The sequence below is a fragment of the Paraburkholderia sprentiae WSM5005 genome, from assembly GCF_001865575.2.
Lineage (GTDB): Bacteria > Pseudomonadota > Gammaproteobacteria > Burkholderiales > Burkholderiaceae > Paraburkholderia > Paraburkholderia sprentiae.
The window spans coordinates 1,430,694-1,486,486 of record NZ_CP017562.2 but is presented as its reverse complement, the minus strand read 5'-3'; the positions used below and the strand labels follow the sequence as shown (position 1 = coordinate 1,486,486).

Annotated in this window: 57 protein-coding genes and 7 pseudogenes (2 of these 64 cut by a window edge); 50 read left to right on the top strand and 14 right to left on the bottom strand. The window is 60.5% G+C overall.

Annotated features, from left to right (window positions below; all coding sequences use genetic code 11):
* The 14 genes and pseudogenes from nifB to BJG93_RS23410 all read left to right on the top strand — a co-directional run.
* Nucleotides 1-1,264 carry the 3' portion of a nitrogenase cofactor biosynthesis protein NifB gene (gene nifB, locus BJG93_RS23475; RefSeq protein WP_231337506.1) on the top strand. The gene continues 332 nt to the left of window position 1, outside the view, so the window shows 1,264 of its 1,596 coding nt (coding positions 333-1,596); its start codon lies beyond the left edge, outside the window; its stop codon occupies nt 1,262-1,264.
* Nucleotides 1,265-1,305: 41 nt separating this feature from the next.
* The gene (locus BJG93_RS23470) at nt 1,306-1,500 is read left to right on the top strand and encodes a 4Fe-4S binding protein (protein ID WP_027193764.1); all 195 of its coding nucleotides are present in this window, start codon (nt 1,306-1,308) and stop codon (nt 1,498-1,500) included.
* Nucleotides 1,501-1,550: 50 nt separating this feature from the next.
* Nucleotides 1,551-1,958, top strand: coding sequence for a HesB/IscA family protein (locus BJG93_RS23465; protein WP_071336675.1), 408 nt, complete (start codon nt 1,551-1,553; stop codon nt 1,956-1,958).
* Nucleotides 1,959-1,973: 15 nt separating this feature from the next.
* Nucleotides 1,974-2,555: a hypothetical protein gene (locus BJG93_RS23460; protein ID WP_231337505.1), complete on the top strand. Its 582-nt coding sequence runs from the start codon at nt 1,974-1,976 to the stop codon at nt 2,553-2,555.
* Complete coding sequence (locus BJG93_RS23455) at nt 2,552-3,271, top strand: 4Fe4S-binding leucine-rich repeat protein (RefSeq protein ID WP_231337504.1); 720 nt, start codon at nt 2,552-2,554, stop codon at nt 3,269-3,271. Before BJG93_RS23460 ends, BJG93_RS23455 begins: the two co-directional genes overlap by 4 nt.
* Nucleotides 3,264-3,644, top strand: a complete 381-nt coding sequence (locus BJG93_RS23450) for a nitrogen fixation protein NifZ (RefSeq protein ID WP_027193760.1) — start codon at nt 3,264-3,266, stop codon at nt 3,642-3,644. Before BJG93_RS23455 ends, BJG93_RS23450 begins: the two co-directional genes overlap by 8 nt.
* The gene (locus BJG93_RS23445) at nt 3,641-3,916 is read left to right on the top strand and encodes a nitrogen fixation protein NifZ (RefSeq protein WP_071336673.1); all 276 of its coding nucleotides are present in this window, start codon (nt 3,641-3,643) and stop codon (nt 3,914-3,916) included. The genes BJG93_RS23450 and BJG93_RS23445 overlap by 4 nt, the downstream gene beginning before the upstream one ends.
* Complete coding sequence (locus BJG93_RS23440) at nt 3,913-4,284, top strand: DUF3024 domain-containing protein (RefSeq protein ID WP_231337503.1); 372 nt, start codon at nt 3,913-3,915, stop codon at nt 4,282-4,284. Before BJG93_RS23445 ends, BJG93_RS23440 begins: the two co-directional genes overlap by 4 nt.
* A gap of 77 nt (nt 4,285-4,361) precedes the next feature.
* On the top strand, nt 4,362-4,685 hold the full coding sequence (locus BJG93_RS23435) for an aminotransferase class V-fold PLP-dependent enzyme (protein ID WP_231337502.1): 324 nt from the start codon (nt 4,362-4,364) through the stop codon (nt 4,683-4,685).
* A gap of 108 nt (nt 4,686-4,793) precedes the next feature.
* Complete coding sequence (nifT, locus tag BJG93_RS23430; protein ID WP_027196579.1) at nt 4,794-5,012, top strand: putative nitrogen fixation protein NifT; 219 nt, start codon at nt 4,794-4,796, stop codon at nt 5,010-5,012.
* A 1-nt stretch (nt 5,013) separates the two neighbouring features.
* Entirely contained in the window at nt 5,014-5,292 is a 279-nt protein-coding gene (locus BJG93_RS23425) for a hypothetical protein (protein WP_231337501.1), read from the top strand.
* Nucleotides 5,279-6,442 carry a DegT/DnrJ/EryC1/StrS family aminotransferase gene (locus BJG93_RS23420; protein WP_231337500.1) on the top strand — a complete coding sequence of 388 codons (1,164 nt, stop codon included), beginning with the start codon at nt 5,279-5,281 and terminating at the stop codon, nt 6,440-6,442. Before BJG93_RS23425 ends, BJG93_RS23420 begins: the two co-directional genes overlap by 14 nt.
* A gap of 10 nt (nt 6,443-6,452) precedes the next feature.
* Nucleotides 6,453-7,295 (top strand): SIR2 family NAD-dependent protein deacylase, encoded by an 843-nt coding sequence (locus tag BJG93_RS23415; protein ID WP_231337499.1) that lies wholly within the window; start codon nt 6,453-6,455, stop codon nt 7,293-7,295.
* 55 nt (nt 7,296-7,350) lie between these two features.
* A pseudogene (locus BJG93_RS23410) lies at nt 7,351-7,638 on the top strand (2Fe-2S iron-sulfur cluster-binding protein); the annotation flags it as partial.
* Nucleotides 7,639-7,971: 333 nt separating this feature from the next.
* Here BJG93_RS23410 and BJG93_RS23400 read toward each other — a convergent pair.
* The 3 genes from BJG93_RS23400 to BJG93_RS23390 all read right to left on the bottom strand — a co-directional run bounded on the left by BJG93_RS23400 (nt 7,972) and on the right by BJG93_RS23390 (nt 9,500).
* Entirely contained in the window at nt 7,972-8,208 is a 237-nt protein-coding gene (locus BJG93_RS23400) for an FmdB family zinc ribbon protein (protein ID WP_018423182.1), read from the bottom strand.
* Nucleotides 8,209-8,226: 18 nt separating this feature from the next.
* A complete protein-coding gene (locus tag BJG93_RS23395) occupies nt 8,227-8,535 on the bottom strand; it encodes an ArsC/Spx/MgsR family protein (RefSeq protein WP_231337498.1) in 309 nt (102 codons plus the stop codon).
* A gap of 290 nt (nt 8,536-8,825) precedes the next feature.
* Nucleotides 8,826-9,500 (bottom strand): OmpW/AlkL family protein, encoded by a 675-nt coding sequence (locus BJG93_RS23390; RefSeq protein WP_231337497.1) that lies wholly within the window; start codon nt 9,498-9,500, stop codon nt 8,826-8,828.
* Between the two features lie 648 nt (nt 9,501-10,148).
* Here BJG93_RS23390 and hemN point away from each other — a divergent pair.
* The 5 genes from hemN to cyoD all read left to right on the top strand — a co-directional run bounded on the left by hemN (nt 10,149) and on the right by cyoD (nt 15,882).
* Nucleotides 10,149-11,552, top strand: coding sequence for an oxygen-independent coproporphyrinogen III oxidase (gene hemN / locus BJG93_RS23385; RefSeq protein WP_231337595.1), 1,404 nt, complete (start codon nt 10,149-10,151; stop codon nt 11,550-11,552).
* Nucleotides 11,553-12,030: 478 nt separating this feature from the next.
* Nucleotides 12,031-12,927: a ubiquinol oxidase subunit II gene (gene cyoA, locus BJG93_RS23380; protein WP_034476944.1), complete on the top strand. Its 897-nt coding sequence runs from the start codon at nt 12,031-12,033 to the stop codon at nt 12,925-12,927.
* 3 nt (nt 12,928-12,930) lie between these two features.
* The gene (gene cyoB, locus BJG93_RS23375; protein ID WP_231337496.1) at nt 12,931-14,937 is read left to right on the top strand and encodes a cytochrome o ubiquinol oxidase subunit I; all 2,007 of its coding nucleotides are present in this window, start codon (nt 12,931-12,933) and stop codon (nt 14,935-14,937) included.
* Between the two features lie 3 nt (nt 14,938-14,940).
* Nucleotides 14,941-15,549: a cytochrome o ubiquinol oxidase subunit III gene (gene cyoC, locus BJG93_RS23370; RefSeq protein WP_231337495.1), complete on the top strand. Its 609-nt coding sequence runs from the start codon at nt 14,941-14,943 to the stop codon at nt 15,547-15,549.
* Nucleotides 15,550-15,882 (top strand): cytochrome o ubiquinol oxidase subunit IV, encoded by a 333-nt coding sequence (gene cyoD, locus BJG93_RS23365; RefSeq protein WP_027193746.1) that lies wholly within the window; start codon nt 15,550-15,552, stop codon nt 15,880-15,882.
* Between the two features lie 276 nt (nt 15,883-16,158).
* Here the strand turns inward: cyoD and BJG93_RS23360 are convergent, their stop codons facing one another.
* The 4 genes from BJG93_RS23360 to BJG93_RS23345 all read right to left on the bottom strand — a co-directional run bounded on the left by BJG93_RS23360 (nt 16,159) and on the right by BJG93_RS23345 (nt 18,607).
* A complete protein-coding gene (locus BJG93_RS23360) occupies nt 16,159-16,551 on the bottom strand; it encodes an ankyrin repeat domain-containing protein (RefSeq protein WP_231337494.1) in 393 nt (130 codons plus the stop codon).
* Nucleotides 16,552-16,896: 345 nt separating this feature from the next.
* Nucleotides 16,897-17,472, bottom strand: a complete 576-nt coding sequence (locus BJG93_RS23355; protein WP_231337493.1) for an ankyrin repeat domain-containing protein — start codon at nt 17,470-17,472, stop codon at nt 16,897-16,899.
* A 70-nt stretch (nt 17,473-17,542) separates the two neighbouring features.
* Nucleotides 17,543-18,151 (bottom strand): hypothetical protein, encoded by a 609-nt coding sequence (locus BJG93_RS23350; RefSeq protein ID WP_231337492.1) that lies wholly within the window; start codon nt 18,149-18,151, stop codon nt 17,543-17,545.
* Between the two features lie 36 nt (nt 18,152-18,187).
* A complete protein-coding gene (locus BJG93_RS23345; RefSeq protein ID WP_231337491.1) occupies nt 18,188-18,607 on the bottom strand; it encodes a group II truncated hemoglobin in 420 nt (139 codons plus the stop codon).
* A 379-nt stretch (nt 18,608-18,986) separates the two neighbouring features.
* Here BJG93_RS23345 and nifH point away from each other — a divergent pair, with 379 nt between their 5' ends.
* The 14 genes from nifH to BJG93_RS23275 all read left to right on the top strand — a co-directional run bounded on the left by nifH (nt 18,987) and on the right by BJG93_RS23275 (nt 31,814).
* Complete coding sequence (nifH, locus tag BJG93_RS23340) at nt 18,987-19,868, top strand: nitrogenase iron protein (RefSeq protein WP_027196572.1); 882 nt, start codon at nt 18,987-18,989, stop codon at nt 19,866-19,868.
* A gap of 103 nt (nt 19,869-19,971) precedes the next feature.
* Nucleotides 19,972-21,435, top strand: a complete 1,464-nt coding sequence (nifD, locus tag BJG93_RS23335) for a nitrogenase molybdenum-iron protein alpha chain (RefSeq protein ID WP_231337490.1) — start codon at nt 19,972-19,974, stop codon at nt 21,433-21,435.
* A 62-nt stretch (nt 21,436-21,497) separates the two neighbouring features.
* Nucleotides 21,498-23,057, top strand: coding sequence for a nitrogenase molybdenum-iron protein subunit beta (gene nifK, locus BJG93_RS23330; protein ID WP_071336659.1), 1,560 nt, complete (start codon nt 21,498-21,500; stop codon nt 23,055-23,057).
* Between the two features lie 481 nt (nt 23,058-23,538).
* Entirely contained in the window at nt 23,539-24,957 is a 1,419-nt protein-coding gene (locus BJG93_RS23325; protein WP_231337489.1) for an AAA family ATPase, read from the top strand.
* A gap of 318 nt (nt 24,958-25,275) precedes the next feature.
* Nucleotides 25,276-25,437, top strand: a complete 162-nt coding sequence (locus BJG93_RS23320; protein ID WP_231337488.1) for a hypothetical protein — start codon at nt 25,276-25,278, stop codon at nt 25,435-25,437.
* 500 nt (nt 25,438-25,937) lie between these two features.
* Nucleotides 25,938-27,395 carry a nitrogenase iron-molybdenum cofactor biosynthesis protein NifE gene (gene nifE, locus BJG93_RS23315; protein ID WP_102631009.1) on the top strand — a complete coding sequence of 486 codons (1,458 nt, stop codon included), beginning with the start codon at nt 25,938-25,940 and terminating at the stop codon, nt 27,393-27,395.
* 52 nt (nt 27,396-27,447) lie between these two features.
* The gene (gene nifN, locus BJG93_RS23310) at nt 27,448-28,839 is read left to right on the top strand and encodes a nitrogenase iron-molybdenum cofactor biosynthesis protein NifN (RefSeq protein ID WP_102630888.1); all 1,392 of its coding nucleotides are present in this window, start codon (nt 27,448-27,450) and stop codon (nt 28,837-28,839) included.
* 22 nt (nt 28,840-28,861) lie between these two features.
* A complete protein-coding gene (nifX, locus tag BJG93_RS23305; RefSeq protein WP_027193739.1) occupies nt 28,862-29,275 on the top strand; it encodes a nitrogen fixation protein NifX in 414 nt (137 codons plus the stop codon).
* Entirely contained in the window at nt 29,268-29,753 is a 486-nt protein-coding gene (locus BJG93_RS23300) for a NifX-associated nitrogen fixation protein (protein WP_027193738.1), read from the top strand. The genes nifX and BJG93_RS23300 overlap by 8 nt, the downstream gene beginning before the upstream one ends.
* 24 nt (nt 29,754-29,777) lie before the next feature.
* Nucleotides 29,778-29,978, top strand: a complete 201-nt coding sequence (locus tag BJG93_RS23295; protein ID WP_018423155.1) for a CCE_0567 family metalloprotein — start codon at nt 29,778-29,780, stop codon at nt 29,976-29,978.
* 25 nt (nt 29,979-30,003) lie between these two features.
* A complete protein-coding gene (fdxB, locus tag BJG93_RS23290) occupies nt 30,004-30,315 on the top strand; it encodes a ferredoxin III, nif-specific (protein WP_102630889.1) in 312 nt (103 codons plus the stop codon).
* Nucleotides 30,316-30,326: 11 nt separating this feature from the next.
* The gene (locus BJG93_RS23285) at nt 30,327-30,887 is read left to right on the top strand and encodes a nitrogen fixation protein NifQ (protein ID WP_231337594.1); all 561 of its coding nucleotides are present in this window, start codon (nt 30,327-30,329) and stop codon (nt 30,885-30,887) included.
* 130 nt (nt 30,888-31,017) lie between these two features.
* The gene (locus BJG93_RS23280) at nt 31,018-31,269 is read left to right on the top strand and encodes a hypothetical protein (RefSeq protein ID WP_322786927.1); all 252 of its coding nucleotides are present in this window, start codon (nt 31,018-31,020) and stop codon (nt 31,267-31,269) included.
* A 53-nt stretch (nt 31,270-31,322) separates the two neighbouring features.
* The gene (locus BJG93_RS23275) at nt 31,323-31,814 is read left to right on the top strand and encodes a DUF2325 domain-containing protein (RefSeq protein ID WP_231337487.1); all 492 of its coding nucleotides are present in this window, start codon (nt 31,323-31,325) and stop codon (nt 31,812-31,814) included.
* A gap of 422 nt (nt 31,815-32,236) precedes the next feature.
* Here the strand turns inward: BJG93_RS23275 and BJG93_RS23270 are convergent, their stop codons facing one another.
* The 5 genes and pseudogenes from BJG93_RS23270 to BJG93_RS23250 form a co-directional block, all read right to left on the bottom strand.
* Nucleotides 32,237-33,025: an ABC transporter permease gene (locus BJG93_RS23270; protein WP_071336654.1), complete on the bottom strand. Its 789-nt coding sequence runs from the start codon at nt 33,023-33,025 to the stop codon at nt 32,237-32,239.
* Nucleotides 33,026-33,028: 3 nt separating this feature from the next.
* Entirely contained in the window at nt 33,029-33,943 is a 915-nt protein-coding gene (gene nodI, locus BJG93_RS23265) for a nodulation factor ABC transporter ATP-binding protein NodI (protein ID WP_071336653.1), read from the bottom strand.
* Nucleotides 33,944-34,216: 273 nt separating this feature from the next.
* Nucleotides 34,217-35,575 (bottom strand): chitooligosaccharide synthase NodC, encoded by a 1,359-nt coding sequence (nodC, locus tag BJG93_RS23260; RefSeq protein ID WP_071336652.1) that lies wholly within the window; start codon nt 35,573-35,575, stop codon nt 34,217-34,219.
* A gap of 244 nt (nt 35,576-35,819) precedes the next feature.
* A complete protein-coding gene (locus tag BJG93_RS23255; RefSeq protein WP_063828913.1) occupies nt 35,820-36,251 on the bottom strand; it encodes a polysaccharide deacetylase family protein in 432 nt (143 codons plus the stop codon).
* 693 nt (nt 36,252-36,944) lie between these two features.
* A pseudogene (locus BJG93_RS23250) lies at nt 36,945-37,139 on the bottom strand (transposase); the annotation flags it as partial.
* A 49-nt stretch (nt 37,140-37,188) separates the two neighbouring features.
* Between BJG93_RS23250 and BJG93_RS23245 the strand changes: the two are divergent.
* From BJG93_RS23245 to BJG93_RS23195, 11 genes and pseudogenes are all read left to right on the top strand, one after another.
* A pseudogene (locus tag BJG93_RS23245) lies at nt 37,189-37,600 on the top strand (tyrosine-type recombinase/integrase); the annotation flags it as partial.
* 608 nt (nt 37,601-38,208) lie between these two features.
* Nucleotides 38,209-38,373, top strand: a complete 165-nt coding sequence (locus tag BJG93_RS23240) for a hypothetical protein (RefSeq protein WP_407675302.1) — start codon at nt 38,209-38,211, stop codon at nt 38,371-38,373.
* 48 nt (nt 38,374-38,421) lie between these two features.
* Nucleotides 38,422-38,781, top strand: a complete 360-nt coding sequence (locus BJG93_RS23235) for a hypothetical protein (protein ID WP_034478434.1) — start codon at nt 38,422-38,424, stop codon at nt 38,779-38,781.
* Between the two features lie 532 nt (nt 38,782-39,313).
* Nucleotides 39,314-40,345 (top strand): annotated as a pseudogene (locus tag BJG93_RS23230) (nitrogenase component 1); the annotation flags it as partial.
* A gap of 75 nt (nt 40,346-40,420) precedes the next feature.
* Nucleotides 40,421-41,533, top strand: a complete 1,113-nt coding sequence (locus BJG93_RS23225; protein ID WP_082194574.1) for a saccharopine dehydrogenase — start codon at nt 40,421-40,423, stop codon at nt 41,531-41,533.
* Nucleotides 41,496-42,752, top strand: a complete 1,257-nt coding sequence (locus BJG93_RS23220) for an ATP-grasp domain-containing protein (RefSeq protein WP_082194573.1) — start codon at nt 41,496-41,498, stop codon at nt 42,750-42,752. Before BJG93_RS23225 ends, BJG93_RS23220 begins: the two co-directional genes overlap by 38 nt.
* A gap of 145 nt (nt 42,753-42,897) precedes the next feature.
* Nucleotides 42,898-44,070 (top strand): pyridoxal phosphate-dependent aminotransferase, encoded by a 1,173-nt coding sequence (locus BJG93_RS23215; RefSeq protein WP_027196563.1) that lies wholly within the window; start codon nt 42,898-42,900, stop codon nt 44,068-44,070.
* A gap of 54 nt (nt 44,071-44,124) precedes the next feature.
* On the top strand, nt 44,125-45,120 hold the full coding sequence (locus BJG93_RS23210; RefSeq protein WP_027196562.1) for an aldo/keto reductase: 996 nt from the start codon (nt 44,125-44,127) through the stop codon (nt 45,118-45,120).
* Between the two features lie 132 nt (nt 45,121-45,252).
* Nucleotides 45,253-46,278 carry an IS630 family transposase gene (locus tag BJG93_RS23205; RefSeq protein ID WP_027196561.1) on the top strand — a complete coding sequence of 342 codons (1,026 nt, stop codon included), beginning with the start codon at nt 45,253-45,255 and terminating at the stop codon, nt 46,276-46,278.
* Nucleotides 46,279-46,589: 311 nt separating this feature from the next.
* Complete coding sequence (locus tag BJG93_RS23200) at nt 46,590-46,769, top strand: DUF5372 family protein (RefSeq protein WP_027196560.1); 180 nt, start codon at nt 46,590-46,592, stop codon at nt 46,767-46,769.
* Between the two features lie 117 nt (nt 46,770-46,886).
* Entirely contained in the window at nt 46,887-48,008 is a 1,122-nt protein-coding gene (locus BJG93_RS23195) for an IS30 family transposase (protein ID WP_154671777.1), read from the top strand.
* A gap of 12 nt (nt 48,009-48,020) precedes the next feature.
* Here the strand turns inward: BJG93_RS23195 and BJG93_RS23190 are convergent.
* Together BJG93_RS23190 and BJG93_RS23185 are read right to left on the bottom strand one after the other, a co-directional pair.
* Nucleotides 48,021-48,278 (bottom strand): annotated as a pseudogene (locus BJG93_RS23190) (transposase); the annotation flags it as partial.
* Between the two features lie 54 nt (nt 48,279-48,332).
* Nucleotides 48,333-48,905 (bottom strand): annotated as a pseudogene (locus tag BJG93_RS23185) (IS5 family transposase); the annotation flags it as partial.
* Nucleotides 48,906-49,025: 120 nt separating this feature from the next.
* On the opposite strand from BJG93_RS23185, the gene BJG93_RS23180 reads away from it, so the two are divergent.
* The 6 genes and pseudogenes from BJG93_RS23180 to BJG93_RS23155 all read left to right on the top strand — a co-directional run.
* Entirely contained in the window at nt 49,026-49,463 is a 438-nt protein-coding gene (locus BJG93_RS23180; RefSeq protein ID WP_051374325.1) for an ISAs1 family transposase, read from the top strand.
* Nucleotides 49,464-49,492: 29 nt separating this feature from the next.
* A pseudogene (locus BJG93_RS23175) lies at nt 49,493-49,695 on the top strand (transposase); the annotation flags it as partial.
* A 730-nt stretch (nt 49,696-50,425) separates the two neighbouring features.
* A complete protein-coding gene (locus BJG93_RS23170; RefSeq protein WP_231337485.1) occupies nt 50,426-52,090 on the top strand; it encodes an MFS transporter in 1,665 nt (554 codons plus the stop codon).
* 60 nt (nt 52,091-52,150) lie between these two features.
* Nucleotides 52,151-53,572, top strand: coding sequence for an amidohydrolase (locus BJG93_RS23165; protein WP_027196556.1), 1,422 nt, complete (start codon nt 52,151-52,153; stop codon nt 53,570-53,572).
* 529 nt (nt 53,573-54,101) lie between these two features.
* Nucleotides 54,102-55,253, top strand: a complete 1,152-nt coding sequence (locus BJG93_RS23160; RefSeq protein ID WP_027196555.1) for a porin — start codon at nt 54,102-54,104, stop codon at nt 55,251-55,253.
* Between the two features lie 289 nt (nt 55,254-55,542).
* A protein-coding gene (locus tag BJG93_RS23155) for a DUF2968 domain-containing protein (RefSeq protein WP_179950646.1) crosses the window boundary here: on the top strand, nt 55,543-55,793 show its 5' portion. It continues 547 nt past the right edge of the window; only the first 251 of its 798 coding nucleotides appear in the window; it begins with the start codon at nt 55,543-55,545; its stop codon lies off the right edge, out of view.

The window sequence follows — 55,793 nt, the reverse complement described above, 5'->3', positions numbered from 1 at the left end:
GGTCTCTCAGAAGCTAACGCCGCAACAGGCAGTGAAGAAGGTCGTGGCGGTCGCAAGCGAGATTCCGCAGATGACGGTGCTTGGCATCGCCGGTCCCGGTGATTCGCTGGCGAGCCCGAAGAAGACCTTTGAGACGTTCCGGATGCTGCAGGAACAGGCGCCGGACATCAAGCTGTGCCTGTCGACCAATGGCTTGGCGTTGCCCGACCTCGTGGACGAAATCTGCAAGTACAACATCGACCACGTGACAATTACCATCAACATGGTCGACCCGGCGGTGGGCGAGAAAATCTATCCGTGGATTTTCTGGAAGCACAAGCGCGTGACCGGTTACGAAGCAGCCTGCATCCTTCATGACCGGCAGATGAAGGGTCTCGAGATGCTCACCGCACGCGGCGTGCTGACCAAGATCAACTCGGTGCTGATTCCCGGCATCAACGAGGAGCACCTGATCGAGGTCAATCGCGACGTCAAGAAACGCGGCGCGTTCCTGCATAACATCATGCCGCTGATCTCGGAGCCCGAGCACGGCACTCACTTTGGCCTGAGCGGCCAGCGCGGACCGACTGCGCAGGAACTCAAGGCCGTGCAGGACGCCTGCATGGGCGGCGCCAACCTGATGCGTCATTGCCGCCAGTGCCGCGCGGATGCGGTTGGCCTGCTGGGCGAGGACCGCAGCGAGGATTTCACGCTCGACAAGATCGAGCAGATGGAAGTGGTCTACGACCTTGTCCGCCGCCGTGAATACCAGCAGCGCGTCGAAGCCGAGCGTCAGGCGCAGCACGACGCGAAGCAAGAAGCGCTGGCTGTCTCTCGCGAGATCGACGTCGCCGACGACATTAAGGTGCTGGTCGCGGTCGCAACGAAGGGCGGCGGCCGGGTCAACGAGCACTTCGGCCACGTCACGGAGTTTCAGATCTTCGAGGTCTCGGCAGCCGAAGCGCTGTTCGTCGGCCATCGCCGGGTGGACCTGTATTGCCGGGGCGGATACGGCGACGACGAGCAACTACCGTCGGTCGTGCGCGCGCTCCACGACTGCCACGCGGTGCTGGTCGCGAAGATCGGCGCCTGCCCGAAGGACGAACTTGCACAAGCGGGCATCGAGCCGGTCGATCAGTACGTCGGCGAATTTATCGAAAAAGCGGTGCTTGCTTGGTTCAACGACTACCGCAGTCGCATCGCCAGCGGCGTCATCGTGCACGGGGACCGCGGCGATGCTTCGATCCGCCAGGGTGCTTACACCTCGTCAGCCTCAGCGGCGTGACAACCCCACACCCTTCCAGACAGGACAACAGGAGAGCCTCCATGCCTCTGAAGATTATTGCGTCCACCTGTACGGGATGCTCGGCCTGCGAACCGGAATGCCCCAATGTCGCGATCATCGAGAAAGGCGGCGTGTTCGCGATCGACCCCAAGAAATGCACCGAATGCGAAGGCCACTTCGACGACCCGCAGTGCGTCGCCGTGTGTCCCGTGGACGGCTGCATCGTTCAGGTTTGAGTCTGGCTCGTGGCCGGGCCGGCCATTGATCCATCAGGAGACTACGCATCATGCTGTCCAACGTAACTGTTACGAGCGCCGCCGAGAAGTTCATGCGTCGTATCGTGCGCTTTTCGGGCCTGCCGGCTGGCGCCGGCTTTCGTCTGGTGGTGAGCGCCGGCGGCTGTTCCGGCTATACCGCGGAATTCACCGCCGAGCCGGCGCTGCAACCAGGCGAACAGGAACTCGACATCAACGGCCTGCGCGTATTCCTGCCGGCTGAGAGCCGGCTGATGCTCGAAGGCATAACGATCGATTTCGCCGACACGCCAACCCAGTCCGGCTTGATCTTCTTCAATCCGAGCCAGGCCGGTTGTGGTTGCAGCAGCAGTGCGGAGTCGGCGCCGCCGGGCCTGGCGACCATCGATGTCAGCGCGATTGGCCGCGGGCGGCCGCCGCTGCCGCGTCAGATCTCCTGAAGAGGAGCGATGGCGATGGACTTCGGCGACCGTGCCCTCGACGACGCAATGACCGCGTTTGCGCAAAGGGCGATTGGCGGCGGGTTGCCGTCAGGCGTCAATGCATTGATCGCCGAGGCGGGTCGGTTGCGCGAGCGCCCCTACGAGGCGCTCGCGCTGTTGCAACGCGCCCGCGCCGCCGCGCCGCGCCATCCGGTGCCGTTGATCGCGCTGTACCGTTTTTACTTCTACGGCCATCAATTGGCGCAGGCGCGTGCGATCGGCGAAGACGCGCTGGCGGTCGCCCGCACCGCGCTGGGCGCAGATTTCGGCGACGAACCGCTTGCTGCCGCGATCGTGACCACGCGTTATGACGCGGCCGCGCGTTTTTATCTGTTCACTCTGAAAGGCCTCGCGTACCTCAACATGCGTCTCGGCGACTTTGAAGAAGCGCGCATGCTACTGCGCGAATTGCGCCGGCTCGATCCCGAAGACCGGGTGGGGGGCGCGCTGCTTTCGCAGGTCTTGGATCGTCATGAGACCGGCGTCGGGTCCGACGATGCAATGGATGCGCTGAGTGAGTATCCGACGCGCGGCTGGACGGGGACGCAACCATGAGCGTACAGAACGTGCGCGTACCAGGCGGCGACATTGCACCGCGCCACTGGCAGGGCGGCCCGCTCGACTGCGCCGGCTGCGGGTATGTGCGGTTCCGCGAGTTGCCGGCGGAGCACGGTTGCGGGCCAGCGAGTCACGCCGGTGTGTTTTGTCTGCCCGCATTGCTCGGTGACCCGGACGAGATGGTCCAGCTGCAGCTCGCGTTGCGATTGCCGCAGGCGCAATTGGCGCGCCTGATCCACGATCCACATCGCGAGGTGCGGATTCTCGTGGTGCAGCGCCTGTCGCCTGCTGCATTGGTCGGCATGCGGGGCGATTCCGACTACGGCGTGCGCGAATGGGTGGCGCAGCGTCTGCCGCTCGCGCTGCTGCCGCAGATGATCGGCGACCCTGATCGCGTAGTCCGGATGCGACTGGCAGAGCGTCTTGAGATGCCTGCGCTGCTGCGTATTACCGACGACAGCGAGGCCGAGGTACGCCGCATCGTCGCCGAGCGTCTGCCCGCGACGCTGCTATCGCGCCTCGCGTTCGATCCCGATTGGCGAGTGCGCTGGGAAGTCGCGCGGCGCGCCGCTGGCGAAATCGTGGCGTCGCTGGTGGATGACGCGGACGAAGAGGTGCGCGCGCTCGCGCGGCAGCGCCGGCAGTCGGGCGAGGTCGCTAACCTGATGACCACCGGACAGACGCAACGATCAGCAGGAGTGAAGCATGGCTGACATCAACCGCGACGACGACCTGATCGAGGTCGCGTTTCCCCCGCGCTTCAACTACGGCGAGCGCGTGATCGCACGCTCGGTGATCCGCAACGACGGTACGTACAACGGCAAAGACATCGGCGAAGTGCTGGTGAACAAGGGCGAGATCGGCTACGTCACCAGCATCGACACGTTCCTTCAGCAGTTCTATATCTACGCGGTGGATTTCGTCGAGAGCGGCCACCGTGTCGGCATGCGCGCGAAAGAGCTATGCACGCTCGACAACCTGCCGGACGACGTGCTGCAAGGCCTGGGCGAGCGGGCCGAAGCGCTGCACAAGATCGGCACGCGGGTCCAGCCGGAAACGTCGCAACCGCAGGAGCCGTCAGCATGAGTATCGAACCGGTTCAGCCTGCTTATCAGTGGGGCATGCGCGTGATCGCGCTGGATGACCTGTGCAACGACGGCAGCTTTCCGGAGCGCGGCCAGGACGATTGTCTGGCCGAGGCGGGTACGGTCGGCGAAATCGTCAACGTCGGCCAGGTGATTGAGAGCGGCGAGCCGGTCTATCTGGTGGAGTTCGGCAACTGTGTCGTCGGATGCACGGAGAATGAAATTGCGCCCGCACCCGCCGGCCTGCTACCCGAAGAAGGAGCCATGTCATGACGGCTCAGGCGAGCGCGCCAGAAGCGGCGCCGCCGCGCGACGGTTTGCGCGCGGGCCGCCCGCTCGACCTGACCCAGCGCCAGATCGAGCAAGCGTTGCGCGAGCGTACCCGCTACCGCTATGTGCAGCCGCGCGTGCTGCGCGATGGGCAGGGGTTCCGTGTCGAGAGCCCGTGCTGCTCCCGCAATGTCGACGCGAATGGCGGGATGATCGACATAGCCTGGCTCACCCGCGATGAAGACGGTATGTGGCACCTGAGCGCGCGCGATCATGCGTCGCACCGATGGATGCCCCAGCAGGAGAGCACCGATCTGGCCGAGCTGCTGGACACGCTGTGCATCGATCGCGAACGCGTGTTCTGGCCGTGAAGCAAACTAATGGAGCCGGGCGACGATCTATCCCGACCACAACGCGACCATGCCGCCAGCCTCCGCCGTGGCAGGCGATGCTGTCCATCCTGACGGATGTGTGGGGCAACGCGTCGTCGCAGCATGCCGTCGGTCAGCAGGCGAAGGGCACGTTCGCTGCGGCCCGCGCGACGATCGCGCGAGCGCTCGGTTGCAAGCCCGCAGAGTTGAGCTTCGCCAACGGCGCCACCGAAGCCAATCACCTGGCCGTGTGCGGGCTGCACGCGGCGGCGCCGGAGGGCCGGCACCGTGGCGTATTCAGCGCGATCGAACATGCTGCGCACCTGAAGCTGGTGCGTGCGCTGGCTGCACGCGGCGGTGCGGCTGTCGCTCGGCGAAATCACTACGGCGCAGGATATTGAGTACGTGCTCGCCCATCTGCCGCCGTTGCTTCGTCCCTTGCTGGAGGAAGCAGCGCATCCCGCTTGAACCTGGTTTGAACCTGTCATCAATCTCCGGAGTCCGCAACCATGAAAGTCATAATCCGCAAGGACAGCAAGGGCGCGCTGAGCGCCTACGTGCCAAAGAAGGACCTGGAAGAGCCCATTGTCGCGATGGCGCAGCCCGGGATGTGGGGCGGTCTCGTCACGCTCGCGAACGGCTGGCAACTCGGATTGCCCGCGATGGCCGACGATACGCCACTGCCCATCACGGTCGAAGCGCGGCGCATTACTGGCGTGGAGGAGTGAGATGAGCCTGAACGCCGAGCAATTGGACTTCGCGGCGGACCTGCTCCGCACGGCACCGACGCTACGCGACGCTGCCGCGCAATGGCACGAACGTTATCCCGAGGTGCGCACAATGCATGTCAGCGCAACGGTGATGCGCGACCAGACAGCAGCGCTCCGGTTCGGTGTGCGCAGTATCTATTTCACGATATTGGCCGGGTATTACAGGTCCATCACGCAGCGGCCTGAAGAGGCCGATGCGTTGATCCTGACTGAGGACAAGGCGCATGGAAATCGATGAGATCGCGTTGAGCGAACCGGCTTGCGCGGCGCGCGAGATCGATCTCGTCAACGCGGTGCTGCAATCCTCGCGTTGGAACGACGGGCCGATGCTTGATTCGTTCGAGCGCGCGTTTGCGGGCTGGGTTGGCCGGGAGTATGCGGTCGCGGTCGCGAGCGGCACGCTCGCCACCTGGATTGCGTTGCGCGCGACGGGGATCGGCCCGGGAGACGAGGTGGTCTGCGCGTCGCACACCTGGCATCAGGTGGCGCAGGCGATCACGCTGGCGGGAGCCGTGCCGGTGTTCGCCGACATCGACTACTGGAGCGGTTGTCTGAGCGCCGAAAAAGCCGCGCAGAAGATTGGCCCTCGCACGCGCGCGATCCTCGCCGGCAACACCAACGGCCACCCGGCCGCGTGGGCGCTGCTGCGCGAACTGGCCGACGCGCAGCGCTTGCGGCTGATCGAAGACAGTACTGAGGCGTTGGGCTCGCGCTACCGGGGCCGCAACGTGGGCTGTTTCGGCGACGTATCTGTGTTCGACTTCTCCAGCCCGTCCGCGCTGTGCACAGGAGCGGGCGGCATGCTTGTCACCGACGATGACGAACTCGTCCATGAACTGCGCTATCTGCGCGAGCGGCGCGTCACGGACCGCGCGTCCGTCTCGGTCGGCTCGCGGGTGCCGCTGCAGGCGGGCATCAGTGATCTGACCGCCGCGCTCGGTCTCGCGCAACTGGCCGAACTCGACACGCGCCTCGCGCAGCGAAAGCAGGTCGAGACCTGGTATCACGAAGAGATGCAAAGCTTCGAAGGGATCAAGCCGGCCTACGTGGCCGGGGACGTCGAAGAAGTGCACTGGATGCTCTATGTTGTGCATTTGGGCAAGCGTTTTACGCAGAGCGCGCGCGCCCAGATGATCGACGACATGAAATCTTGCGGCATTGAAACGGTGGCCTACAGCCATCCGCTGCATCAGCAGTTCCACTACATGAACGCGGGCGATGCGATCGGCCGCAAGAGCGGCCTGTTGCCCGACACCGAGCGCATCGGCGATCGCGCGCTGGCGCTGCCGCTGCACACGCTACTCGACACCGACCAGGTCAAGTACATCGTCAAGACGCTGAAAGACACCGCGACCAACGTGGGCGCCGGCGCCGCGATTTATCTGTGAGGCGCACTCCATGACCGTTTCAGTCCAGACCATCGCCGAACGCCTGTGTGCGGGCGGCGTCATTCCGTACCTGGGACCAGCGCTGCTCGCGCTGTGCCCCGATACGGCCGTCCCTGCCACGCCGCTCGCGCTCGCCGAAATCATCACGGCCAAGGTCAGCGTGCTGCACAAGATCCGCACCCGGCTGACCCAGGCGGCGCAGTTCATCGAAAACTTCAAGCATCGCAAGTCGCGGGTGAGCGTCATGAATGAGGCCTTCGCCATGACGCCGACGCCGTCGGCACTGCATTGCGCGCTGGCGGCGATCGGCGCCGGGCTGGTTATCGACAGCTGGGACGACGACACCTTCGCCTGCGCGCTGGCGCAGGCGCGGCTGCAGGGCGGCTGGGCGCAGTTGCAGGGGCTGTCGCAGGCCGAGCATTTCGGCCATTGGTTCGCGGCCTATAGCGCAGACGGCGCGTTGCTGGATGACGTGCCGGCCTCGGGCGCGCTGCTCTACAAGCCGATCGGCGGCCATGCGCCGGCCTCTAACTACCTGGTCTCTGAAAGCGACTTCGTCGAAGTCATGACCGAGATCGATATCCAGACGCCCATTCCGCCCGCCGTGCAGGCGTGGCGCAGCGGTCGCAGTTTTTTGTTTCTGGGCTGTCGTTTCGATGACCAGCTCACACGCAGTTTCGCGCGCCAGATCATGAAGCGCTCCTCCGACATGCACTGGGCCGTGCTGCCCGACGAACCGACGCGTATGGAGGCGCGCTTTCTCGAAGAGCAGGGCATCACGTGCATCGCGATGCCGCTGGGCGGGTTCGCCGAAGCGTTGGTGGATGCCTTGCAACCCGCACTGGCCGCGTGAAGCGTGACCGCTATTCATCGTTCTTTATCCGTAGCCTTTTATCAAGATCGCCGTCATGACCACAATGACCGTACTGCCTTCGGGCAAGACCTACGACGTTGCCGCCGGCGCGACCCTGCTGCAGGCACTGCTCGCCGTAGGCGAGAGCATCGAGCACAAGTGCAACGGCAAGGCCGACTGCGGATCTTGCCATCTGTTCGTACAGGAAGGGCGCAAAAGCCTGTCGAAGATCGAGCGGCTCGAAAACGACAAGCTCGATAGGCTCGTCGGCGTCGGCTCCAAGTTGCGCCTCGCCTGTCAAGCCGTGCTGGCCGAAGAGCCGGTGACCATCGAACTGCTGACTTCGTCTGAGCGGCGAGATGACCGCGGTCGAATCGCTGGTGGTCGACGTGGCCATCGTCGGCGCGGGTCTACGCGGCCTCGCGCTGGCGCGCGTACTGCATGCGCAGGACGTTTCCGTCGTGGTCATCGAAGCGCGCGAGCGCGAGGGCGGCCGTGCTGACGCAATGTTGCGAAGCCACGCGTCGAGATACGGGCAGATGCCCTTCGCGCGTTCCAGCAGGCTGTCGGCGGTGGCCTGATCCAGCGTGCCGGCCATGAAGACGGTGAGACTGAGTGCCATCCCGTAGGCGCCCTCGAGGCTCATCTACATCGACAGCGCGATTCCCCGTTGGGCTCAGCGCAGCAGCTTGCGGCGCTCGGCCGGCGAATAGTTGCTGAGGTGCCCTTCGCGCGCCGCCTGACGCCGCGCGCAGGAGATGATCGCGCGGCTCTTGCCGGGCGAGGCCGGCGCGCTGACCTGCTTGTCCAGCGCGGTGCCGCCGCATTGCGGGCAGACGGGCGTGTGGCCGGCGCGCACCAGCGTTTCGAATGCGTGGCCGCAGGCCGCGCAGCGGTAGTCGTACAGGGGCATAGTGATCAGATCTCCGTTTCAGGTGGATGGGGCGAAGCGGATCGCCCGTTGGTGCGAGCTGTGGTCCGTCATTGCGGCGCAGCCTTCGTACGGCATGTCCGGGGCCGGTGCTTGCGCGCCGAGCCCTATCAAGGTGTGCACCAAGGCCGCATTGAAGCCGACCATGCGGCGCTCGTCGCATTGCATCAGCGGCCGGCGGATCAGCAGCGGCTCGGCCAGCAACAGCGCCAGCGCGACATTGGCGTCGATCGTTTCCGGCACCACTTCGCTCGACTTGATGCGCGGTGCCGCGCGGTAGAACCTCTCGCTGACCGGCCGCGGCGCCATGAAGGCCCGCAGCGTGCGGCGGTCCAGAGCCAGCTCAGTAGGTTGCGCACGTCGAGTGTGTGGCCGGCTATGCGCAGCAGGGCTTTCTGGCGTGCATTGCCGGAGCAGCCGGGTTTTGGGTGAGGTGGGCCATTGCCGGGGTTTTCAGGTTTGAGGCAGCAGTTGCGGGCAGTCGAGGCTCGCCGCCATGTCGATGGCAGTGAAGTCGTCCTGGTAACGCACAGCCGGATCGGCGACCAGCCTGAGCAGCGTGCGCACTTGACAACGGAATGGGACACTCGCTGCGCTCGCTAGAACTTCATCCCGACGCCTATTCCCAGTACCAGTGGGTCGATGTCCAGTCGGCCCAATGAACTGCCGCCGACCGAGGCGTCCGTGTGCATCCAGATCTTCTTGATATCCGCGTTGAGAAAGACGGTCTTCGTGATCTGCACGTCGACGCCAGCCTGCACCGCCGGACCGAAGCTGCTGCGTGACACCTGGATGCCTTCCGGGCCCGCGCTCAGGCCGTCGTTGTAGAAGTACGTGTAGTTGACCCCCGCGCCGACATACGGTCGGATCATGCCAGCATGGTTGAAGTGATATTGCAGCAGCAGCGTCGGTGGCAGCACGTTCACGCCACCGAGATCGCCGAGGCCAGACGTCACGTGGTGCCGCGAGGTGGCGAGAATCAGCTCGATGCCGATCGCGTCGCGGATCATATAGGTCAGGTCCAACTCCGGCACGAGTGCGTTATTGACACCCACGCCGAGCGACGACAACGTGCCGCTGGTGTGTACTTCGGGCTCGATCGAGATGGCACGCAGACGCACAAGCACGTCACCGGCGTGGATCCCATCCGCCGGCACCTCGCCTGCCATCGTGCTTCCGTTCGCGCTTACGTCGTCCGCGTATGCCCGCACTTCGAACAAACCGGTAGCGCACAGGCTTGCCACGATCATGACGGCCTTAATCATGTGCTTCATCGCTTTCCCCTTTTTGATGTATGCGGGGAATTGTCGACGCGCAAATCAGGGCTGCCCTTGCGCAGGATCAACCGGTCCCGATCCCGAAGTCAAGATGCGACATCGGGTCACGCGTAGGAATGTCGAGATAGCGGGAGCCTTGAGGCCGGACTATTGGCCTTCATGCCTTCAACCGCATTGACTGGTACCCAGGATGTTTCTCGCACTAGGAGACACCGATTTCGCAGCCATTGCCGGACTGGCTGCAGCCGCCGAACGGCACAGCCATGCGCGATGCTTCGCAGTTGAGATCAATCCGGCGGGTGCGAACATCAACACGAGCTCGCAGGGGCGTGCCGTCCCGTTGCCCGGTCGCAGGCACGTAATTTCAGGCGGCCGCCTTCGCGAGATTGCGCGCCTGAGCGTACCGCTATTCCAGAACGAACGTCCGTGTATATCACGAACACGTCCCGCGCCTCGCCTCTCACCTACACAGGACTGTCGCGCTCACGACACCTCGTATTGATACAGATCAGCGCTTTCCAGGCTCCATGCAGGACAATCGGGGCAGCCGTGTTCGCCGCGCTGTCCGCGCAGAAGGTTCTGGAGATGTGGATGAAGAAACGAATACACCGCGAAGCAGACTATCAGCCGAAGCAGCGCGCGCGGATGCGGGAAGCGGCATCCCGAGCGCCTGACAGTCCGGAGATTCCCGCGGAGGTGGTTCGCCACTTCGACCGTTCGGGGCCTCGCTACACCTCATATCCCACCGCAGATCGATTTCACCCCGGGTTCGAGGAGCGGGCATACGAACGTCAGCTTGCCGCTCGTGCTACTGCCGAGAATAATCCGCCGCTCTCGCTATATGTTCATCTGCCGTTTTGCAGATCACTCTGCTACTTCTGCGCATGCAACAAGGTCATTACGCACGACCATGGCTGCAGCGCTCGATATCTGAGCTACCTCGTTCGTGAGATGGACCTGGTCGCGGCACATCTCGGACCTGACCGGCGAACCGTGCAGCTGCATCTGGGAGGTGGAACGCCAACCTTCTTCCCTGTTGCCGAGCTCGAAGAGCTTGTCCAGCAACTGCAGAACCGCTTCGCGTTCTCGATCGACGCAGAACTTGCCATCGAAATTGATCCGCGAACCGTCAGCACCAAAACCCTTTCACCACTCGCGCGCCTCGGCTTCAACCGAGCGAGCTTCGGCGTACAGGACTTTGCTACCGACGTTCAGCAGGCTGTCAATCGCATCCAGCCACTCGATGTGGTGGAACGCGCACTCAGCGGCGCACGCGATGCGGGATTTCCCTCAATTAACGTCGACCTGATCTACGGTTTGCCGCAGCAGACTGTCGCCAGCTTTGCCCACACACTGGACGAGGTGATCCGGCTGGCGCCCGATCGCGTCGCGCTCTACAACTACGCGCACCTGCCAGACCGCTTCAAGGCCCAGCGATTAATTGACGCAGCCCGATTGCCATCGACCGAGGAGCGCCTGCGCATATTTATGCTCTCGGCCCAGCGCTTCCTCGATGCCGGATACATCTATATCGGTCTCGACCATTTCGCCAGACCCGACGACGAGCTGAGCATTGCGTTGCGCAACGGTAGCCTCCACCGCAATTTCCAAGGCTACACGACGTACGCGGAGTGCGATCTGGTCGGCTTCGGTGTGTCGGCCATCGGCAAGATCGGCAGCGCTTACAGTCAGTCGACGAGCTCGTTGCAAAGCTACTACCGATCACTCGACGAAGGCCGGCTGCCGGTCGAACGCGGAATTGCCCTATCGCCTGAGGATGCGTTGCGTCGGGAGGTGATCATGACGCTCATGTGCAGCGTGCCGCTGAATTTCGCTGCGATCTCGCTAGCGCATCAGATCGACTTCGTCCGCTATTTCTCAAGTGAGCTTACCGCCCTGAAACCATACCGGGAGGCGGGACTGGTGAGCATCGATGGAAACGGCATCTCGATTCCCCCAAAAGGCCGGTTCTTCGTGCGCGCAGTGGCCATGGTGTTCGACGGTTATCTGGAGCGCCCCTCGAGCGCGTCCTGGTCAAAACTGATCTAGCGGCACGACCGTCGGTGGCTGACGCAAACAACGCGACGAGAAGTGTTCGTCGAACTCCGAAATAGCAACGCCAAGGTGCGTATTCGCTGATCCGGATCAGATTGTCCCGCGCATCGAGGATGCTGCGAGCGTTGCATTACCCGCAAACCGCACCGTCAGCAAGGTGTTCCCCTGTTCAAAGGGGCGCCGCAGAGTCTGTCCTTCGTTCCGCGCCACGTGCCCCGTTACGACCCTCGATTGCCAGATCGAGGCCATCCCTCGGAGCCTGGCTCTGCTTCAGTTCAGCCATGAAGACATGGGAGATCGCCTGATTTGGCCCGCGCACTGCGTCAGTGCACCGCAGCCCGCCGCTTTGTTCATCCTTGATCGACATCAATCACAAAGCTGGCCGGTTGTCGGACCATGACGCTGCGAGTGTGATGCCGCATGCGTCAAGCCAGCTTCAGGTCAAAAGTGTCACAACCCGGACTTAACCACTATGACAGACAGAAAAGCCTTAAGGAAACGGTCGATAGCCATCGTCACGACATTGAGCGCATGTCTATCGGGATGTGATCTGACTGTGCTCGATCCAAAAGGCAGCGTCGGCGCGGCCGAGAAGTCGCTGATCGCCACTGCCACGTGGGCGATGCTGATCGTCGTGATCCCGGTGATCCTGCTGACGCTGTTCTTCGCGTGGCGCTACCGTGCGTCGAACCGTCACGCGGTCTATGCACCCAAATGGGCGCACTCGACGGCGATCGAGATCGTCGTCTGGACGATCCCCGCCCTGATCATCCTGTACCTCGGTATCCTGACGTGGCGCACCACGCATGAGCTCGACCCGTACCAGCCGCTGCAGTCGAGCGTGAAGCCGATCGACGTCGAGGTGGTCGCGCTCGACTGGAAGTGGCTCTTCATCTACCCGGACCTCGGCATTGCGTCGGTGAACCAGCTCGCCGTGCCAGTCGATACGCCGGTGAATTTCCGGATCACGTCGGACTCGGTGATGAACTCATTCTTCATCCCGCAACTCGGCACCCAGGTGTATGCAATGGTCGGCATGCAGACCCGTCTGCACCTGATCGCGGATGCACCGGGAAATTTCGAAGGCATGTCCGCCAACTTCAGCGGCAAGGGATTCGCCGACATGAAGTTCCGCACGCTCGCGACGAGCGCCACCGACTTCGGCGCATGGGTGCGGAAGGTCAAGGCTTCCCCGGACCGTCTGAGCATGGACGAATACGCCGAAGTCGCGAAGCCGAGCGAGAAGCAGTCGGTACGCTACTTCTCATCGATCGACCAGCACCTGTTCCGCAACATCGTTGCCCGATACAACAACGGCAACGTCACGGCCTTCCGCGACGCCGCCTGTCGCACGCAGACCACGGAGTAAGCCATGTTTGGAAAACTCACGCCCGGCGCGATTCCGTTCGATCAGCCGATCATCATGGGCGCGGCCGCGCTCATGGCGCTCATCGTGCTAGCGGTCATCGTCACGCTCACGAAGCTCGGCCGCTGGAAGTGGCTCTGGACCGAGTGGCTGACAAGCGTCGATCACAAGAAGGTCGGCATCATGTACATCATCGTCGCGGTACTGATGCTCACGCGCGGTTTTGTCGACGCCGTAATGATGCGGCTTCAGCTCGCGATCGCGTTTCACGGCCCCGGTTACCTGCCGCCGCACCACTACGACCAGATATTCACCGCGCACGGTGTCATCATGATTTTCTTCATGGCTATGGCGCTGATGGTCGGCCTCTTCAATCTTGTCGTGCCGCTGCAGATCGGCGCGCGCGACGTCGCCTTCCCGTTCCTGAATTCGCTGAGCTTCTGGATGACGGCGATCAGCGCGATCCTGATCAATCTATCGCTCGTGATCGGCGAGTTCGCGCAGGTCGGCTGGCTGGCGTATCCACCGCTCTCGGAGCTGCAGTTCAGTCCCGGCGTCGGGGTCGACTACTACATCTGGAGTCTGCAGCTCTCCGGCGTCGGTACGCTGATTACCGCGATCAACTTCTTCGTGACGATCGTCAAGCTGCGCGCGCCCGGCATGACGCTGATGAAGATGCCGGTGTTCACGTGGACCGCGCTGTGCTCGAACGTGCTGATCATGGCAACGTTCCCGATCCTGACCGTGACGCTCGCACTGCTCGGCCTCGACCGCTACGCAGGCATGCACTTTTTCACAAATGAGCTCGGCGGTAACGCGATGCTGTACCTGAACCTGATCTGGGCGTGGGGCCACCCGGAGGTGTACATCCTCGTGCTGCCCGCGTTCGGCATCTATTCGGAAGTGATCGCGACCTTCGCGAAGAAACCGCTGTTTGGCTACAGAACGATGGTCTACGCGTCGTGCGCAATCACTGTGCTCGCATTCCTCGTGTGGGCGCACCACTTCTTCACGATGGGTTCCGGCGCGAACGTTAACGCGTTCTTCGGCATTATGACGATGGTCATCGCGATCCCCACCGGCGTGAAAATCTTCAACTGGCTGTTCACGATGTACCGCGGTCGCATCGAGTTCTCCGCACCCGTGCTGTGGACAATCGGCTTCATGGTCACGTTCACGATCGGCGGCATGACGGGCGTGATGATGGCGATTCCGGGCGTGGACTTCGTGCTGCACAACAGCCTGTTCCTGATCGCGCACTTTCACAACGCGATCATAGGCGGCGTCGTGTTCGGCTATCTCGCAGGCTTCCATTACTGGTTCCCGAAGGCGTTCGGCTTCAGGCTTAACGAGAAGCTCGGCAAGCGGGCGTTCTGGTGCTGGTTCGTCGGCTTCTACGTGTCGTTCGTGCCGCTCTACGTGCTCGGCTTCATGGGCATGACCCGGCGCCTGAATCACTACGACAACCCGACCTGGCATCCCTGGCTGTTCGTCGCCGCATGCGGCGTGGTGCTGATCGCACTCGGTGTCGTGCACCAGATCGCCCAGGTCGTCGTGAGCGTGATCCATCGCAACGAGCCGGAATACGGCGACCTGACGGGCGACCCGTGGAACGGCCGCACGCTCGAATGGGCCACCGCGTCGCCGCCCGCTGTCTACAACTTCGCGCGCATACCGGTCGTCCACCAGCTCGACGCGTTCGCGCACATGAAGGAAAGCGGCGCAGCAAATGCCGCACTGGCGCATTACGAGGACATCCACCTACCGTCGAACACCGCGGACGGGTTCCTGATCGGCGCATTCAGCCTCGTGCTCGGCTTCGCTGGCGTCTGGCACATCACGTGGATCGCCGTGCTGGCCTTCGTCGCGATCGTCGCCGCGCTGATCGCGCGTAGCTTCCGCGACGACCATGGCTACGTGATTCCGGCCTCGCACGTGCGCGAAATCGAAGCACGACGCGGCAGCGCACCCACCCCGGCCGACCTTGAATTACCCGAATCCGCGGAGACCTGATCCATGACGCAATCTGCATTACTCGTCCATCACGGCAGGTCGAGCGCTGACCACGGCCCAACGCCCACCGTGTTCGGCTTCTGGCTGTACCTGATGACCGACTGCATGCTGTTCGCGTCGCTGTTCGCCGTGTTCGCCGTAATGGCGCACCAGTTCGCGGGTGGCGCGTCCGGACGGGACCTGTTCGACATCCCGGGTGTCGCACTTGAAACCGGCGCGCTGCTGCTGAGCAGCACCACCTACGGCTTCGCGATGCTCGGCGCGCAGCGCCAGGGGCGTGGTGCCGTGATCGGCTGGCTCCTCGTGACGTTCGTGCTTGGCGCGCTGTTCCTCGCGTTAGAGCTGCGCGAGTTCTCGCACCTGGTCGCCAACGGTGCTGGGCCCAGTCGCAGCGCCTTCCTGTCGTCGTTTTTCACGCTGGTTGGCACCCACGGCCTGCACGTGACAGCCGGCCTCGTCTGGATGGCCGTGCTCGTCGTGCATGTCGTCCGCTCGCCTGAACTGTCCGGTCGCGACCTCACGAGTCTGACATGCCTGAGCCTCTTCTGGCACTTCCTCGACATCGTGTGGATCTGCGTGTTTTCGTTTGTCTATCTCGGGAGCATGCTCTAAATGGTCCATTCACACTCGACGTCCACGACCGCCTCGCGTAGTGACGTCGCCGGTTATATCACCGGTTTCGTGCTTGCCGTGGCGCTGACTGCTGGCTCATTCTCGATCGTCACGCAACGGTTGCTGCCGTCCGGCTCGGCGATTATGGCGCTCGCGTTGCTGGCGTTCGTGCAGATCGTCGTGCATCTGATGACGTTCCTGCATCTCGACCTGTCGCGCGGCCAGCGCTGGAACGCGCTGGCGTTATGCTACACCGCGCTCGCCGCGCTGTTCCTGATCTTCGGCACGATCTGGGTAATGCACAATGTCAGCATGAACATGATGTCGCGTTGACTCGCCACCAGCGCGAAACTGTCTGGTCACGTCATCGCGGACCCGGCATGCAGCCGTCGACCGCGTGCGTAGTGTTGTGCTGCACCGTTCTACCGGTCTTTCTTCATGAACAGTCCGAATCACCCTGTTCCCGCCAATGAGCCATTGCCCCATCGCAAGGTCATCCATACGATCAATCACGTGCTGATCTGGTCAAGCTGGCGGGGCACGCATCAGTGGCGCGCGCAACAGTCGTACTACCGAAGGCGCGGCTGCACACCGGCCGACACAAAATCACTACGGTTGCAGTACTAAGCCGGCCTTGCCTGCCGAGGCCGCGTATATTAGCCAGGTGGCGCCGGCCGAGTTTGCATGATCGATCGGCAAACCGGTCGCGGCGAAATGAGTGACGAGCGACAGATTGCCGTTCACACAGGCGAACCGCAGCGCGTTGTTGCCGTCGTCGTTGACGGCGTAGAGCGCAACGCCAGACGCGAGCAGTTGCTCGACGATCGCTGACGCGCCGCGCCGTGCAGCGGTCATCAGCGGTGTGTTGCCGTTTGCGCCGCGCGCCTGCGTACCGATGAAGCCTTCAGGCGTGAGCCACGCGGCGAGTTCGGGCGCCAGCTCCTTGCACGACGGGTTGGACACATCGACGCCGGCCACCGATGCGCGATGGCCGCCGACCAAGTCGCATACATCGGTAACTCCGAAGTCCGCAGAACATCTGCGCCTACACCTGGCTGGCGTTGCCCTTGTAGCAATGGATCAGCACGGGCCGCTGCTGGTCGGTGCGCAGCAGCGGTGCGTCCTGGTTCCCAGGCTAGAGGCGCACGGCACCGGGCCAGCTATCGTGTGCCTAACTGGCGGCGTCGCGCGCGTCGAGCAGCAGCGCGTTTGGGCGTCGCGCCAGCCACGTTCGGACCTGGTCGAACGTGAGGCGACGAAACACGCGTTGGCCATTCATCTTGCGATCTCCTGTCGACGATGCCGGCCGTACCGGGTTCGCTGCCGATGGGCTCGTCGACTGATGGCTCACATCTCAGAGGAGGACCGGTGCTGTGGTGATACGTTGCGTGCCCGCTCCTTCCATATGTCGGGCCGTGCGCGCAGTTGCAGCCAGAGGTCGGCTGCCATGTCGAGCGCGCTGCGGCCATCCGGTGCACACAGTTCTGCGTTCGCCCCATGCGCAAGCAGCATCTGCAGGATGTCGAGGCGGCCGCTCGCGGCTGCCTGCATCAGACATGTGATGTCGTCGTCGTTCACATGGTCGATCGGCGCGCCGGCGTCGATCAGCCGCAGGATGGTCGCGGGGCCACCGTGCAGGCACGCGAACCAGAGCGCATGGTTGCCGTCGTCATCGAGCGCGTCGGCGCGTGCGCCGAGTGCGAGCAACGCTTCGACTACCGCGTCCTCGCCATGCTGCGCGGCGCGCATCAACGGGGTTTCGCCGTTCACGCAGCGCGAATGCGGATCAGGGAAGCCGTGGTACGCCAGCCAAGTGGAAAGTGCGGCGGGCACGATCGTTTCGAGTTGTGCATCGGCGTTCCGGACAACGCGCGAGGCCAGGCGTTCGCGGACGACGAAAGCAGTGTCGGTGGGCATAGTCATGGTCGCCTTCGGGTGCAAGGGAACATCGGTTGGCGCAGCCGCGCGGGCGGCAGCCGTCGGGACCCGCGCCTCAGACGGGCCGGTTCTCGTTGGGGTTGCGCACCGGCCCCATCAATTCAAGTCCTTCGCTGTAGGTGATTGTGTCGAAGGTCTCGTCGAACTTGATGGCCGCGTCCGCTACCGCATCCAGCTTGCCGCCTGAGTCCTTTTTCTTCAGTTCGTTCTTTTCGAGGTACAGCAGTTCGAGCATCTCGTTGTAGACGGTGGACTCGAGAATCGGCAGCGCATAGAACATCGCGCCCTTGTACGGCACCTGATATCGCTCGCTCAGGTCGATGTTGTTGCAAAACAGAAAGTACTTGCCACCCGCCGAGAGAGTATCGCTGAGGACCTCGGCCACGTCCTTCAGATGCTCGAAGCTCAACAGATACCCGGCGAAGAACGCCAAGTACTTATGGCCGATCGTCGCGCATGCCATCACCTGATTGCAGGTCAGCTCCGGCGGCCGCGCTTCGTCGGCGAGCTTTGGGGCAAACCGCAGCGCAAGTTCGCCGCGGAAGCCGACCCGGCCGAACTTGTTCGTCAGCCCCTTGAGAACCGGGTTGAGCAGACGGCCTTCATGTTCGAGACGGGCGAACGCGGTGTCGTCGATCTCCTTGTGGGCGAGCGTTTCGGTCATCACAGATCCTTGGGTTAAACAGCGTTGAAGAGGGATTCACGTCTGCGTATTGCGCATCCGGTCGGCGATTTTGAAAAAGGCCTGCATCAGTTCGTCGCGCAGCGCCGGATCGACACCCGTCTCGTCGAACGCGGCGCGCATGCAAGCTAGCCACGCATCCCGTTCGGCGGTGCCGATCGCGAATGTGGCATGACGCCTGCGCAGCCGTGGTTGGCCGCGCTGTGCCGAGTACTGCTTGTCGGCGCCGAGCCATTCGCACAGATACAGCACCAGCACGGCCTTCGTCGAAGACAGATCCGGGTGATGCATCGCCCGAATGCGCTGCGCGTCGGCCCGCGTATCCATGTGCCGGTAGAACGCATCGACCAGGCGGATGACGGCGGTCTCGCCGCCTAGACGGTCGAAGTGCGTCTCGCGCGGCACGGGTCGCGAAGGTTGGGTGACTGGTGTGTCCATGGCGCGATCGACGCAATAACCGAACCAGGCCGCAACCCGGCGATTGTCCGGCTGCACGCAGGCCAATGCGACAGAAATCGCACGACAAACGCGCCCGAATGGTTTCATTGGCGACGAAGTTCGCGTGGTTTGTCGCGAAATCGACAAGACAGAAGAGGAGTCCGCAAAAGTCCCGAACCAACCGCCGCAGCGCGGCGGGTCGGACGCGTCGCAGTACCGCCGGTGACGTGGCACAGAAGCTGCGTTTGGAGTCCATCGCGGACACAGGTCCGGCCGATGCGTGACTCGATATAAGAAGACCCATACAGGCACGACAGGCTGACATGGTCGCGGTTACGCAGCCCTGGTTTCAACCCTTCTTCCTGAATGGAGAAATGCAATGTCTAAACTTCGGCAAATCGCTTTCTACGGTAAAGGCGGTATCGGCAAGTCGACCACCTCGCAGAACACCCTGGCAGCCCTGACTGAACTCGGGCAGAAGATCCTGATCGTCGGCTGCGATCCCAAGGCGGACTCTACCCGCCTGATCCTGCATGCTAAGGCACAGGACACCATCCTGTCGCTAGCGGCCGAAGCCGGCGCTGTGGAGGACCTCGAACTCGAGGACGTGATGAAGATCGGTTACCGCAACATCCGTTGCGTGGAGTCCGGCGGTCCGGAACCGGGCGTCGGCTGCGCGGGCCGTGGCGTCATCACGTCGATCAACTTCCTCGAAGAAAACGGCGCCTATGACGGCGTGGACTACGTGTCGTACGACGTGCTCGGCGACGTGGTGTGCGGCGGTTTCGCAATGCCGATTCGTGAGAACAAGGCGCAGGAAATCTACATTGTGATGTCCGGTGAAATGATGGCCATGTATGCGGCCAACAACATTTCAAAGGGCATTCTGAAGTACGCGAACAGCGGCGGTGTGCGGATCGGCGGGCTCGTGTGCAACGAGCGTCAGACCGACAAGGAACTCGAACTCGCCGAAGCGCTGGCGAAGATGCTCGGTTCGAAGCTGATCCACTTCGTGCCGCGCGATAACATCGTGCAGCACGCCGAGCTGCGCCGCATGACGGTGATCGAGTTCGCGCCCGAATCCAAACAGGCGGAAGAGTATCGCCAGCTCGCCACCAAGGTGCACAACAACGCGGGCAACGGCACGATCCCGACGCCGATCACGATGGATCAACTGGAAGACCTGTTAATGGAGCACGGAATCATGACGTCCATCGACGAATCGCAAGTCGGCAAGCCTGCAGCGGAGCTGACCGCCTAAGCGAGCGCCGCTGCGCGCGGCCCGGTGTTCTTCTTCACGCGATGAACCGGGCCATGCCGGCTACCCGCTGCCAGGCTTGATACTCACCCTATGGAGCATTCCCATGAGCGTCACTGTTGAAGAGCGCAAGGCCGCGAACAAGGCCCTGATCGAAGAAGTGCTGAAGGCCTATCCGGAGAAGATGGCCAAACGGCGTGCCAAGCATTTGGGCACCTTCGATGACGGCAAGCCCGACTGTGGCGTGAAATCAAACATCAAGTCATTGCCGGGCGTGATGACGATTCGCGGTTGCGCGTACGCCGGCTCGAAGGGCGTGGTCTGGGGGCCCATCAAGGACATGATCCACATCAGTCATGGTCCTGTCGGTTGCGGCCAGTACTCGTGGGGCGCGCGTCGCAACTACTACATCGGCACTACCGGTATCGACACCTTCGTGACGATGCAGTTCACGTCGGACTTTCAGGAAAAGGACATCGTCTTCGGCGGCGACAAGAAGCTCGACAAGATCATCGACGAGATTCAGGAACTGTTTCCGCTGAACAAGGGCATCTCGATCCAGAGTGAATGCCCGATCGGCCTGATCGGCGACGACATCGAGGCCGTCTCGAAGAAGAAGAGTGTCCAGTATGAAGGGCACACCATTTTGCCGGTGCGCTGCGAAGGTTTTCGCGGCGTCAGCCAGTCGCTGGGCCACCATCTCGCTAACGATGCGATTCGAGACTGGATATTCGACAAGGCCGATCCGGACAAGAGGCCTGAATTTGTTTCGACGCCTTACGATGTTGCGATCATCGGCGATTACAACATCGGCGGCGATGCCTGGTCGAGCCGGATTCTGCTCGAAGAGATCGGCCTGCGCGTGATCGCGCAATGGTCGGGCGACGGCTCGATCGCCGAGCTCGAGAACACGCCTAAGGCCAAGCTCAATTTGCTGCATTGCTACCGCTCGATGAACTATATCAGCCGGCACATGGAAGAGAAGTACCGCATTCCGTGGGTGGAATACAACTTCTTCGGCCCGTCGATGATCGAGAAGAGCCTGCGCGAGATCGCCAGCCACTTCGACGACACCATCAAAGCCAACGCGGAGAGGGTGATCGCCAAGTATCGTCCGCTGGTCGATGCGGTGAACACGAAGTTCAGAGCGCGCCTGCAGGACAAGACCGTGATGCTGTTCGTTGGCGGCATGCGTCCGTGCCACGTGATCAGCGCCTACGAAGACCTCGGCATGAACGTGGTCTGCACCGGCTACCAATTCGGCCACAACGACGATTATCAGCGCACCACGCACTACGTGAACGACGGCACACTGATTTACGACGACGTGACCGGCTACGACTTCGAGACGTTCGTCGAACAGATCCAGCCCGATCTGGTCGGCTCCGGCATCAAGGAAAAGTACCTATTCCAGAAGATGGGCGTGCCGTTTCGCCAGATGCACAGCTGGGACTATTCCGGCCCGTATCACGGTTGCGACGGCTACGCCATTTTCGCGCGCGACATGGACATGGCTATTTCCAGCCCGGTATGGGGGCTCGCCAAGGCGCCCTGGAAGGCAACCCCCTAAGCGCCGGCCACCGCACTGATCGCCGGCCGGAAGGCCTTTGAATTGAATATCAGGAGCATCCCGTGCCCCAATCCGCAGACCAGATTCTCGATCAGGAACTCCTGTTCCGTGAGCCCGAATACCAGAAAATTTTCCGGGCGAAAAAGGAAAATTTCGAGTTCAACCATTCAGACGAGCAGGTCAAGCAGATCGTCGAGTGGACCAAGAGCGAAGACTACCGGCAAAAGAACTTTGCACGCGACTCGCTCACCATCAACCCAGCCAAGGCCTGCCAGCCGCTCGGCGCAGTGTACGTGGCCAACGGTTTTCACAAGGCGCTCAGTTTTGTGCATGGCTCGCAGGGCTGTGTAGCGTTTTACCGCTCGCACTTCTCGCGTCACTTCAAGGAGCCGACCTCGTGCGTCAGCTCGTCGATGACCGAGGACGCGGCGGTGTTCGGCGGCATGAACAACATGATCGACGGCCTCGCAAATGCGTACAACCTGTACAAGCCCGACATGATCGCGGTCTCCACGACCTGCATGGCGGAAGTGATCGGCGACGACCTCGACGCGCTCATCAAGAACAGCAAGCAGAAGGGCAGCGTGCCGGAAGACTATGACGTGCCGTTCGCGCACACGCCGGCCTTCGTCGGCAGCCACGTGACCGGCTACGACAACGCGCTCCTCGGCATCCTCAAGCACTTCTGGGACGGCAAGGCCGGCACAGCGATGCCGCTTGAGCGCGTGCCCGACGACAGCGTCAACTTCATCGGCGGCTTCGACGGCTACGTGGTCGGCAACATGAAGGAAATTCGCCGCATCTTCGATCTGTTCGGCGTGACGGTGAACATCATCTGCGACCCATCCGAAACGTGGAATACGCCGACCGACGGCAAGTTCCGGATGTACGAAGGTGGCACGACCAAGGAGGAAGTCGAGCGCGCGTTGAACGCGAAGGCAACCTTCGTGTTCCAGGAATATTGCTGCGAGAAGACCAGCAAGTTCATTGGCGAGCATGGCCAGGAAGTGGTGGTGCTGAACTCGCCGGTTGGCGTCGCGGGCACCGATCAGTTCCTGATGGAAATCTCGCGCGTGACCGGCAAGTCGATTCCGGCGCAACTGGAGAAGGAGCGAGGCCAGCTCGTCGATGCGATGGCCGACAGTCAGGCCCACCTGCACGGCAAGCGCTTTGCACTCTACGGCGACCCGGACCAGATGCTAGGCTACACGCAGTTCTTGCTGGAACTCGGCGCCGAGCCGGCTCACGTGCTGGCGACCAACGGCAACGAAACCTGGGCTGCGAAGGTGCAGGCGCTGTTCGACGCGTCGCCCTACGGCGCCGGCTGCAAGGTGTATCCGAAACGCGATCTGTGGCACATGCGCTCACTGCTGTTTACCGAGCCGGTGGATTTCCTGATCGGCAACACCTACGGCAAATATCTCGAGCGCGATACCAAAACGCCGCTGATACGGATGGTGTTCCCGATCTTCGATCGCCACCATTACCATCGCTTCCCGACCTGGGGCTATGAAGGTGGGTTGCGGGTGCTGGTCACGCTGCTGGACGAGTTCTTCGAAGCGCTCGACGCCAACACGATCGACGTGGCGAAGACCGACTACAGCTACGACATCATTCGCTGACGAGGAGAGCGCGGCTATGGCAGACACAGCGGATGCATCGGGCGCGGCAGACGCAGCTCTGGTCAAGATGACGCAGGACGGCCATAACGTCGAGGTCATCAACGGCTAGGTTTGCCTGGCCGGTGTGGGCGAGGGCCGACCACCGCGTCCCGCTGCCCGAACACCGGAACCCGCAGATGATCGCCCACGTGCTGCCCGGGGGCCCGCGCATGTGGCCGGCCGGTTGCCATTGACGCACGAGGAGATTGCGATTGCACAGGGTGCGATGTCGGCGGCTCGACGGCAGTTCGACGCGAGCCCGGCGGGCATCGCGCCGCGGTTACCTCGTGCGGTGTGGGCGAAGATTGCGGCGGAGGGTGTCGAGTAGCGGGGCACCGCTGAAAACGAAATTGCTGCGCTGTATGTAGCTAGCTGTAGCGACTCGTTGTTGCGCGTTCGCATCGGTACTTGGCGCCGCCATCTAATATCAAAGAGTCCGTTCATGAACCAGTTCACCGATATTGATCACAAGAACCTTGACCCGGTAAGGCAGCAATTTGCATGGGAAGCGCTAGCTGCGCATTTTGATGATCGGTCCCCGGAAGAGCTCACCTCCTCGCAGCGGCAGTTTCCCCATCACACGCGCCCCGAGCTTCAACAGACGCTCTCCCGCCTGCTGACGCCGTTCGCTCCGCGCCTTCTCGGCCTCAATCATGTTCATGAGCGGTTTCCGTTGACAATTTCCTCGCTGTTTGTGCAGAGTACCGGCCCGATGTCTACCACGGTGTCCCTTGCTCCTGTGAAATACCGGGATGTCGATGTCGGAGAAGAAACACCGGTCGCGGTACTCGACAACGGCTTGTGGCTGATCACCGATGGCGAGCTGAGAGCCGCTGTGCTGTTCGAGCAGCACATGGAAGGAATGAACACGTCTATCGCGAGCGTGGAGATTGTCAGTCTGCCCAACGCGCGCGGGCTGACCTTCGGCAGCGAGGTGTATGCGGGGCTGGAGCAGGCAATTCGCGAGTCCCGTCTGTACCGGGGCAAAGTTCTTTCCCTCGAGGTAACCGAGGATTATTCAGGCCAGCCCCGCAGCATCGTCGTGCACCGTCTGCCTGCCGTGGAGCGTCAGGACGTCATCGTGTCACCGCAAACCATGGAGCTGCTTGATCGCAATATTTTTGAATTCGCACGCACCAGAGAAGGATTAAAGATATTACGCCAGTCGTTGCAAAAGGGTGTCCTGCTGTACGGGCCGCCCGGAACGGGCAAAACCCATACGATCAAGTACCTCGCCAGCAATCTGCCAGCGCATACCACCCTTCTGATCAGCGCCAATCAAGTGGGGCAACTCGACAACTATATGCTGCTGGCCCGGTTGCTACAGCCAAGCATGGTGGTCATCGAGGACGTCGATCTGATCGGGAGACATCGCACCGAGATGCGCGGCCCGAAGGAAGAGAGTCTGCTCAACCGCTTGCTCAACGAAATGGACGGACTTCATCAGGACGCCGAGATCCTGTTCGTGCTTACCACCAACCGGCCGGAGGAAATCGAGGAGGCGCTCGCGGCCCGTCCAGGCCGGGTTGATCAGGCCATTGAAATACCGGCACCTGATGCGGATTGCCGGGCGCGCCTGCTCCGGCTCTACGGTTCGAGGATGAGCATCCCGGCAGACGTCGCAGCGTTTGCAGTGGAGCGGACTGAAGGCGTCAGCGCTGCATTCATCAAGGAACTGGTGCGCCGGTTGGCCCAGCAAAGTATTGCGCGTAAGGCACAGGGCGAAGTCAGCATGGAGGATGCTGAAAACGCGTTACAGGACATGCTGGTGCGCAGCGGATACCTGAGTCAGGCGCTCCTTGGCGGCGCACCCGCACGGGAAAAACCGCAAGTACGAATCGTGGGTGACCAGTGCTTCTGAGCGTTGCAGGGAGCGGGGGGTCCGGTCCGGAAGAATGATCGGGAAGGGCCGGCGGCCCATATGCCGCCCCTGACTCACCATTTCATCTGCTGGCTACCGGCGTGCCCGTCGAGCATTCTCACTGATTGTGGATCCTGGCCGATGTTATCGAGCCGTTCTCAGTTAACGTGACCCCGTTCTCACTTAATGTGGACCTGGACGCGCCGATATTCTCAGCCAATGTAATCCCGAAAAGGCGCTGTTATCGGGCCTTGGAGATTTATGTTATCGAGCCGCTACAGCTAGCCTGCGTCACGAACCTCAGCGAGGGAGCGGGGCATGATTTATGTAGTCAAGCAGTCTGACTCAGTGCCGCTGCGTGGGTGGTTCGCCTACGACGATTTTGAGCGCGAGGTGGCGGCGTCCGACCCGTTGAGCCTCGCGGAGATCAATGACGAGGTAACGCCGCGCGAACTGCTCGCGCTGGTCGACGACGACTGAGCCGCCCAGCGGGGCAGGCGGCGCGAATGGCGCATACACACTGGAAGAGCGTTCGGGATATGCGCGCAGGCGCGCTCGGTGCATTGCTCGAACGCGTACCGGCCGAGATCAGGCCTGAGCGCTTCGAGCGCTTGCTGGAAGTCTGTCTCTGCGACTTTGCGGCGTATCCCGGTCATGGTAGACGGACTACGCGAAAGCTCCACGGATGCGCCGCGCGCTGACTGCTTACCTGGCGGTTCGCGAACCCTTGAGGCCGGATGCGTTGCCGGAGGCGCGCGCCAATGCGATCGCACGGGTCCTGCTCAATACGGAACGGCAAGGCAGGCAGTGAACGTGTGTTGTCGTTTTCTGTGTCGCGAACCGTTTGTCGCAAACCGTTCAAACTCGCGATGACGGTGCGCGCGAGCGACTGCTTCAGCGCCAATTGGCACGTTTTCAAGGCGTTTCCCGGTGGTATGGAACTTGCCACTAGAGAAACGTCCATCCATCAGGAGCACATCATGTCTGCTTCGCTCAATGCCCAAATCGCCGAAGTTTTCGACGAGCCGGGTTGCGACAAGAATCAAGGCAAGAGCGAGAAGGAACGCAAAAGGGGCTGCACGAAGCAGCTTTCGCCGGGTTCGGCCGCAGGCGGGTGCGCGTTCGACGGCGCGAAGATCGCTTTGCAGCCGGTGGTGGACGTCGCACACCTCGTGCACGGGCCGATTGCTTGTGAAGGTAACTCGTGGGACAACCGGCACGCCGCTTCGTCCGGTTCGCAACTCTATCGCACGGGCTTCACCACCGATATCAACGAACTCGACGTGGTGTACGGCGGCGAGAAGCGCCTGTTCAGGAGCGTGCGCGAAATCATCGAGAAATACGATCCGCCCGCAGTGTTCGTCTACCAGACCTGCGTCACTGCGCTGATCGGCGACGACATCGAGGCAGTCTGCAAGCGCGCCACCGAACAATTTGGCAAGCCGGTGATTCCGGTCATTTCCCCCGGTTTCGCAGGGCCGAAGAATCTGGGCAACAAGCTTGGCGGCGAGGCGATCCTCAACTATGTGATCGGCACGCGCGAGCCCGAGTACACGACGCCGTATGACATCAACGTCATTGGCGAATACAACCTGTCGGGCGAACTCTGGCAGACCAAGCCGCTGCTCGACGCGCTAGGCATCCGTATCCTCTCGTGCATCTCCGGCGACGGGCGCTACAACGAGATCGCAAGTTCGCATCGCGCCAAGGTCAACATGATGGTCTGCTCGAAGTCGATGATCAACATCGCGACAAAGATGCAGCGGCGCTACGGCATCCCTTACTTCGAGGGCTCGTTCTATGGGATCGGCGACATGAGCGACACGCTGCGCCATATCGCCAGCCTGCTCGTGCAGCAGGGCGCACCGGACGATCTGCTCGAGCGGACCGAGCGCCTGATCGCCGTCGAGGAAGCGCGCGCGTGGGAGCGCATCGCGCAGTACAAAGCGCGCCTTACCGGCAAGCGGGTGTTGCTCATCACAGGTGGCGTGAAGTCTTGGTCGGTGGTTTCCGCGCTGCAGGAAGCAGGGCTCGAAATCGTCGGCACCAGCGTCAAGAAGAGCACCAAGGAAGACAAGGACAAGATCAAGGAGATCATGGGCGACGACGCCCACATGATCGACGGCATGACTCCGCGCGAGATGTACGCGATGCTCAGGGACGCGCGGGCCGACATCATGCTGTCGGGTGGCCGCTCACAGTTCGTCGCACTGAAGGCCCGCATACCGTGGCTCGACATCAATCAGGAACGCCACCACCCTTATGGCGGCTACGAGGGAATCGTCGAGCTGGTGCATGAGATCGACCGCGCGATCTACAGCCCGGTGTGGCAACAGGTGCGGATCCCTGCTCCGTGGGGCGACGACGGGGGAGCGCTCGGTGTGGTCCAAGCGCAAGCCGCGCGCCCGCCGTCGAGCGCCCCGGGGTGGGGGCGATGAGCCTCGAACCCGGTATACACCGACCTGACGCCCCCGAACTCGAGAACATGCCATGGCCGATGTCGTCGAATCTATGAAAGCCTGTGCGGTCAATCCGCTCAAGATGAGCCAGCCGCTGGGCGCGAGCCTCGCGTTCCTTGGGCTCGATGCCTGCATGCCCGTGATGCACGGCTCGCAGGGCTGCACGTCGTTCGGCCTCGTGCTGCTGGTGCGCCACTTCAGGGAGGCGATCCCGCTGCAGACGACAGCCATGGACGAAGTCACCGCGGTGCTCGGCGGCTACGAGAACATCGAGGCCGCGCTGCTCAACATCCGCAAGCGCGCTGCGCCGAAGGTCATCGCGATCTGTTCAACAGGTCTCACCGAGACCGAGGGCGACGACGTGGCCGGCTATCTCGTTACCGTGCGCAAGCGCAAGCCCGAACTCAACGACACTGAGATCGTCTATGTGTCGACCCCCGACTATGTCGGCGCATTCGAAGACGGCTACCGGCATGCGATTACCGGCATCGTCAACGCGCTGGTCAAGGCGTTGCCAACGGTGGCCAATCAGGTGACGCTGCTGCCCGGCAGCCATCTGTCGCCTGGCGACATCGACGAACTGCGCGAGATCATCGAAGCGTTCGGCTTCGATGTCATTGTGCTGCCCGACATTTCCGGCTCGCTCGACGGCCATATCGCACCGGACTGGCGCGGCACCACACTGGGCGGTACCACGCTCGCGGAGATCCGGGCCGCGGGTGCATCGGCATTTACGATCGGCGTGGGCGAGCAGACGCGCGACGGCGCGGAGGCATTGCATGCTATCGCTGGCACGCCGTTCGAAGTGTTCGGGCGGCTCACCGGACTGGAACCCAACGATCGTCTGCTGCAATTGCTCGCGCAGCGCTCCGGACGACCCGTTCCCGCGAAATACCGGCGTCAGCGCAGCCAATTGCTCGATGCGATGCTAGACGGCCATTTCTACACTGGAGGCATCAAGGTCGCGATCGGCGCAGAGCCCGATCTGCTGTTCGCGGTCGGCAGCGTGCTGCACGAGATGGGCGCGCAGTTGCGCTGCTGCATCAGCACGACGCGATCGCCCGCGCACGCGTTGCTGCCCGCTGATCAGGTCGTGATCGGCGATCTCGAAGACATGGAGCGCTCCGCGGCGGACTGCGACCTGCTGATCACGCATTCGCACGGCAGGCAGATGGCCGAGCACCTGCAAAAGCCGCTCTTCCGGATCGGTTTTCCGGTCTTCGACCGGGTTGGGAACTCACATCGACGCTACGTCGGCTACCGCGGCACGATGAACCTGATCTTTGAGATCGCCAACCTGATGATCGAACGGATTCCGCATCACGATCCGGCCGACTGGCCGCTGCCGCAGGCCGCTATCGATCTGGCCGCGCGCGATCCGGCGCGGGAAGCGAACATTCCTGTCGTCGCGGCCGGTGCTTGACCCACCTAAAGGAGCACACAGCATGAAGATCGCGTTCGCCACCCAGGACAGGCAGTTCGTCGATGCGCATTTTGGCTGGGCGAGGAGCATCGTCACCTACAACGTCACACCGGACGGCTACCAGTTCGTCGAGGCGTTCGACTTTGGTGGCAAGCTCGAAGAGGACGGCGACGAGGACAAGCTCGTGCCCAAGCTCGAAGCCGTCAAGGATTGCGCGATCCTGTACGTCGCCGCAATCGGCGGCTCGGCCGCGGCGCGAGTGGTTGCGCTGAAGATTCACCCGATCAAGGTGCCGCGGCCCGAGTCCATCGAGGAGACTCTCGGCAAGTTGCAACAGGTGCTGAAGGGCACGCCGCCGCCGTGGCTGCGCAAGGCGCTGGTGAAGGGTGGCGAACGTGTATACGACTTTGAAGACGATGAGGTATCCCATGGCTGAATCATCCGCAATTCCGTCCAAGGCCAGCGATGAAATGCTGCTGGTCGCACCGTTTGTGCAGCAGCTCGTCAGGCAGTTGCGCGCGCAGGACGCCCGCGGCGTGTGGGACGGAAAGACCGACCTGCAACTGCTCAAGCCGTACATCCACACGCCGGAGGAACGCCGCGCGATTCCGATCATGGGCGACCCCGACCCCGAAACGCTGTGGCGGCTCGAGCTTTTCTATAGCGCGATTGCGGTGGCGATCGAGCGTGAGACCGGCCAAATGGTTTCGCCGATGATGAAGATGAGCCACGAGGGCTTCGGGCGCATGGTGTTGCTCTCGGGGCGGCTCGTTGTCGTCAACAAGCAGTTGCGCGACGTACACCGGTTCGGCTTCGCTTCGCTGGAGAAGCTCGCCGAGGCGGGCGCAAAGCTTCTCGACGAAGCGGTCGAGGTGATCCGGACGTACCCCGCCGTCGCACAGTACGGAGCCTGAAGGAATCGTGAGGGGACCGAGACGATGAGCACCGATGCCGATGAACTCAAGGCGCACCTGAAGAAACTCAACGCGCAAGCGACCCAGGCGAAGTTGGACCTGCACGACCTCTCAGAGGAACTCCCGACCAATTGGGAGAACATTCTCGCTGTCGCCCAGCGCTGCCATGACGCCCACGCCGCGCTGATGGCAGCCCGCAAGGCTGCCGCTGAGGCAGCTGCCTGAACCAGCGAAGCCACGGAGCCACATCATGAGCGATACCTTCAGCGTTACGCTGCCGAGCGGCGCCAGCTGGACGCCGACCTTCGTCAACAGGCTCGACGAAGAAAAATGCATTGGTTGCGGACGTTGTTTCCGTGTCTGTCCGCGTGGCGTGCTGCAACTCGTCGGGCTTAACGAGGACGGCGCGCACATCGCACTGGACGGCGACGACGAAGACGAAGACGACGAGTACGAGAAGAAGGTGATGACTATCGTGCATCGGGAACTGTGCGTCGGCTGCACCGCGTGCGCGAAGATCTGCCCGAAAAAGTGCTACACGCACGCGGCCGCCGTTCTCTGAGCGATGCCGCGATGAACGCCTATGCAACCCTGATGGCGTGCGCGGTGGAAGCGGGCGATCCCACCGTGCTGGCACTCGCCGGCGTGCTGTCGAGCGGGTTCGAGCACCACGGCGTCGATGTGCTGCCGATGCCCGGACTGGACGCCGACCAGACGCACCGAATGCTCGCGCGCTGGTTCCCAGGTGCCGGGCCGGCGCTCGGTCTTACGTGCGTCTTGTCGCCCGCCACGATGCCGCGTGACGACGAACTGGAAGACCTGGTGGCGTTGCTCAATCACCATGCCGATCCGCGCGCCGGCCCGGCAGACGAGGCGAACTGCGTGGCCCATGCATTGGCCTGCGCGAGCCTCGGGCAAAAACACCTTTGGCAAGACCTGCTTCTGCCGTCGCGGCGCGAGTTGTCCGCATTGATCAGCCGCTGGTTTCCGCGGCTGGCCGCGAAGAATACGCATGACATGAAGTGGAAGAAGTTCTTCTACAAGCAACTGTGCGAGCGCGAGGGCCTGTTCATCTGCAAGGCGCCGAGTTGTGGCGTGTGTTCGGACCATGCGCTTTGCTTTAGAGCGGAGTAGGCAGTACGCGTCGGTCACCGCTTCGATTGTGTCGCGTCGCGGGTGGCCGACTTCGTGGTCGAGTCCTGCGGCGGGCTGCTGTATTACGGCGAGCGGCATGCGCATCTGCAGGCGGCCTTTCGGGCCGCCGTTGCTGTTTGACGAAGAGGGCCGCGAACCTTGGCTGATTCAACTTTGGCACGCGTTCGACGACGTCGGTTTCCCGCCCGCGCTGCGCGCCGACTTCTGGGGCTTGGCGAAGCCGCTGTCCGAGCATCGGCTGGCGCCGCACGCGCGTCATGCCGGCCGGATGCGCTACACGAACGACGCGGTGCGTAGCTGGTTTCTCACCCCGGCAGCAGGCGAACGGTTCGCGGGCCATGTCACGAGGCGCTCTCCATGAGACCCATGCCGCCTGCCGTTGCCGTAACGGTGCGATCCGAAGCGCAGCCCGTCATGAATCAGAACCGCGGCACATGCCTTCCCGACAGCAGTGCGAGCCTGTCGCTGGAGCGCGCGCGGGCACATGTCGCGAGCCTGCAGCACGAGTTGTTCGCGGTTGAGCAGGCGCTGCTCGACGACCGCGCATTGACGCGCGCATTGAGCGGGCGTCGATGGGTTTATGTGGGCGGGCGGCCAAGCATCAACGCCGTGCTGCGTGCGCTGGTGGAGGCGGCCGGAGGCGAGTTCGTTCATCACACCGGGACCATCGACGACGATAGCCGTGCCGAAGGCTTCGAGGCTTTGCTGTCAGGCGCCTACCGGGTGCTGTGCCCATTGGGTCTGATCGACCCGGACTCGCTGGTCGCGCTGCGGCGGTTGTGCGCGCGTCACCGCGCGCCGTGGTCCGCTTTGCGTTCGTCGAGCGTGACGAGCTCATCGCGGGCGTGTTGCGGGCTCGGCCTGCCCAGCCGCGCGGCGTGGTCGCAGCGTCGCGCTTCTGCCTGAGGCATGGCTGACGTCGTCATGACTTTACATACCGCGAGATGTGGGCGCAAAACTTGCCTTTGATGTGGTCTTTCCACGAGAGGGCCTGCCATGTAGGATTCCGCACAACGCTACGGCCTTTTCCTCAACGTCGAGAACCCCGACGGCGACGCGTGCGATGCGCTGACGCAAACCGTGCGTAATGCGCCGGCCGCCCAAACGTTCGGCTGCCACGAGGTGTGGCTCGCCGACCATCACTACAGGTCGTACGCGATCAGCAGCGCGCTGACGCTGCTGTTTGCCCACACCGCGACTCGTTTCCGGTGCTATATCGGGCTGTAGGGATACCGTCGGCGGATGAGGCGCGTGCGCGGATGCACGAAGCGTTCGCGTTGATACGACATGGTGTTTTTCCTAGTCACTCGTACAGGCCATAGCTAACATTAAGACATGAGGCGTCGACGTAACACCGCCACCGACAGGAAGAACGGCAACACCGTGCAAATGCAGAGAGCGCCAATATGCAGGGCAACACTGCCCACCGGGCGTCCGAGCATCGCGGGACGGATAAGGTCGACGGAATGTGCGAGCGGTAAGAAGCGCGCTACGTCGCAAAATACGGCAGGTAGCTTACTGATCGGGAAGATCACGCCGCTCAGGAGCACCATGGGCGTGAGAACGAGCGTTTGATAGAACACGAAGTAATCGTGACTGGGTGCAAGCGCCGCGAGGATCATCGCCAGACTCGCGAAGGCGAGGCCAGTCAGGGCGATGGCAGGCGATGCATAGAGAATGGATGACCACGCTGAATAACCCAGCACGGTGGCTACCACCATGACGGCGATGCCGGCAAAAAAGGCCTTAGTGGCGGCCCATGCGAGTTCACCGAGAACGATATCGCCGAGCGTGAGCTGTGTACACAGGATCGCTTCCCACATGCGCTGAACATGCATACGAGAGAAAGCTGCGTAAATCGTTTCGAAGGTCGCGGAGGTCATCGCGCTCGTGGCGACCATGCCCGCCGCGAGAAACGCGATATAAGATGCGCCATCGACGCGACCTACCATTATCCCGAAACCAAAGCCGAGGCCGAACAGATAAATCATAGGATCGGCAAGGTTACCGAGAATCGAGGCAAACGCGACTTTTTTCCATGCCAGATAGTTGTGGCGCCACACTGCAACCCAGTTCCACACGTTCGCGGGCAGGGCCGCTGCATAAAACTCTCTCATCGTTCACTCCTTCATCCCGCGCCCGGTTAACTGCAAAAAGACATCCTCGAGATTTGCTGGACGCTGTAAAAGGCGCAGCGCCGCGCGCCCGCGCAACTGTACACACACCCGTTCCGGATCGGACACATAGCAGAAGAGGGTCCCGCCACTGACCTCGATACGCTGCGCGTGCGGCGCGATCAACGTGCGCAGCTCATGCGGATTGCCGCCGCGGATCTCGACCACGTGGCTCCCGATCTGTTCTGCGATCAGCGCGCGAGGCCCGCCTTCGGCGATCTTTCGCCCCTCCTCCAGCACACACAGTCGGTCGCACAACCGCTCGGCCTCTTCCATGAAATGGGTGGTCAAGAGGATCGTCTTGCCGCGCGCCAACAGGGAACGCAGGCGTTCCCAGATCAGGTGGCGCGCATGCGGGTCGAGACCCGTTGTAGGCTCGTCCATGACCAACAACTGTGGATCGTTGATCAGCGCGCGTGCCAGCATCAGCCGCCGCTTCATGCCACCGGATAGTTCGGTGACGCGCGCATCGACCTTGCTTTCGAGGCGGGCAAATTCGAGCAGCGACGGCACGACCGCCTCAATTTCACGTGTGCTCATGCCGAAGTAGCGCCCAAACACGAGAAGGTTCTCGCGCACGGTGAACCCGGGCTCGAGGTTGTCGAATTGCGGCACCACGCCAATGCTCATACGTGCCGAGCGAGCGCGCGCCGGCACTGGCTCCCCGAGCACGATGATCTTGCCTGCGTCGGGCGGCGCCATGCCGAGAACCATACGCACCGTCGTGCTCTTGCCCGCGCCATTTGGCCCTAGCAGACCGAAGCACTCTCCAGGCGCGACGCTAAACGACAATCCGTCGACTACGATCTTGTCGCCATATGACTTCCTTACGCCGGTGAAGCTGATTGCTGCTTTGGACATGGAGATAAGAAGGGAAATTACGCACTTGTCTTAGAGAAAAAGAAGCCGTTCTGCTGCTGCGGCGCGATTGAAAACGCCCTGGTCGATAGACGATCCTTGCCTGCCACGCGGGAGAGTTACTGACAATGGAGTACCAGGATTTCGGTGAATGCACTGGCGTTGGGAAGACGACAATCGAGCCTTTGCGTGAGACGATCGCACTCAAGCGGACCAGTGACAATGGTGGGCGGTTCTGGGGTTGGCGCAATACTCGAGATCTATATGTACGATTAACTAATCGCCATCGAATGCTTCGTCGGACGTCGCTAATGTTGAAGACTCACACGCGTGATCCTCCCGACGGTGCGGAGTCGCAGATCTTGACGCTGAAGTCGCGTTCGGCTTTGTAACCGGATTCGAAGTATCGACCTGTTTTTCACGAACGTTCGATACGTTGCCTGCAGAGCCACGGGACAGCCAATCGCTATTGCTCAATGTACACAGCGCATAGGCTTTCAGGGGAAGTAAGAGAAAGAGGTTGATGGGTGTGTGAAGAAAAAAGCCAAGAAATCGAATCTGGCGAGCGCGAACGGATGCCACGCTACAGCGGATCATGGTCCATGATGCGATTATCAGGGCAGTCCACCACGGCACTGTCGCTGTTAATGCGAGCTGCGCGAGCGCCGCTAGAAGCGAGAAGGCGAGAAATAGCGAGCCCAGATTCTGTCCGATCACGTCCAGCGTAAGGTAGCGATCTAGACAGGGCAGCAGGCGCAGCGAAAGCAACGTGTCCCGATAAGTACTGCGCGCCCAGCGCAGTTGTTGGCGCAGATACGCCCCCAGTCTGTCCGGAACGACTGTCGCCGCAATGGCATCCGGAACGTACTCGGTCCGATAACCTGCCGTCAGCATGAGAATCGTGAGATGGCGGTCCTCGCCGAAGTCGCTCGGTTTCCCGCGAAAAAGTTGCGTCTCGTACTGATCGAGCAGCAAAAGGAGGGCGGACCGGCGGTACATGGCACACGGACCACAACAACACATAACAGCGCCGAAGCGAGCCTGTGCGGCGCGCTCTTCGTTGCAAGCCAACCAGTACTCCATATCGATCAGACGGGTCAACCAGGTATCGTTGCGGTTGCTGGCGATCAACTGACCCATGGCGGCGCCTATCGTCGTGTCTCGCATTCTCAATACGAGCTTCTTGACGACATCGGGCGCCAGCGTCGTGTCCGAGTCGACGTTGAGTACCAGTTCCCCGGATGAACAGCGTATCGCGGCGATCTGTGCCTTGCGCTTTCCCATATTTTGGGGAAGCGTAATGAAGTTGAATCTGGGGTCGCGCGCGTGGGCATCGTATACCGGCCTCACGGCGTCGAGATTCGCAGAACCATCATCGACCAAATAGACGCGCAGTTTACCGGCGTAGTCCTGGTTTGCAATGGACTCCAGGCACGCCGAGAGCGTGCGCGGTTGCTCGTTAAAGCACGGGACGATGACGTCCACGTCCGGCAGAAAGTTGGGGTCGGCGGCATTGGGCGAATTCGGCGGACCACTCGTCGGTAGGCCATGGAGGGCCTGTACGCTTTTGTAAACAGTCGAGAGTAGTGCATACAACAAAACCGGGGCAGTGCTGATTGTGGCAATGGCATTCATAGATGTCGGTTTGTTCAGGATGGTTGGGTAGCGAGCTGATTACAAATCCGCAGTCATGCAGCGCTGGAATCAGGCGGGAAAGCACCATGAGCGTCTGGTCGCGCAGCCCAGCATGACAGCACCGTCCTGACTCGCCGGGAGGACGTCCGTTGTGCAAGAGCACAATTGCGCCAGTCCGGACAGAGGCCAGCACCGCGCTGACAATCGCATCGACGCCGGGCGAGACTAGTCTGACGCCAAGGGTCTACCGACCAGTCAAGAGCCGCCAGCCCCGCCTTTGCCGCTTCAGCGACCACTTCGTCCGTCCATGTTCCGTAAGGGCACGTATATGCCGAACTGTGGCTTGGGCACACGCCATCCGGATGATCCTGTTCGCGTCCAATATTTCGCGTCGTACTTCATCAGGTTCGCATCTGGACAAATCCGGATGAGTCATCGTGTGAGTGGCAATCTCGTGTCCCTCGGCGATCATTCGCTGGATCAGCTTCGGCTGGTCCTCTACGTATGCGCCGATGACGCAGAACGTTGCTGGCACCCGGTGTTCTGCCAGCACATCGAGGACGTCCGGTGTGCAAAGTGGATAAGGACCGTCGTCAAACGTCAAATAGACGTCGCGACGTCCGGCGCGATCGTGGCACTCGTCGCGCGCCTCGGATGCGCAATCGAGTACCTTCACAGGTCTGGCCCGTTTCGTTCAATTATCGAGCCAGTAAGCTGCTCCACAGTCGATCGTCCGATCCGGAAGGCCGCGACGGGCACGGTTTCGGTAAGCTCAGGCGGCGTGTCGGGAGGTAAATTCAAAAGTGTGGGCATCATGGAGACATGCCTAAATATGTGTCGTACTACTTAGGTGTATAAATATGAAGTGTTCGATCAATCAGCTCAATTCACATTTCCGCAACGACGGGTCCCACTGTGCAACACAAGAAGCGATTTGTAAAATCGATTGTATCGATGCCTTTCATCTATAGCGTGGATACGTTGAGAAATGCGTTTTACAGTAGGTAGATGAAGTGGGTGGCAGATCTTGCCCGCCCAAATGATCGTTGAGCGCGTGTGCGGTTCGAGACGACCCATCCTGACGATGTCGGACAGAATCGCAGAAGATGATCAAACCATATCTGGAACCCATCGCGGAGCCGGTGTTTCATGACTATCCGCATGGATATCGTCCTGGCCGGTCAGCGCATCAAGCAGTGGCCATGGCGCGCGTGCGTTGCTCGCAATGCCTGGGGCTGGGCTGAACAAGGCGCCAAATTAGCGACGTGTTAGCGATTTGAACGTCTCGAAGTCATGAAGCCCATTTCGAGCCGTGTGGTTTCGACCCTTTCGGGCCTTGTGGGCGGGCACTTTGCCCGCTTTTCGCCCACTATGGGCGTATCGATGCCATCAATTGCCTGCGCGACAGGTAGACGTTGGCTAGCGCTAGCGCGACGAACGCCCGATTAGCGTTCTTTGCCAGCCCGCGATAGCGTACCTTCGTAAAGCCCCACAGTCGCTTCACGACCGCGAAGACATGTTCGACACGCGCCCGGATCTTCGACTTGTTGCGGTTCTTGCGGCGCTGCACCTCGTCGACGTCTCCGCCCGCACGGCGTATACGCTGATTGGTGAAAGTCAGCCTCGCGGAGTCGACGCATGCCATGAGAAAGTCTGTCTACAACCGAAATCTCGCGACGGAGTTTGCGCATCTGAAACTTGAAGAGATCACACGGTCGCGCCTGATGGCCAAGTGCAAAAAGATCAAGGAACGGAGAGCCGCCGCTCTCGCCCGTGCAGGCACACGATATCGTGCTGCAGGCCTACCGTTTCGTGCAGGCCAGGGGGCTGAAGGTGGACAACCCGGCAGAAGCCATCTGGCCGTCAGCCATCGCGCGGTTCAAGCCTCGCGACCGGGCACTGACGCCCACCGAAATCCATGTTTTCTTCAAGGCGCTGGAACGGACGCCTACGTTGCCAACGCGGCATCTGGCTATCAAGTTCCTGCTGCTCACAATGGTGCGCAAGTCGGAATTTATCCTCTCAGCTGCGGCTCCCTTGAAATTGCGCAATTTTTTTAAACGCTGAATCGACGTCAGAGTGATGGGTGTTTCAAGCCGTGGTTCCCCAACGCCCGGACGTGGCGCGGGAATGTTAGGCGTGTTCAGATGGGGTCGTCATAAAGTATTGAACAAGTCAAAAAGGCTGAACATGTCGTGCACGTCGTTCATATGGTTGCATGTCCACGATTTCTGAACAGGTGGAAATTGTGAACGACACGACCCATATGGCCTTACGGACTTCGATCACCCGACCGAAGTCCTGCTCAGTCAACTCACCAGCGCCCGGCAACCCGGCGCTGATATGGTACTGTAGGTTTGCTTGATCTCAGCGTAGCCACACTCTTTTGAAGCATGGGAGTAGCGCCATAGCGGAGCGCCACCGCGTCGATCTCGAAGCTCCTGCGATCGCTGTCACGAAACAAAAGATGCTGCCAAAATGATGCCACTCCTGTAGTGGCGATCGGCCACGAAAGACGTCATCATTATGCGGAGAACAGGCGTCGAGAACTACCGATTCGCAGGCTTCTGGGACAGAGACTCTGCGTAAAAACTGATCTTGCATTAAACAAACCGTTCAAGGCATGGTCGGAGGTGTTCCCGAATGCGGCCTGCGTCGTCTCGCTGGTCGACCGCCTCGTGCTTCGCGCCGAGGTCATCCTCATCGACGGCGAGTCGTATCGCGTCAAGGACCGCGCGAGCCCGGCCGAGCAGCGCGCCAGCAGGCGTAACGCCGCGCGCCAGGAGAAAAAGCCATGAGCCGCTGCACCGCACCTGCCATCGGGCCTGTCTGGCGGACTGGACTTTATGATCGATGCCAACGGGTCGCCGCAGCAGGCGTTCGCGGTCTTCGAACTGCTCAGCGATCTGCGCGCGCGCATCTGGATACGTTACTGCGTCGAGTTGCACGAGCTGATCCGCGAGCAGCGTTACCACCCAGCGATGCCGACATCGACGACAGCGGGGGCGGGTTCTGAGTCTGTCTTCCTCACCTCGCGGGCGGCGATGCCTGCGGGGCATGGCCGAATCGTGCACTCGTCCTTGCGCCACCGTCTGGTGTCGGATTTGCACTGCCGTGAACAAGTGCTTGTGCGTCCCTTGAAGACGACGTCAACGACACGCCGATCGTGCTGCAAACGGGACAACGGGTTTCTATCGAGTTCGTAGCGGATGAACACATAGGCCATTAGCATGCCTAATAAAGAACCGAGCACTCGCAAAAAGGACGACGGTTCGTGCATCATCGGCAAACGGCAAACGGCAAACGGCCACGCGGTTTTGCAACGTTCATACCAGCGCCGAATCGGGTTTTGGCGATGGCGAAGACGCCAAAGCATGGAGGTGAGCTCGTGCTGCGAGTTGCATTTGCGACAAAGACGCGCGGGTTTGTCGGGAAGCTGACGTCGCGAACGTCGCAAGCCGCAATTCCGGAAACTTGCGAGAAGTCCTATTCGGCTGGGCTCTGGACGCCTCGTGCGCACATGGCACGATAGCTGCGTGAGAGCGATCCGCGCGGACACAATCCGACCGACGCGTGACTCGACAGAAGAAGACCAGACGGGACGAACCGCTGGCTGAGGACATCGTCGCGGCTTTGCAGCCCAAACTCGCACCCTGGCTTTCACCTTCTATCTCATTGTGGAGTACGACAATGTCTCAACTTCGGCAGATTACCTTCTACGAAAAAGGTCGGATCGGCAAGCAGAAGGGTAGCGTACGGGAAGACTACGATGTGCCGTTCGCACACACGCCCGCGTTTTTCGGAAACCACGTGACCAGTTGTGACAATGCGCTACCGGGCATTCTGAAGCACTTTTGGGGCGGTAGGGCGGGAACTGCCACCCCGCTTGCACGCGTGCCGGACGACAGCGTGAACTTTATCGGCGGATTCGACGACTTCGTCGTCGGCAACATGAGGGAGATTCGGCGAAAATTCGATCTATTCGGCGTGACGGTCAACATCATCTGCGATCCATCCGAGACATGGAACGCATCGACCGATGGCGACTTCCGGATGTGCAACGGGGAAGCGACACAGGAGGAAGTCGGGTGCGTGCTGAACGCAAAAGCGACATTTGTGTTCCACGAATATTGTTGCGAGAAGACGAGGAGGTTCACCGCAGAGCATGACCAGGAGATTATCGCGTTGAACGCGCCCATCGGCGTCGTAGGTACCGACCATTTCCTTATGACGGGAAGGCGGATTCCTGCAAAGCTTGAAATGGAGCTGCGCCAACTCGTCGATGCCATGGCGGACAGTCAGCCGAATCTACACGGCAAGCGCTATGCACTCTATGGCGATGCCGACCAGATGCTCGCATTCACTCAATTTCTGCGGGAACTTAGCGAGGAGCCGGCGCACGTTCTGTCCACCAACGGTACCGATCGCTGCGCGTCGAAAGTGCGGCCGCTTTGGGACGCGTCGCCATACGGTGCACAATGCAAGGTCTACCCAAAGCGCGACCTTTGGCACCTTCGCTCGCTTCTATTCATAGAGCCGGTGCAGTTCCGGATCGGCAACACACATGGCAAGTATCTGGAGCGCCACACCGGACATCCCTCGTGCGCTTGTGTTCCCTATATTTGACCGTCACCACTACCACCGCTACCCGACTTGGGGGGCGGCGGATTGCGGATACTGCTGGCACTGGTCGAAGAACTTTTCGAAGCACTGCACGCGAGCACGACTTCTGTGTCGAAGACCGATTACTGCTATGACATCGTCCGATGACGGCAACATGGCACAGGTATTCCGCGGTCGCGCGAAGCGATCGAGGTACGTTTCTTACTGGCTGAAGAGGGCTTCATGAATCACATCTGGCTTCGATGCGAAAGCAAACGTTTTGAGCGCCGCACGCCCCTTGTACCGGCTCATGCTGCGATGTTGGCCAAGAAAGGTATCGTAGTGACCGTAGAGCATTCGCCCATGCGGTGCTTCCCGGACGAGCAATACGAAAAAGTCGGGTGTGAGATCGTCAAGTCGCATTCTTGGAAAAACGCGCCTTCCGACGCGTACATTCTAGGACTGAAAGAGCTAAGTGAAGACGTCAACGAGGTCCGTCATACTCACATCTATTTTGGCCATGTTTTCAAGCAACAGACGGCCGCGGTTGAGGTGCTAGACCGGTTCCGCCGAGGCGGAGGCACGCTGCTCGATCTTGAGTACCTTCGAGACTTTCGGGGTTTGGAGCTTGTGAGTCGGGGAGTAAGTTTCTGGGCGGGCGTGTGTGGGGCGGCCGTGACGCTGGAACTTATGGAACGAAAGATGAGTGATGCGGCAGAAGTATCGCTCGAGAAAACGTTCCATAGTAGCTTTGAAGAGCTAGTAGAGTTTCTGAAGCGGAAGATTGAAAAAGTAAGAAACGCGAGGATCCTCATAGCTGGTGCACGGGGAGTGACTGGATCCGGAGTGCGCTACCTGTTGGAGACCGTTGGCCTCGGTCACGAATGTTGGGGAAGGGCGGAGACTGCCTCAGACTTACGTCATGAGCTTCTAGATTTCGACATCCTTTTCAACTGCATACGGTCAGACGAGACAACAACGATACTGCTTCACCCAAAAATGCTCGAAAAGCCACATCGGCTTTCGATGATTGGCGACGTAAGTTGCGACGCGGCCAGTCCGTACAACCCACTACGTATTTATCGAGAGTCGACCGATTTTTCCAAACCAGTACAGACGTGTGGTTCAGGGGAAAACGCCGTTGATGTAGTCGCGTTGGACAATGTTGCCTCGCTGTTACCTGTGGACGCGAGTTCGGCCATAAGTAGAGAGTTATTCCCTTTCCTTTGTGAGCTTGTTATAAGCGGAGGCTACTCCATCGACTCAGCGTGGGGGACTGCATATCTCAATTTCGCCGCGAGTCTTGCGAGGACGCAAAATGCAAACCAGAAGCAAAAACGTGATTGTGATTGTTGATGGATGGTCGTCGGGGCGATATTTGGCACCGGCTTTCATCGGCCATGGATACGAGTGCATACACATTAGCTCAACAGAAAAAACGTCGCGGTTTGGCTACAAGCCGGTTGACTACATTGCCAACTTTCATCTCGAATCGACCGCCATGTCGGAAATACTTGAAAATCTCCGCGGGTATTCAGTCAAAGCAATCATGCCCGGTAGTGAGTCCGGTGTCGTACTAGCAGATTTATTAGCAGATAATTTCGCTGTTCCGCGAAATGACGCCAGAACAACGCAGGCTCGCAGAAACAAATTTCATATGATCGCAGCACTTAAGAAGGCTGGTGTATCCAGTATGAGGCAGTTCGCTTCGCGGTCGCTACGCGAGCTTCTCGCCTGGTACGGTGAATCTAAGTTGGATACGGTCATATTGAAGCCGACAATGGGAGCCAAGTCGGATGGTGTCGCACTTTGTTCGAATGCGAAGGACATAGAAGCTGCCTTCGTGGCCACTCATGGTAAACCGAACGTGACAGGAGTAATCAATACGGAATTCGTAATTCAAGAACGTCTTCAAGGCCAAGAGTTGATGGTAAATAGTGTCAGTTGCGAGGGCCATCATTTTGTGACCGATATGTGGATTGGCGTTGGTGGCTTGGTGGACACAATCTCGACAGACGAGTATGCGCAACTCGTAATGCGGCGGACGGAAATTTTCGAGAGGGTCGAGAAATATGTTCTTGAGACGCTGGACGCGCTGGGAATTTGCAACGGCGCGGCACACAGTGAGGTGATGCTGACAGTCAATGGACCGCGGCTTATCGAGTGCGGCGCGCGTCTGACCGGCGCTCAACTCTTCGCGGCCGTCGAGGAGGCGCAGGGATACAGTCAACTTTCTGTGATGGTTGAGACGGTATTGAATTCCGGACAGTTTCAAAGACGAGTGAACGCATTGCGTGGGTCAAGACAAAAAGGCCTAAGGTTTGTTTACATGTGTTCGAATCGGGAAGGATATGTTGTGAACAATCCCGATCTCAGTCGATTTGGCGAATTGGCGACACTGGACCGGATGATTGTATTCCCGAAAATCGGCGATTATCTGACAAAGACAAACGGCAGCCTAGGGCGACCGGGATATGCGTTCCTCTTGTCCAGTGATAATCAAACCTTGGACATGGACTATGTCCGCTTCCGGGAACTCGAGGCAAAAATGTTTCAGCATGTATTGGAGGCATAGGCAACCTCCCCCAACGACCGGGCCGATAGATTGACTGACATTTCGGGACCGTATGCAAATTGTTAATTTTTCGCCAGGAGCACAGAAAGATGCATGTTCAACAAGCGAGCGGAGTTCGCCTAGCATTCCGAAGAGGGAGATAGACTTGAAATTTGCGAATCTCGTCGAGCGCTTGCAGGGCGAGCGAACGTCGGCGTGGGACATTCACAGGGCGGCTAGGCTGGCGGCCGTTCAAGGCGAAGATGTGATCGTGCTCAGCGTCGGCGATCCGGATTTCCCGACTCCCGCTCCCGTCGTTGAACGTGCCATCTCGGCCCTGCACGAAGACGATACACATTACACCGGCGGCGCCGGTCGGGATAACCTGCGTGAGGCGATCGCGGCTGAACATCAGGCCGACAGCGGCCGTGCCGTCACCAAGGCGAATGTAATCGTCTGTGCCGGCGCGCAGAACGGACTGTTCGCGTCGTCGCTCTGCGTCTGCGAGGCCGGCGACGAAGTGCTCGTGCCAGAGCCGATGTATCTGACGTACGAAGCTGCAATTCGCGCCTCCGGCGCCACCCTCGTGCCCGTAGCGGTGGACGCCGCGAATGGCTTCCATCTCGACTGCGAGGCGCTTAGAGCCGCAGTTACCGCGCGCACACGCGCAATCTTCTTTGCGACGCCCTGCAATCCCACTGGCGTGGTCATGCCGCGCGAACATCTTGAACAGATCGCCGCGTTGGCGCGCGAGCGCGACTTATGGGTCGTCTCTGACGAGGTATACGCGGACCTCACTTTTGAGCGCGACCACATTAGCATCGCGTCTTTGGAAGGCATGGCGAGCCGAACGTTGACGTTAGGCAGCTTTTCAAAGTCGCATGCAATGACCGGCTGGCGGCTAGGCTGGGTAATCGGGCCGGAGGCAGCGATCGATCATCTGGGTCGACTGGCACTTTGCATGTTGTATGGACTACCGGGTTTCATCCAGCAAGCTGGATTGGCGGCGCTCGAACACCGTCGTTCCGTGATCGCGCAGATGAGAGACGTGTATCGCCGGCGGCGTGATGCCGTGTTTCAGCGCCTGAATGCCGTTCAGAATCTTCAATGCCTGCTTCCAGAGGCGGGCATCTTCATGATGATCGACATTCGGGGAACGGGAATAGGCACACACGACTTCACGTGGCAACTGCTCCGAGAGAAAGGCGTCTCTCTGCTCGATGCTAGTCGATTCGGTCCGACTGCAAACGGTTTCGTGAGGCTGGCACTAGTGGTGGATGAGCCGAAGCTGAATGAGGCCTGCAATCGGATCGAGGATTTCGTTCGGCGACGTCGCTAACAATTCGCTCCGACCTACTGATAGTGGCGGTCATGCCCGCAAGGAGGCAAAACTATGAAGATCCGCAAACTCGGAAAGAGCAATCTGGAAGTCTCTGCCCTCGGCCTTGGCTGTATGAGCATGAGCGCAGTATACGGGCCGCCGAGCGACAAGCACGAAATGATCAAGCTCATTCGAGCAGCTCATGAGCGCGGCGTTACGCTGTTCGACACGGCCGAATCCTATGGGCCCTTTGTCAACGAAGAGCTTGTCGGGGAGGCGTTGCAACCGATTCGCGATCAGGTGGTTATCGCCACGAAATTCGGCTTCGACATCGACATGGCGACAGGTGAGCGCAGGGGCGGTACGAACAGTCGCCCAGAACATGTGAAGACGGTGGCGGAAGCCTGCCTGAAGCGTCTCCGCACCGACCGGATCGACCTGTTTTATCAACATCGCGCCGACCCTGAGGTTCCGATTGAGGATGTAGCCGGTGCGGTCAAAGACCTCATGGCTCATGGCAAGGTCAAACACTTCGGGCTATCTGAGGCGGGCGAGCAGACCATCCGTCGCGCCCATGCCGTGCAACCGATGACAGCCGTCCAGAGCGAGTATTCGCTGTTTTGGCGCGGGCCTGAAGCGGGGCTGTTGTCGACTCTGGAAGAACTCGGTATTGGCTTCGTGTCGTTCAGTCCTCTAGGCGCCGGCTTTCTGACTGGCAGGATCGACGAGTACACCTGGTTCCATCCGACGGACTTTCGCAATACCGTGCCGCGGTTCTCCCCGCAGGCGCGCAAGACGAACTTAGAGCTGGTCGACGTGCTCAAGGCTTTCGCCGCACGTAAGAACGCCACGCCGGCCCAGGTTGCGCTGGCGTGGCTGCTGTCGCGAAAGCCATGGATCGTGCCGATTCCCGGCACAACCAGGCTGCACCGCTTGGAGGAGAATCTAGGCGCCCTCGACCTCGCCCTTACTGAGGAGGAGGTGAGCCAGATCAGTGAGCAGGCATCGAAGATCCAGGTGAAGGGCAACCGATTGCCCGAAGCGATCTTAAAAGTAATAGGGTGCTGAGCGCTGTGCGTCTGTACGATCAGATGTGTTGAATTTGACCAGTTACTAACCAGTGCATAAGTAGGCGAACGTAAATCGACGCCATCATCTAAGCTTAAAGGGTCTTGAGAAAGGGTCTTGAGGAGAGACGTGATGCGCGAGGACGACGGTCGACAGCTTTCACACGCAACACTTGAAGAGATCCGCATTCGCGCGGTCAAGCGTGTCGAAGCTGGAGAGTCACCTGAGGACGTGATCCGGACATTGGGATTCTCGAGAGCGCGTATTTACGAGTGGTTGGCGGCCTGGCGCGAAGGAGGTATTGAAGCCTTACGGGCCGAGCCTGTTCCGGGCCGGCCGACGAAGCTGTCGTCCGAGGCTATCCGCTTTGTCTATCGGACGGTCACAACGAAGAATCCAATGCAGATGAAGTTCGAGTTGGCGTTGTGGACACGAGACATGGTGCGGGAGTTGATTCGCGAACATTTCAACGTCCGGCTCTCTGAAGTATCGGTCGGCCGGCTGCTCAGGAAGCTCGGACTTTCACCGCAGCGGCCGCTGGCGCGTGCTTACCAACGTGACCCTGAACTGGTCGAGTCATGGATGCGAGACGAATATCCGGCGATTGTCAGGCAGGCCAAACGCTGTGGGGCACAGATTTTCTTCGTCGACGAATCGACGGTGCGCTCGGACTATCACAGCGGCACGAACTGGGCACCGATCGGCCAGACACCCGTTGTCGAAACCACTGGCGCTCGCTTCAAAGTGAGCCTGATCTCGGCGATCAGTCCGCGCGGTCAATTCCGTTTCTTGTGTTTTGAAGGCAGCTTCAAGATTGCGGCGTACGTCGATTTCGTCAGGCGACTGGTACTCAATGCCGATGCTTCCGTCTTCCTGATTGCAGATGGTCATCCAGTTCATCGTTGCAAAGCGATCCGCCAGCTTGCCGCAGCATCAGATGGACGCATTTGTCTTTTCTTCCTGCCTGCTTACTCGCCGGATCTGAATCCGGATGAGCTCGTGTGGGGTTATCTCAAACATCACAAGATCGGCAAGCTTGCTATCAAAGGTCCCGGGCATCTTAAGCAGCGTGTTCGAGCAGTTCTGCGCTCGTTGCAGAGAATTCCGGCTTTGGTCCGATCCATGTTTCAGCATCCGTCAGTTCGTTACGCGGCATGATTCATGTCAGGTTACGTTGTTTCGGCTTTGTAAGCTTGAAGGGTTTGTTGTTCAAATCGAAACAGGAGTGGCGCGATCGCGGAGTTTGCCTCGGTCAAGCTAAAGAAACGGTGATTACGAGGTCGGGCGAGAATGTAGCGTTGGGCAAGAAGCACGCCCTGCTCGACCTTGGCTTTATCGTAAGTCAGCAACTGCTTTTCGTGACGACGATCAGGCGGTCGCAACGGCCGAAATCAGCCATCCATTCCATCCTCAGCGCGGTAGCCTCCTCCACGTCGCACACGACGACAGAACTGGGGCGAGGCCGCGTGATGTTCTACAACGGCGATGGCCGGCTGGTGTCCATCATGGCGTCATGGATTGACGCCGACGCACCGGACTCGTTCGCCCAGGCGGCAGCGGGGCGCTCCTGGTTGCGCACGGACGACCTGCGCCGACTGCGTTCGCAGGTCGATGAGTTGATGGCGGAGATTGCGGATCATGTCGAATAAAATACGCCGCGTCGCGCTCAACCGGTCGTTGCAACACCTTCTGGTCTAATGTCGGCCCAAGAGGAAAAGTAGGTGAATCAAAAATGAAGATGCGGGCTATCACCTGCACAAAAGACGTTGTTGTGGCAGAGATGGAAAGATGGTGAGTCGTTAAGCGACATCGGCCGCTCGCTCGGCAAGCATGCGGCGTCGATTCATGCGATCGTGCGACCGCATGGCGGCATCATGCCAATGATAAGGAAGCGATCGGCCCGAGTGCTGACGCTTGCCGAGAGAGAAGAAATCTCGCGTGGCATCCATGCAGACGTTTCAATCCGTCAGATCGCAGCGAGCCTGGGCCGGTCACCGTCGACGATCAGTCGTGAAATAGCCCGCCATGGCGGGCTGGACAAATATAGGGCAGCGCTGGCTGACGCAAGCGCTTGGCATAGGGCCAGGCGACCGAAACCCTGCCGTCTTGCCGTGAACGCTAAACTGCGTCGGCTAGTCGGCAGAAAGCTGCAACTGAAATGGGCGCCACAGCAGATCGCCGGCTGGTTGAAGCAGCAGTATCCCGATGATGCAACAATGCAGGTCTCACACGAAACGATTTACCGCAGTCTGTTCATCCAGGCCCGTGGAGTGCTGAAAGCGGAACTGATGAAGCATCTGCGCACGCGCCGGATGATGCGACGTTCGAAGAAAGCGTCAGCAAAGGGACAACCGCGCGGACAGATCATTGATGTGGTATCAATCCGCGAACGGCCTGCCGAAGCCGAAGACCGGGCTGTTCCGGGGCACTGGGAACGCGACTTTCTGAGCGGCTCGAACAAAACACACATTGCGACCCTGGTAGAGCGTCATTCGCGCTTCACCATCCTTGTGAAGGTAAAGGGCAAGGACACGGAAAGTGTCGTCTCCGCGCTGAGCAAACAGGTTCGCAAGCTGCCTGCGGAACTCAGCCCATCGGTCACATGGGACCGGGGCATGGAACTCGCACAGCACAAGCAATTCACAGTCGCGACCGACGTGCAGGTCTACTTCTGCGATCCCCAAAGCCCGTGGCAGCGTGGCACGAACGAGAATACCAACGGACTGCTCCGGCAGTACTTCCCCAAAGGCACCAGTTTGGCCGGCTACTCGCAAGGCGATCTGAACAAAATCGCCCTGCAGCTGAATCAACGACCCAGAAAGACGTTGGGTTTCATGACGCCTGCAGATAAACTAAACGCCAGCATGGGTGTTGCAATCACCGGTTGAACCCGTCGTAGACTTTTTTAGTATCTCGCGCTCCCTTTCGAGCTCCATCACACGCGCTTCCAGCTCACGGATGCGCCGCTGGTCAGCCATGATCTGCATCTCGTTGCGCGGCGGCTCAGCCTGCCGGGCGCGCCATTGCGCCACCTAGCGCCGCAGCGCCGTATCGCCCACACCCAGTGCCTCGCAGGCCTTCGAAAATGAATAGCCCTGCGTCACCACCAGATGCACCGCTTCAACCTTAAATTCGTCAGTCAGGTTCCGTCTGCTCATCTCTCACCTCAGTTGGAGAATTATCCCCTTTAGAGGTGTCCAGGACCATTGGACCACTACAGTGTGAACCAGGCCCGATTCCGCGTCCACACCGATATGGGCCTTCATCCCGAAGTACCAGTTGCCACGTCTTTGCGTCGACTGCATTTCCGGGTCTCGTGTGCCGGAGCCGTTCTTCGTCGAACGGGGCGCTGGAATCAGCGTGGCGTCGACTGCCGATCCGGTGTTGAGCGGCAAACCTTTCTCGGTCAGCATCTCATTGACCAATGCGAGCATCTGCTCCGCCAGGCCATGAGCTTCCAGCAGGTGACGAAACCGCAGGATCGTACTTTCGTCCGGCAAACGCGTCACCCCGCCATCCAGTCCCGCGAACTCGCGGTACAGCGGTACGTCGTATAGTGCCTCTTCCATCGCCGGGTCAGACAACCCGAACCACTGCTGCATGAAATGGATCTGCAGCATTGTCGCGACTGGAAACGGCGGCCGTCCGGTTTTACCCTTCGGATAGTGCCGCTCGATCAGTGCGATCAGTTTTAGTCACTGCACCACGCGTCGCATCTCGTCGAGAAATTCACGCTTGCGCGTGCGCTTCGTTGACAGATTCAGACCAAGACCCAGTTGCGTCATCGCAGCACCTCGCTCCCTAATCTGTTCCCAGGATAGTCCACACGCCCATCAAATCCAGGATGTCAGACAGGCCAGAAAGTGCACGGAGGAATCGAGACGCGCCGGTGCGTTGCGACCGACATGATTGACTGGCTGGATGAGGACGGCAAATGGGCCGGCCTGCGTTCGATGGCGATGGTTGAGGCCACCCGCGAGATCGACGGCCGCGTTTCGCTGGAGCGGCGGTACTACATCAACAGCCTGCCCGCTGACCGGAAACGGATCAACGAGGCGGTGCGCGCTCACTGGGCCATCGAAAACAGCATGCATTGGGTGCTCGACGTCGCGTTTGGCGAGGATCAATGCCGCGCTCGGGTGGACAATGCAGCGCAAAACTTCACGATCCTGCGCCGCATCGTGTCGAATCTACTGCGCGCTGACAAAGCTACCAAGGTCGGCATAAAGAACAAGCGGCTCAAGGCCGGATTCGATGAACACTATCGGGCTCGAGTGTGCTTGGAATGCAGCTCTTTTGATGCGATTGCCCTGGGAGAAATTGCGGGCGGCATTGACAGTTAGCAGTGTCGGTGATCCGTCCCAGTTCGGGGAACGGCCGGCAGTTTGCGGCCTGGCTGGGGCTGACGCTGACGCAGAAATCGAGCGGAGGCAAAAGCAGGTTACCCGGCATCACGAAGCGCGGCGACACTTACTCCGAACCCTGCTTGTACAGGGCGTCCGCGCGGTCATGCACTTCGTGAACCGTCGCGACGATCGGCACAGTCGCTGGATCAAGACTGTGATGCATCGCCGCCACGTGCTTCCGAGTTGCGTATCAGGCAACAGATATGGAGTATTGCTTGATTTCTTTCGCGATTGCGCAAGAAGCGGCAGGCGTGGCGAATCGGTCGGGCCGGCGCTTGCAGATCCTGATATATCCGGCGGCTGCAGTACGAAGCCAGAAGGCTAATGAGGAGCAAGCGCGCAAATTTCCATCATGGCTCGTGCAGCAGAAGCACATCAGAAGCCGAATGTACGGACGCAGTCGTGATCCTCAAAATGCAAACCGATCCTGCTCATAGGCGGGAATCCATGTAGGTTTATAGGTATCCAGTCTGTCCCATCGCTTCGCGCCATAGGTCTCAAAAACGGAGACGTCACGATACCTGTTGATCACATGCCAAGCCCCCCACTTGCCAAACGGCAACGCTCCTTATTGGGCGAATTTGGGTGACCGCCGGAGTGCAAGATTGCCGACCAAGATCGGCTAAGACAGGAGATCGATACGATTCGCAAGCAGCGACTATACGACCAACGACTCAGAGTTCGCTATCGGTGTCGTCGCGTAGCGGTGTCTATCACAGCCAGCAATGGGTGCGTCATCGCATGTTTTGGGCATCTCTGCACCGAAAGTGCGAAAGTGCTCGGAGACTCCCCCGCAGCGTGATCACCTCTATTTCGAGGTCATCGAGGCGGAATTCCGCGGCGACAGGCAATGACACCTCGGAGACGGCCCGCAGAACGCGCTCGAGACCGGAGACAAAATGGTGCCACTGGTCGTCGGTCGTCCTCAGCGCGGCATCGAGAAGCTGGCACCGTTGAAGTCCTTCTTTCACTGCCAGAATGCCAAGACGTTTGTATGCGACGTTTCTTTCGGATGTCTAAATAAGTTCGTTTCAACGAGATGCAGAACCTTGCCGAGGCGAGTCAGTATCGGGAAAACCCGCTATACGGCGTTCGAATACTGGACCTATTTTGACCGGATTGTGTCGTTCGCGTCGGCGACGCACCATTCTCTTCCATGCCGCCTATGCAGTGTCGGGCGGCGGACCAATGAAACGCAAACCGCGAACCAAAAGTTCGCCCCATGGAGAAAAACAATGACTGTGCTCGACGAACGGCCGACGCTGCGATCCCGACCCGGGCAATCCGAACGAAAAGTGCCGTGGAAAGTCGTGGCCGCAGCGGTCGCGGGCATCGCCTTGGAATTCTATGATTTTACGGTGTACTCGTTCTTCGCCGTCTTCGCGGCCAAGGCATTCTTTCCTTCGCACGATGCACTTACCGGAATTCTCGCCTCGGTCGCGGTCTTCGGCGTCGGCTTTGCGACTCGCCCCATCGGCGCGCTGTTTATCGGCCGGCTTGGCGACCGCTTCGGACGCAAGCCGGCCATGCTTCTCACCATCGGCCTGATTATTGTCGGCACCACCGGTCTGGCTCTGACTCCCGAATATGCCACCATCGGCGTCGCGGCGCCAATCATCGTGGTCGTCAGCAGACTGACCCAAGGACTCGGAATGGGCGGTGAAGTAGGCCCGGCTGCGGCATTCCTCATGGAGGCGGCACCCAACGGACGACGCGGTTTCTATTTGAGTTGGTCAACCGCCAGCCAAGGCATCTCGAGCTTCGCCGCAGGAACTGCCGGTGTCACCCTGACATCGCTACTGTCGCCCGACGACATGCAGAAGTGGGGATGGCGGGTGGCTTTCGCGCTCGGATTCCTGCTCATCCCGGTCGCTCTCTACCTGCGCAGGCAGATGCAGGAAACACTGGCTTGCGGTAGCCATGGCACGAGTGCCGCGGCCGCTCCGTTGCGCGAGTTGTGGCAGCATCGCCGCATTATCTTGCCTGGCATGGCCATGTACGCAGCGAGCACTACAGTTTTTTACGTTGCGCTTTACTTGACCACCTACTCCATTGCCGTGCTGAAAATGCCGTCGCAGATGGCCATGCTGTCGGCGATCGTTACGGGTATATCGCTGATCGTCATGGGCTTGCTCGGCGGATGGCTTTGCGACCGGTACAACAGCCGGATTATTCTAGCTTTCTCCTACACTGTCCTGCTCCTCGGTATCTACCCGGCGTACCACTTTCTTATTCAGGCGCCGGACGTCCCTACGCTACTTGTCGCTACCCTTTTGATGACCGCCATGCCGGCCATGGCGGGTCCCGCAACACTAACATTGATCGGCGAAGGGCTGCCAGCGCGCGTACGGGCGTTGGGCGTTGGCCTTACGTATGCCGTTCCCATCGCGCTTTTCGGCGGCACCGCGCAGGTGGTCGTCACCTGGCTGCTCAAGCAGACCGGCAATCCAGCTGCTCCTGCCTTCTATGCGGTCGCGGCCAGCGCGGTCATGCTGCTTGCCATCTGGGCCTTTCCGAAGCATCACGACCGGTACAGCCAGCCAAAAGCGGCCGCGTTGCAGTGAAAGGGGCCGGGCCTCGGACTTTTCAATTCATTTTTCAACTCATGGAAAGGAGGCAGCCTAATGGCAGCCGCAGAAGAGATTTGGAACCTCGTCGAAGCGAAGAAAGAAGATTTCTTTGCGCTAAGTGACAAAGTCTGGGCCACGCCCGAACTGTGCTACAGCGAATTCAAGTCGGTCAACGAGCATCTAGCCATGCTGGAACGGCAGGGGTTTCGTGTCGTCCGAAATGTTGCCGGCATTCCAACCGCCGTCATGGGAGAGGCCGGCGAAGGCGGCCCCATCATCGCCTTTCTAGGTGAATACGACGCTCTCCCAGGCCTGAGCCAGACTGCGGGGCTCGCCGAGTTCTCACCTATCGAAAAGGACGGGCACGGCCATGGTTGTGGGCACAACCTTCTCGGCGCAGCGGCTCTGCTGGCCGCGACCGCCGTCAAGGACTATCTCGCGGCCAACAGTTTGAGCGGTCGCGTGCGCTACTACGGCTGTCCAGCCGAGGAAGGTGGAGCGGGTAAGGCTTTTATGGCGCGCGAGGGTGCCTTCGACGGCGTCGACGCCGCCATCACGTGGCATCCCGCCTTTTTCAACATGGTATGGGACTCGGGCTCTCTCGCCACCCTCGGAGTCGACTTCAGCTTCACCGGCCGAACCGCCCACGCTGCAGCTACGCCGCATCTCGGCCGCAGTGCGCTAGACGCGGTCGAACTGATGAATGTTGGCGTAAACTATATGCGCGAGCACATGTCGAGCCATGCTCGCGTACATTACGCCATCATCGATGGCGGGGGCGTCGCACCGAACGTGGTACAGAGCCATGCCAAGGTACGCTATTCGATTCGCGCCCCGCAACAGACGGAATTGGTCGAACTGGGTGAACGGGTCCGCAAGATCGCTCAAGGCGCGGCATTGATGACCGAAACCGAGGTGAGCGAAGACGTACATGCAGCGGTCGCAAGCCTGCTTCGCAACGGCCCTCTGGAAGAGGCGCTCCACGCTAATTTGACCAGGTTGGGGCCTACTGGCTTCGACGACCGTGACCGCGCAATCGCCGCTCCCTTTCAAACGCCCTGTTCGCCGAAGGAGATTGCTGCTTCCTATGAGTTGTGGCAGCTCGCTCCGCGCGAGCACACCGTGCTGTGCGACGAAGTTTGGCCGTTGCGCCAAGTCACCGCCCCGGTCATGGGATCGACGGACGTCGGTGATGTCAGTCGTACGGTGCCGACAGTGCAGCTTCTGGCAGCCACCCATGTCATAGGACCGCCGTCCCACACATGGCAATGGACCGCCCAGAGCAATTCCGACCCGGCCCGCAAGGGAATGGCCTACGCTGCAAAGATCATGGCAGCAACCGGAGCCGACGTCCTGACGGATGACAGGTTGCGTACGGCCGTCAAGGAGGAGTTCCGGCGACAAAGTGCGCTTGACCCATTCACCTGTCTGATGCACGCAGATCTCAGGCCCAGCTTGTCGCGACAAGCCGGGTGAGAAAGGAACCCGCCGCCGTCCGGGGTAGCCCCTGGCAAGTCACAGCGGTGCCGGGACCGGCGTGCAGTCTGCTGGACTCAAGGACGGCGTGTCGCGTCTGACGTTCATCCCTTGCATGTGGACCATCTGCCATATATCGGGTCGGGTTCCGGAGTCGGGACGAATGTCGCTGATACGACGCCAGCGACTTCCGGCTGTGTCGAGGTCCGCTATTGTCGGCAGTAACACTCGTCGTTGTATTGATCAACAACTGTAGGTGTTTGGTAGCAATGCTCGAGCTTGACGCAATCCAGCCGTAACGTAATTCCGGCGGTGTCACCTTGATCCGATAGCTGGATGCGCCGTAGATCGTGTCCGTTCGGATTCAGATGGAAATGTGTACGTGAGGGAGGGCGTCGGAGTCGTCCAAGACGTCCTCCAGTCGACGACATCCGAGCGGCATAGCGGACGGTTATTACTTCAGTACAACGTATAAAAATAGGCGGCGTGACAGTTTGCTGCTCATTACTCAATGATCCATGGAGATCAAATGCACAAGAAAAAATCTGTTGCTGTCGCGTTGGTGTCAACCGCAATCGCCGGTGTGGCGCACGCGCAATCGAGCGTTACTTTGTACGGCCTGATTGACGCGGGTTTTGGCTACGTCAACACCAATCAGGGCAGCCGCTATGCAATGATGAACGGTAATCTCAATGGTGACCGATGGGGTTTGAAAGGCGCGGAAGACCTGGGTGGTGGGTTGGCGGCAATCTTTCAGATTGAAAATGGCTTTAATGTTGGTACAGGAGCACTTGGTCAAGGTGGGCGTGAATTTGGCCGGCAGTCGTGGGTCGGTCTCACGAGTGCCAGTGTCGGCACTCTTAAGCTGGGGCGGCAGTATGACCCGACGGTTGACACGGTTCAAGGGTTGACACTCGAAAGCGTCTTGGGATCTCCAGCCACAACACCCGGAGACGTCGACAACAACGACAACAGTGCGCGCATCTCGAACGCGATCAAATACGTTAGCCCCTTGTTTGGAGGTGTCCAGTTCGAAGGACTGTACGCGCTGAACGGTGTGGCTGGGAAACCCGGCTCAGGAAATACCTACTCTGCGGCAGCAAGCTACACCGGCGGGCCCTTGAGCATCGCGGCAGGTTACCTTCACGGAAGTAATACTGCGGCTACCCCGGGAGCGTTGCGGACCACGTGGAGCGGTACGATGGATTCCATTTTTGACGGGCCGGTCAGCAACGGCTATCAGACAGCTGCGTCGATCGGAATTGCGCATGTTGCGGCCCGCTACAAGCTGTCTGCGGTAACCGTCGGAGCTGGGTATAGCTATGCGGCGTTTAATGCGGACGCGCAGTCGACCTTCAAATCGCAAGAGCACTTCAATTCGGGAAAGGTGTACGCCCTTTATCAGCTTACTCCGAGTCTCCTTGGCGGCATAGGCTACATCTACACTCGCTCTGGAGGTGATACGTCTGCCACGTATAACCAAGTGACGGCGGGCGCGTCCTACGCCCTGTCGAAGCGCACGGACTTCTATGCGGTTGGCGCTTATCAGCATGCGACCGGAACGCAGCGAACCACAGGGGGAGCGCTCGCTGACGCAGTGGCATCGGTCGGTTCATATGGGCTGGCTGGAAACGGCAACTCCCAGACACTCGTGGTTGTCGGCATGCGTCACCGATTCTGAAACATAAGGACATAGATCGATGTTCCAAGGGTGGACGGCGGTCCCGTCTACCCGCGATACCTTTGAAGCATAATGAATCTCTCGTTTCTTTATTGGCGTGAAGGACGAGCCGGACCCTTGAGATGATCGATAACACGCCATCCTCCGTCGGCGCGTCCGGTTCGCCGTCTCCGTCGCCCTCTCGTTCCAGCAGTGCGTCACCACCGGGCTCCGCTCCGGACGGCGCGGCTAGCGCAACGCCGGCTCGGCCGCAGGTCGCGCACGATGCCGCGGACGTCGGCGTGCCGCCGTGGCCGGCGTCCCCGCGCCGGTTGCACTCGACTCGGAGGATTCGTCGGCTGCTGCGAAGGGTGCTTCGCTGGCGGGTGCAACTGCCAACTCGGTTGCTGCGACGCCCGGTGTTTCGGCTGCTGCATGCCTACTGCCGGATCATCCGCCGCCGCCTTGTCCGCCGGCTCGCCGGCTCGCCGGCTCGCCGGTCGACGCCGCGGCCAAGTCGAGCACGCCGTCGGGCTTCGGTGCGCAGCCGGATTTCAAATC

What these genes read in the sequence shown, in the direction of transcription:
- BJG93_RS23470 (WP_027193764.1), top strand. Translation starts at nt 1,306, where the DNA reads ATGCCTCTGAAGATTATTGCGTCCACCTGTACGGGATGCTCGGCCTGC.
- BJG93_RS23465 (WP_071336675.1), top strand. Translation starts at nt 1,551, where the DNA reads ATGCTGTCCAACGTAACTGTTACGAGCGCCGCCGAGAAGTTCATGCGT.
- BJG93_RS23460 (WP_231337505.1), top strand. Translation starts at nt 1,974, where the DNA reads ATGGACTTCGGCGACCGTGCCCTCGACGACGCAATGACCGCGTTTGCG.
- BJG93_RS23455 (WP_231337504.1), top strand. Translation starts at nt 2,552, where the DNA reads ATGAGCGTACAGAACGTGCGCGTACCAGGCGGCGACATTGCACCGCGC.
- BJG93_RS23450 (WP_027193760.1), top strand. Translation starts at nt 3,264, where the DNA reads ATGGCTGACATCAACCGCGACGACGACCTGATCGAGGTCGCGTTTCCC.
- BJG93_RS23445 (WP_071336673.1), top strand. Translation starts at nt 3,641, where the DNA reads ATGAGTATCGAACCGGTTCAGCCTGCTTATCAGTGGGGCATGCGCGTG.
- BJG93_RS23440 (WP_231337503.1), top strand. Translation starts at nt 3,913, where the DNA reads ATGACGGCTCAGGCGAGCGCGCCAGAAGCGGCGCCGCCGCGCGACGGT.
- BJG93_RS23435 (WP_231337502.1), top strand. Translation starts at nt 4,362, where the DNA reads ATGCTGTCCATCCTGACGGATGTGTGGGGCAACGCGTCGTCGCAGCAT.
- nifT (WP_027196579.1), top strand. Translation starts at nt 4,794, where the DNA reads ATGAAAGTCATAATCCGCAAGGACAGCAAGGGCGCGCTGAGCGCCTAC.
- BJG93_RS23425 (WP_231337501.1), top strand. Translation starts at nt 5,014, where the DNA reads ATGAGCCTGAACGCCGAGCAATTGGACTTCGCGGCGGACCTGCTCCGC.
- BJG93_RS23420 (WP_231337500.1), top strand. Translation starts at nt 5,279, where the DNA reads ATGGAAATCGATGAGATCGCGTTGAGCGAACCGGCTTGCGCGGCGCGC.
- BJG93_RS23415 (WP_231337499.1), top strand. Translation starts at nt 6,453, where the DNA reads ATGACCGTTTCAGTCCAGACCATCGCCGAACGCCTGTGTGCGGGCGGC.
- BJG93_RS23400 (WP_018423182.1), bottom strand. Translation starts at nt 8,208, where the DNA reads ATGCCCCTGTACGACTACCGCTGCGCGGCCTGCGGCCACGCATTCGAA.
- BJG93_RS23395 (WP_231337498.1), bottom strand. Translation starts at nt 8,535, where the DNA reads ATGGCGCCGCGGCCGGTCAGCGAGAGGTTCTACCGCGCGGCACCGCGC.
- BJG93_RS23390 (WP_231337497.1), bottom strand. Translation starts at nt 9,500, where the DNA reads ATGAAGCACATGATTAAGGCCGTCATGATCGTGGCAAGCCTGTGCGCT.
- hemN (WP_231337595.1), top strand. Translation starts at nt 10,149, where the DNA reads ATGCGGGAAGCGGCATCCCGAGCGCCTGACAGTCCGGAGATTCCCGCG.
- cyoA (WP_034476944.1), top strand. Translation starts at nt 12,031, where the DNA reads ATGACAGACAGAAAAGCCTTAAGGAAACGGTCGATAGCCATCGTCACG.
- cyoB (WP_231337496.1), top strand. Translation starts at nt 12,931, where the DNA reads ATGTTTGGAAAACTCACGCCCGGCGCGATTCCGTTCGATCAGCCGATC.
- cyoC (WP_231337495.1), top strand. Translation starts at nt 14,941, where the DNA reads ATGACGCAATCTGCATTACTCGTCCATCACGGCAGGTCGAGCGCTGAC.
- cyoD (WP_027193746.1), top strand. Translation starts at nt 15,550, where the DNA reads ATGGTCCATTCACACTCGACGTCCACGACCGCCTCGCGTAGTGACGTC.
- BJG93_RS23355 (WP_231337493.1), bottom strand. Translation starts at nt 17,472, where the DNA reads ATGACTATGCCCACCGACACTGCTTTCGTCGTCCGCGAACGCCTGGCC.
- BJG93_RS23350 (WP_231337492.1), bottom strand. Translation starts at nt 18,151, where the DNA reads ATGACCGAAACGCTCGCCCACAAGGAGATCGACGACACCGCGTTCGCC.
- BJG93_RS23345 (WP_231337491.1), bottom strand. Translation starts at nt 18,607, where the DNA reads ATGGACACACCAGTCACCCAACCTTCGCGACCCGTGCCGCGCGAGACG.
- nifH (WP_027196572.1), top strand. Translation starts at nt 18,987, where the DNA reads ATGTCTAAACTTCGGCAAATCGCTTTCTACGGTAAAGGCGGTATCGGC.
- nifD (WP_231337490.1), top strand. Translation starts at nt 19,972, where the DNA reads ATGAGCGTCACTGTTGAAGAGCGCAAGGCCGCGAACAAGGCCCTGATC.
- BJG93_RS23325 (WP_231337489.1), top strand. Translation starts at nt 23,539, where the DNA reads ATGAACCAGTTCACCGATATTGATCACAAGAACCTTGACCCGGTAAGG.
- BJG93_RS23320 (WP_231337488.1), top strand. Translation starts at nt 25,276, where the DNA reads ATGATTTATGTAGTCAAGCAGTCTGACTCAGTGCCGCTGCGTGGGTGG.
- nifE (WP_102631009.1), top strand. Translation starts at nt 25,938, where the DNA reads ATGTCTGCTTCGCTCAATGCCCAAATCGCCGAAGTTTTCGACGAGCCG.
- nifN (WP_102630888.1), top strand. Translation starts at nt 27,448, where the DNA reads ATGGCCGATGTCGTCGAATCTATGAAAGCCTGTGCGGTCAATCCGCTC.
- nifX (WP_027193739.1), top strand. Translation starts at nt 28,862, where the DNA reads ATGAAGATCGCGTTCGCCACCCAGGACAGGCAGTTCGTCGATGCGCAT.
- BJG93_RS23300 (WP_027193738.1), top strand. Translation starts at nt 29,268, where the DNA reads ATGGCTGAATCATCCGCAATTCCGTCCAAGGCCAGCGATGAAATGCTG.
- BJG93_RS23295 (WP_018423155.1), top strand. Translation starts at nt 29,778, where the DNA reads ATGAGCACCGATGCCGATGAACTCAAGGCGCACCTGAAGAAACTCAAC.
- fdxB (WP_102630889.1), top strand. Translation starts at nt 30,004, where the DNA reads ATGAGCGATACCTTCAGCGTTACGCTGCCGAGCGGCGCCAGCTGGACG.
- BJG93_RS23285 (WP_231337594.1), top strand. Translation starts at nt 30,327, where the DNA reads ATGAACGCCTATGCAACCCTGATGGCGTGCGCGGTGGAAGCGGGCGAT.
- BJG93_RS23275 (WP_231337487.1), top strand. Translation starts at nt 31,323, where the DNA reads ATGAATCAGAACCGCGGCACATGCCTTCCCGACAGCAGTGCGAGCCTG.
- BJG93_RS23270 (WP_071336654.1), bottom strand. Translation starts at nt 33,025, where the DNA reads ATGAGAGAGTTTTATGCAGCGGCCCTGCCCGCGAACGTGTGGAACTGG.
- nodI (WP_071336653.1), bottom strand. Translation starts at nt 33,943, where the DNA reads ATGTCCAAAGCAGCAATCAGCTTCACCGGCGTAAGGAAGTCATATGGC.
- nodC (WP_071336652.1), bottom strand. Translation starts at nt 35,575, where the DNA reads ATGAATGCCATTGCCACAATCAGCACTGCCCCGGTTTTGTTGTATGCA.
- BJG93_RS23235 (WP_034478434.1), top strand. Translation starts at nt 38,422, where the DNA reads ATGATCGATGCCAACGGGTCGCCGCAGCAGGCGTTCGCGGTCTTCGAA.
- BJG93_RS23225 (WP_082194574.1), top strand. Translation starts at nt 40,421, where the DNA reads ATGAATCACATCTGGCTTCGATGCGAAAGCAAACGTTTTGAGCGCCGC.
- BJG93_RS23220 (WP_082194573.1), top strand. Translation starts at nt 41,496, where the DNA reads ATGCAAACCAGAAGCAAAAACGTGATTGTGATTGTTGATGGATGGTCG.
- BJG93_RS23210 (WP_027196562.1), top strand. Translation starts at nt 44,125, where the DNA reads ATGAAGATCCGCAAACTCGGAAAGAGCAATCTGGAAGTCTCTGCCCTC.
- BJG93_RS23205 (WP_027196561.1), top strand. Translation starts at nt 45,253, where the DNA reads ATGCGCGAGGACGACGGTCGACAGCTTTCACACGCAACACTTGAAGAG.
- BJG93_RS23200 (WP_027196560.1), top strand. Translation starts at nt 46,590, where the DNA reads ATGTTCTACAACGGCGATGGCCGGCTGGTGTCCATCATGGCGTCATGG.
- BJG93_RS23180 (WP_051374325.1), top strand. Translation starts at nt 49,026, where the DNA reads ATGATTGACTGGCTGGATGAGGACGGCAAATGGGCCGGCCTGCGTTCG.
- BJG93_RS23170 (WP_231337485.1), top strand. Translation starts at nt 50,426, where the DNA reads ATGGTGCCACTGGTCGTCGGTCGTCCTCAGCGCGGCATCGAGAAGCTG.
- BJG93_RS23165 (WP_027196556.1), top strand. Translation starts at nt 52,151, where the DNA reads ATGGCAGCCGCAGAAGAGATTTGGAACCTCGTCGAAGCGAAGAAAGAA.
- BJG93_RS23160 (WP_027196555.1), top strand. Translation starts at nt 54,102, where the DNA reads ATGCACAAGAAAAAATCTGTTGCTGTCGCGTTGGTGTCAACCGCAATC.